The 54,830-nt window shown below is 58.7% G+C and carries 58 protein-coding genes and 1 tRNA gene (1 of these 59 running past the window's edge); 28 read left to right on the top strand and 31 right to left on the bottom strand.

Going from position 1 to position 54,830, the window contains the following annotated elements:
• On the top strand, positions 1–111 hold the 3' end of the coding sequence (locus BUB72_RS11210) for a YtoQ family protein (protein ID WP_073143805.1). Its footprint begins 339 nt before the window's first position; only the last 111 of its 450 coding nucleotides appear in the window; the start codon falls outside the window, past its left edge; its stop codon occupies positions 109–111.
• Positions 112–554: 443 nt separating this feature from the next.
• A complete protein-coding gene (gene mscL, locus BUB72_RS11205; protein ID WP_073144365.1) occupies positions 555–986 on the top strand; it encodes a large conductance mechanosensitive channel protein MscL in 432 nt (143 codons plus the stop codon).
• Between the two features lie 57 nt (positions 987–1,043).
• Here mscL and ald read toward each other — a convergent pair whose 3' ends face one another.
• Positions 1,044–2,162: an alanine dehydrogenase gene (gene ald, locus BUB72_RS11200; protein WP_073143804.1), complete on the bottom strand. Its 1,119-nt coding sequence runs from the start codon at positions 2,160–2,162 to the stop codon at positions 1,044–1,046.
• 136 nt (positions 2,163–2,298) lie between these two features.
• Here ald and BUB72_RS11195 point away from each other — a divergent pair, with 136 nt between their 5' ends.
• A complete protein-coding gene (locus BUB72_RS11195; RefSeq protein WP_073143803.1) occupies positions 2,299–2,760 on the top strand; it encodes an Lrp/AsnC family transcriptional regulator in 462 nt (153 codons plus the stop codon).
• 47 nt (positions 2,761–2,807) lie between these two features.
• Here the strand turns inward: BUB72_RS11195 and BUB72_RS11190 are convergent, their stop codons facing one another.
• On the bottom strand, positions 2,808–3,137 hold the full coding sequence (locus BUB72_RS11190; RefSeq protein ID WP_073143802.1) for an AzlD domain-containing protein: 330 nt from the start codon (positions 3,135–3,137) through the stop codon (positions 2,808–2,810).
• Positions 3,134–3,832, bottom strand: coding sequence for an AzlC family ABC transporter permease (locus BUB72_RS11185; protein WP_073143801.1), 699 nt, complete (start codon positions 3,830–3,832; stop codon positions 3,134–3,136). Before BUB72_RS11185 ends, BUB72_RS11190 begins: the two co-directional genes overlap by 4 nt.
• Positions 3,833–3,890: 58 nt before the next feature.
• On the opposite strand from BUB72_RS11185, the gene fdhD reads away from it, so the two are divergent.
• From fdhD to BUB72_RS11160, 5 genes are read left to right on the top strand one after another with little or no spacing between them, the layout of a single operon-like run.
• Positions 3,891–4,775 (top strand): formate dehydrogenase accessory sulfurtransferase FdhD, encoded by an 885-nt coding sequence (gene fdhD / locus BUB72_RS11180; protein WP_073143800.1) that lies wholly within the window; start codon positions 3,891–3,893, stop codon positions 4,773–4,775.
• On the top strand, positions 4,772–5,374 hold the full coding sequence (gene mobA, locus BUB72_RS11175) for a molybdenum cofactor guanylyltransferase MobA (protein WP_073143799.1): 603 nt from the start codon (positions 4,772–4,774) through the stop codon (positions 5,372–5,374). The genes fdhD and mobA overlap by 4 nt, the downstream gene beginning before the upstream one ends.
• A complete protein-coding gene (gene mobB, locus BUB72_RS11170; RefSeq protein WP_073143798.1) occupies positions 5,371–5,862 on the top strand; it encodes a molybdopterin-guanine dinucleotide biosynthesis protein B in 492 nt (163 codons plus the stop codon). The genes mobA and mobB overlap by 4 nt, the downstream gene beginning before the upstream one ends.
• On the top strand, positions 5,859–7,946 hold the full coding sequence (locus BUB72_RS11165; protein WP_073143797.1) for a molybdopterin-binding protein: 2,088 nt from the start codon (positions 5,859–5,861) through the stop codon (positions 7,944–7,946). Before mobB ends, BUB72_RS11165 begins: the two co-directional genes overlap by 4 nt.
• Positions 7,946–8,527, top strand: a complete 582-nt coding sequence (locus tag BUB72_RS11160) for a GNAT family N-acetyltransferase (RefSeq protein WP_073143796.1) — start codon at positions 7,946–7,948, stop codon at positions 8,525–8,527. Before BUB72_RS11165 ends, BUB72_RS11160 begins: the two co-directional genes overlap by 1 nt.
• A gap of 84 nt (positions 8,528–8,611) precedes the next feature.
• Here BUB72_RS11160 and BUB72_RS11155 read toward each other — a convergent pair whose 3' ends face one another.
• The 4 genes from BUB72_RS11155 to argH form a co-directional block, all read right to left on the bottom strand.
• Positions 8,612–9,634, bottom strand: a complete 1,023-nt coding sequence (locus tag BUB72_RS11155) for a hypothetical protein (protein ID WP_073143795.1) — start codon at positions 9,632–9,634, stop codon at positions 8,612–8,614.
• Positions 9,635–9,659: 25 nt separating this feature from the next.
• Complete coding sequence (gene greA / locus BUB72_RS11150; protein WP_073144364.1) at positions 9,660–10,130, bottom strand: transcription elongation factor GreA; 471 nt, start codon at positions 10,128–10,130, stop codon at positions 9,660–9,662.
• Positions 10,131–10,254: 124 nt separating this feature from the next.
• Complete coding sequence (locus BUB72_RS11145) at positions 10,255–10,404, bottom strand: argininosuccinate lyase (protein ID WP_073143794.1); 150 nt, start codon at positions 10,402–10,404, stop codon at positions 10,255–10,257.
• On the bottom strand, positions 10,401–11,801 hold the full coding sequence (gene argH, locus BUB72_RS11140) for an argininosuccinate lyase (protein ID WP_073143793.1): 1,401 nt from the start codon (positions 11,799–11,801) through the stop codon (positions 10,401–10,403). The genes BUB72_RS11145 and argH overlap by 4 nt, the downstream gene beginning before the upstream one ends.
• A gap of 25 nt (positions 11,802–11,826) precedes the next feature.
• On the opposite strand from argH, the gene BUB72_RS11135 reads away from it, so the two are divergent.
• The gene (locus BUB72_RS11135) at positions 11,827–12,384 is read left to right on the top strand and encodes a TlpA disulfide reductase family protein (RefSeq protein ID WP_073143792.1); all 558 of its coding nucleotides are present in this window, start codon (positions 11,827–11,829) and stop codon (positions 12,382–12,384) included.
• Positions 12,385–12,686: 302 nt separating this feature from the next.
• Here the strand turns inward: BUB72_RS11135 and BUB72_RS11130 are convergent, their stop codons facing one another.
• From BUB72_RS11130 to BUB72_RS11090, 9 genes are all read right to left on the bottom strand, one after another.
• Entirely contained in the window at positions 12,687–13,220 is a 534-nt protein-coding gene (locus BUB72_RS11130) for a dihydrofolate reductase family protein (RefSeq protein WP_073143791.1), read from the bottom strand.
• Positions 13,221–13,467: 247 nt separating this feature from the next.
• Complete coding sequence (locus BUB72_RS19300; RefSeq protein WP_483869213.1) at positions 13,468–13,851, bottom strand: SPW repeat domain-containing protein; 384 nt, start codon at positions 13,849–13,851, stop codon at positions 13,468–13,470.
• Positions 13,851–14,099, bottom strand: a complete 249-nt coding sequence (locus BUB72_RS11120) for an EF-hand domain-containing protein (RefSeq protein WP_073143789.1) — start codon at positions 14,097–14,099, stop codon at positions 13,851–13,853. Before BUB72_RS11120 ends, BUB72_RS19300 begins: the two co-directional genes overlap by 1 nt.
• Before the next feature lie 103 nt (positions 14,100–14,202).
• Positions 14,203–15,846 (bottom strand): chaperonin GroEL, encoded by a 1,644-nt coding sequence (gene groL, locus BUB72_RS11115; RefSeq protein ID WP_073143788.1) that lies wholly within the window; start codon positions 15,844–15,846, stop codon positions 14,203–14,205.
• A gap of 44 nt (positions 15,847–15,890) precedes the next feature.
• A complete protein-coding gene (locus BUB72_RS11110) occupies positions 15,891–16,178 on the bottom strand; it encodes a co-chaperone GroES (protein WP_073143787.1) in 288 nt (95 codons plus the stop codon).
• 189 nt (positions 16,179–16,367) lie between these two features.
• A complete protein-coding gene (locus BUB72_RS18840) occupies positions 16,368–16,565 on the bottom strand; it encodes a hypothetical protein (RefSeq protein ID WP_073143786.1) in 198 nt (65 codons plus the stop codon).
• A 39-nt stretch (positions 16,566–16,604) separates the two neighbouring features.
• A complete protein-coding gene (locus BUB72_RS11100; protein WP_073143785.1) occupies positions 16,605–17,426 on the bottom strand; it encodes a phosphocholine cytidylyltransferase family protein in 822 nt (273 codons plus the stop codon).
• Between the two features lie 34 nt (positions 17,427–17,460).
• Complete coding sequence (locus tag BUB72_RS11095) at positions 17,461–18,228, bottom strand: CDP-alcohol phosphatidyltransferase family protein (protein ID WP_073143784.1); 768 nt, start codon at positions 18,226–18,228, stop codon at positions 17,461–17,463.
• A complete protein-coding gene (locus BUB72_RS11090) occupies positions 18,225–19,553 on the bottom strand; it encodes a pyridoxal-phosphate-dependent aminotransferase family protein (protein WP_245814806.1) in 1,329 nt (442 codons plus the stop codon). The genes BUB72_RS11095 and BUB72_RS11090 overlap by 4 nt, the downstream gene beginning before the upstream one ends.
• A gap of 396 nt (positions 19,554–19,949) precedes the next feature.
• On the opposite strand from BUB72_RS11090, the gene BUB72_RS11085 reads away from it, so the two are divergent.
• On the top strand, positions 19,950–20,846 hold the full coding sequence (locus tag BUB72_RS11085) for a TIGR01459 family HAD-type hydrolase (protein WP_073143782.1): 897 nt from the start codon (positions 19,950–19,952) through the stop codon (positions 20,844–20,846).
• A gap of 433 nt (positions 20,847–21,279) precedes the next feature.
• Here BUB72_RS11085 and gltX read toward each other — a convergent pair whose 3' ends face one another.
• Entirely contained in the window at positions 21,280–22,605 is a 1,326-nt protein-coding gene (gene gltX / locus BUB72_RS11080) for a glutamate--tRNA ligase (protein ID WP_073144363.1), read from the bottom strand.
• Between the two features lie 147 nt (positions 22,606–22,752).
• Here gltX and BUB72_RS11075 point away from each other — a divergent pair, with 147 nt between their 5' ends.
• On the top strand, positions 22,753–23,667 hold the full coding sequence (locus BUB72_RS11075) for an MBL fold metallo-hydrolase (protein WP_073143781.1): 915 nt from the start codon (positions 22,753–22,755) through the stop codon (positions 23,665–23,667).
• A gap of 121 nt (positions 23,668–23,788) precedes the next feature.
• Entirely contained in the window at positions 23,789–24,880 is a 1,092-nt protein-coding gene (locus BUB72_RS11070; protein WP_083588638.1) for a PAS domain-containing protein, read from the top strand.
• Positions 24,881–24,891: 11 nt separating this feature from the next.
• On the opposite strand, the gene BUB72_RS11065 is transcribed toward BUB72_RS11070, so the two are convergent.
• The 4 genes from BUB72_RS11065 to BUB72_RS11050 are packed head-to-tail and all read right to left on the bottom strand — an operon-like array spanning position 24,892 to position 29,202.
• Positions 24,892–25,701, bottom strand: a complete 810-nt coding sequence (locus BUB72_RS11065; RefSeq protein ID WP_073143779.1) for a CE1 family esterase — start codon at positions 25,699–25,701, stop codon at positions 24,892–24,894.
• A gap of 57 nt (positions 25,702–25,758) precedes the next feature.
• On the bottom strand, positions 25,759–26,235 hold the full coding sequence (locus BUB72_RS11060) for a DUF2269 family protein (RefSeq protein WP_073143778.1): 477 nt from the start codon (positions 26,233–26,235) through the stop codon (positions 25,759–25,761).
• Positions 26,235–27,554 carry an SDR family oxidoreductase gene (locus BUB72_RS11055; RefSeq protein ID WP_073143777.1) on the bottom strand — a complete coding sequence of 440 codons (1,320 nt, stop codon included), beginning with the start codon at positions 27,552–27,554 and terminating at the stop codon, positions 26,235–26,237. Before BUB72_RS11055 ends, BUB72_RS11060 begins: the two co-directional genes overlap by 1 nt.
• The gene (locus BUB72_RS11050) at positions 27,544–29,202 is read right to left on the bottom strand and encodes an NAD+ synthase (protein ID WP_073143776.1); all 1,659 of its coding nucleotides are present in this window, start codon (positions 29,200–29,202) and stop codon (positions 27,544–27,546) included. The genes BUB72_RS11055 and BUB72_RS11050 overlap by 11 nt, the downstream gene beginning before the upstream one ends.
• A gap of 156 nt (positions 29,203–29,358) precedes the next feature.
• Between BUB72_RS11050 and BUB72_RS11045 the strand changes: the two genes are divergently transcribed.
• Complete coding sequence (locus tag BUB72_RS11045; RefSeq protein ID WP_073143775.1) at positions 29,359–30,783, top strand: MORN repeat-containing protein; 1,425 nt, start codon at positions 29,359–29,361, stop codon at positions 30,781–30,783.
• Here the strand turns inward: BUB72_RS11045 and BUB72_RS11040 are convergent.
• The 6 genes from BUB72_RS11040 to BUB72_RS11015 form a co-directional block, all read right to left on the bottom strand.
• Entirely contained in the window at positions 30,780–32,144 is a 1,365-nt protein-coding gene (locus BUB72_RS11040) for a sensor histidine kinase (protein WP_073143774.1), read from the bottom strand. The genes BUB72_RS11045 and BUB72_RS11040 overlap by 4 nt on opposite strands.
• Positions 32,144–32,803: a response regulator gene (locus BUB72_RS11035; RefSeq protein ID WP_073143773.1), complete on the bottom strand. Its 660-nt coding sequence runs from the start codon at positions 32,801–32,803 to the stop codon at positions 32,144–32,146. Before BUB72_RS11035 ends, BUB72_RS11040 begins: the two co-directional genes overlap by 1 nt.
• Before the next feature lie 54 nt (positions 32,804–32,857).
• Positions 32,858–33,322: a PepSY domain-containing protein gene (locus tag BUB72_RS11030; protein ID WP_073143772.1), complete on the bottom strand. Its 465-nt coding sequence runs from the start codon at positions 33,320–33,322 to the stop codon at positions 32,858–32,860.
• Between the two features lie 162 nt (positions 33,323–33,484).
• Positions 33,485–33,676, bottom strand: a complete 192-nt coding sequence (locus BUB72_RS11025) for a hypothetical protein (protein ID WP_073143771.1) — start codon at positions 33,674–33,676, stop codon at positions 33,485–33,487.
• Between the two features lie 229 nt (positions 33,677–33,905).
• Positions 33,906–35,435 (bottom strand): cryptochrome/photolyase family protein, encoded by a 1,530-nt coding sequence (locus BUB72_RS11020; RefSeq protein WP_073143770.1) that lies wholly within the window; start codon positions 35,433–35,435, stop codon positions 33,906–33,908.
• On the bottom strand, positions 35,429–36,094 hold the full coding sequence (locus BUB72_RS11015) for an SDR family NAD(P)-dependent oxidoreductase (RefSeq protein ID WP_073143769.1): 666 nt from the start codon (positions 36,092–36,094) through the stop codon (positions 35,429–35,431). Before BUB72_RS11015 ends, BUB72_RS11020 begins: the two co-directional genes overlap by 7 nt.
• A 199-nt stretch (positions 36,095–36,293) precedes the next feature.
• On the opposite strand from BUB72_RS11015, the gene BUB72_RS11010 reads away from it, so the two are divergent.
• Together BUB72_RS11010 and BUB72_RS11005 are read left to right on the top strand one after the other, a co-directional pair.
• Positions 36,294–36,647 (top strand): cupin domain-containing protein, encoded by a 354-nt coding sequence (locus tag BUB72_RS11010; protein ID WP_073143768.1) that lies wholly within the window; start codon positions 36,294–36,296, stop codon positions 36,645–36,647.
• A gap of 12 nt (positions 36,648–36,659) precedes the next feature.
• Complete coding sequence (locus tag BUB72_RS11005; RefSeq protein ID WP_073143767.1) at positions 36,660–38,216, top strand: 2-isopropylmalate synthase; 1,557 nt, start codon at positions 36,660–36,662, stop codon at positions 38,214–38,216.
• Positions 38,217–38,356: 140 nt separating this feature from the next.
• Here the strand turns inward: BUB72_RS11005 and BUB72_RS11000 are convergent, their stop codons facing one another.
• Positions 38,357–39,133, bottom strand: a complete 777-nt coding sequence (locus BUB72_RS11000) for a 23S rRNA (adenine(2030)-N(6))-methyltransferase RlmJ (protein ID WP_073143766.1) — start codon at positions 39,131–39,133, stop codon at positions 38,357–38,359.
• A gap of 155 nt (positions 39,134–39,288) precedes the next feature.
• On the opposite strand from BUB72_RS11000, the gene BUB72_RS10995 reads away from it, so the two are divergent.
• Genes BUB72_RS10995 through BUB72_RS10970 form a run of 6 tightly spaced genes read left to right on the top strand, consistent with a single transcriptional unit; the run spans position 39,289 to position 45,890 of the window.
• Complete coding sequence (locus BUB72_RS10995; RefSeq protein ID WP_073143765.1) at positions 39,289–40,329, top strand: rod shape-determining protein; 1,041 nt, start codon at positions 39,289–39,291, stop codon at positions 40,327–40,329.
• Positions 40,330–40,377: 48 nt separating this feature from the next.
• Positions 40,378–41,283 (top strand): rod shape-determining protein MreC, encoded by a 906-nt coding sequence (gene mreC / locus BUB72_RS10990; protein ID WP_073143764.1) that lies wholly within the window; start codon positions 40,378–40,380, stop codon positions 41,281–41,283.
• A complete protein-coding gene (locus BUB72_RS10985; RefSeq protein ID WP_073143763.1) occupies positions 41,276–41,875 on the top strand; it encodes a hypothetical protein in 600 nt (199 codons plus the stop codon). Before mreC ends, BUB72_RS10985 begins: the two co-directional genes overlap by 8 nt.
• Positions 41,872–43,815, top strand: a complete 1,944-nt coding sequence (gene mrdA, locus BUB72_RS10980) for a penicillin-binding protein 2 (RefSeq protein ID WP_073143762.1) — start codon at positions 41,872–41,874, stop codon at positions 43,813–43,815. The genes BUB72_RS10985 and mrdA overlap by 4 nt, the downstream gene beginning before the upstream one ends.
• Complete coding sequence (gene rodA / locus BUB72_RS10975) at positions 43,812–44,951, top strand: rod shape-determining protein RodA (RefSeq protein WP_073143761.1); 1,140 nt, start codon at positions 43,812–43,814, stop codon at positions 44,949–44,951. Before mrdA ends, rodA begins: the two co-directional genes overlap by 4 nt.
• 6 nt (positions 44,952–44,957) lie before the next feature.
• Positions 44,958–45,890 carry a 2-hydroxyacid dehydrogenase gene (locus BUB72_RS10970; RefSeq protein WP_073143760.1) on the top strand — a complete coding sequence of 311 codons (933 nt, stop codon included), beginning with the start codon at positions 44,958–44,960 and terminating at the stop codon, positions 45,888–45,890.
• Positions 45,891–45,892: 2 nt separating this feature from the next.
• On the opposite strand, the gene BUB72_RS10965 is transcribed toward BUB72_RS10970, so the two are convergent.
• Complete coding sequence (locus tag BUB72_RS10965) at positions 45,893–46,672, bottom strand: SseB family protein (protein WP_073143759.1); 780 nt, start codon at positions 46,670–46,672, stop codon at positions 45,893–45,895.
• Positions 46,669–47,265 carry a uracil-DNA glycosylase family protein gene (locus tag BUB72_RS10960; RefSeq protein WP_073143758.1) on the bottom strand — a complete coding sequence of 199 codons (597 nt, stop codon included), beginning with the start codon at positions 47,263–47,265 and terminating at the stop codon, positions 46,669–46,671. The genes BUB72_RS10965 and BUB72_RS10960 overlap by 4 nt, the downstream gene beginning before the upstream one ends.
• Before the next feature lie 64 nt (positions 47,266–47,329).
• On the opposite strand from BUB72_RS10960, the gene BUB72_RS10955 reads away from it, so the two are divergent.
• The 6 genes from BUB72_RS10955 (at position 47,330) to kdsA (ending at position 53,411) form a co-directional block, all read left to right on the top strand.
• On the top strand, positions 47,330–47,662 hold the full coding sequence (locus BUB72_RS10955) for an ArsR/SmtB family transcription factor (protein WP_073143757.1): 333 nt from the start codon (positions 47,330–47,332) through the stop codon (positions 47,660–47,662).
• The gene (locus tag BUB72_RS10950) at positions 47,655–48,677 is read left to right on the top strand and encodes a permease (protein ID WP_073143756.1); all 1,023 of its coding nucleotides are present in this window, start codon (positions 47,655–47,657) and stop codon (positions 48,675–48,677) included. Before BUB72_RS10955 ends, BUB72_RS10950 begins: the two co-directional genes overlap by 8 nt.
• 65 nt (positions 48,678–48,742) lie before the next feature.
• Entirely contained in the window at positions 48,743–50,041 is a 1,299-nt protein-coding gene (locus tag BUB72_RS10945; protein WP_073143755.1) for a Na+/H+ antiporter NhaA, read from the top strand.
• A 202-nt stretch (positions 50,042–50,243) separates the two neighbouring features.
• Positions 50,244–50,903 (top strand): ABC transporter ATP-binding protein, encoded by a 660-nt coding sequence (locus BUB72_RS10940; RefSeq protein ID WP_073143754.1) that lies wholly within the window; start codon positions 50,244–50,246, stop codon positions 50,901–50,903.
• Positions 50,881–52,572, top strand: a complete 1,692-nt coding sequence (locus tag BUB72_RS10935; RefSeq protein ID WP_073143753.1) for a KpsE/RkpR family capsule polysaccharide export protein — start codon at positions 50,881–50,883, stop codon at positions 52,570–52,572. Before BUB72_RS10940 ends, BUB72_RS10935 begins: the two co-directional genes overlap by 23 nt.
• A 5-nt stretch (positions 52,573–52,577) precedes the next feature.
• A complete protein-coding gene (gene kdsA, locus BUB72_RS10930; RefSeq protein ID WP_073143752.1) occupies positions 52,578–53,411 on the top strand; it encodes a 3-deoxy-8-phosphooctulonate synthase in 834 nt (277 codons plus the stop codon).
• A gap of 1 nt (position 53,412) precedes the next feature.
• Here the strand turns inward: kdsA and BUB72_RS10925 are convergent, their stop codons facing one another.
• The gene (locus BUB72_RS10925; protein WP_073143751.1) at positions 53,413–54,588 is read right to left on the bottom strand and encodes a BaiN/RdsA family NAD(P)/FAD-dependent oxidoreductase; all 1,176 of its coding nucleotides are present in this window, start codon (positions 54,586–54,588) and stop codon (positions 53,413–53,415) included.
• 92 nt (positions 54,589–54,680) lie between these two features.
• Here BUB72_RS10925 and BUB72_RS10920 point away from each other — a divergent pair.
• Positions 54,681–54,755: transfer RNA gene (locus tag BUB72_RS10920), tRNA-Gln, on the top strand.
• Positions 54,756–54,830: the final 75 nt, after the last annotated feature.

The following is a 54,830-nucleotide window of genomic DNA, read 5'->3' as shown; positions in this document are numbered from 1 at the left end:
CATCAGCATCCGCTCAAAGAGGTCGACGCCGCGGCTTTGGCCGTGACCGAGGACCCTGCGAAGGTGGCTGAGATTCTGCGCTACGTGTTGACGGGCAAACTGCCTGCGTAAAGCACAAGCACCAACGTCGCGCGGCTCTGTTTCGGGCGGCGCGGTTTGGCGTTTCTCGGTGTTGTATGTTGCAAAGTGGCGGCGCCGCCGATTGTGGTCGCGCTGGACGGGGCTTTAATCCCGCACCTTCTGGGGGATTAAAGCCCCCACTCACCGGTGATCAAAGGTGGCTTCCATAGTACCGGAAGCCCAATTGACCGAATGCTGTCTAGACGAGGCAGGTTTTACCCCAAGCGGGTTTAAGAGTTGCTACCCTTGCGCTCGCAGCCCCGCCCGGCGGCGTGCGGGGCGTTGTGAGCATCACAATTTCGATTTCCCCCTAAACCTTATGGAAACAATCAGTTAAAAAGGGGGTGGATTAGTGCGCAAAAATGCTATGCACTTTCACAGATGCGCACACACAAAGCAGGCGCACGCAAAACGAACAAGGGACGAATGAAACTATGCTTAACGAATTTAAGGACTTTATCGCCAAGGGCAATGTCATGGACATGGCCGTTGGTATCATCATCGGCGCGGCCTTTACCGCGATCGTAAGCTCGCTTGTGGCAGACCTGATCAACCCGATCATCGGTCTGGTGATCGGCGGGATCGACTTCTCCAACATGTATATCGTGCTGTCCGGCGACGTCCCTGAGGGCGCATCTTTGGAAGCCGCGCGCGAGTCCGGTGCGGCGGTCTTCGCCATCGGGTCGTTCATCATGGCGATCATCAACTTCCTGATCATCGCGTTCGTGGTGTTCATGCTGGTGCGCTATGTCAACAAGGTCAAAGCGGCGGCAGAAAAGCCGGAAGAAGTGGCACCAGAAGTAGATAGCGGCCCGTCGGAGCTGGACGTATTGCTGGAAATCCGCGACAGCCTCGCCAAGAAATAGGCTTCGCTAGATTGAAATCGAAAGGGCCCGCCAATGATCTGGCGGGCCTTTTTTGTGTCAGGATTTAAGCGCCAGTTGCGGCGACAGCACGTCAATGCCAAGCGCCTTGCCGACGGCGTAATATGTCAGCTGCCCCGCGTGGACGTTCAGACCGTTCAGCAGATGGGGATCGTCCTCGCAGGCCTGCTTCCAGCCTTTGTCGGCCAATGCCAGCATGAACGGCATCGTGGCGTTGCCAAGGGCGATGGTCGAGGTGCGTGCGACCGCACCCGGCATGTTGGCGACGCAGTAATGCATGATGCCATCGACATCATAGACAGGGTCCGCATGGGTAGTGGCCTTGGACGTCTCGAAGCAGCCACCTTGGTCGATTGCCACATCCACCAATGCCGCGCCGGGCTTCATGGTGGACAATTGCTCGCGGGTGATCAGCTTGGGGGCCGCGGCACCGGGAATTAGGACCGCGCCGATGACCATGTCGGCTTCGATAGCCAGCTCTGCAATGTTGCCCGTGGATGCGTATTGCGTTTTGAACTGCCCGCCGAACACATCGTCAAGGTAGCGCATACGCGGCAGCGAACGGTCGAGAACGGTCACATCGGCGCCCATACCAGCCGCGATCTTGGCCGCGTGGGTGCCGACGACACCGCCACCGATTACCATGACGCGTGCAGGCCCGACACCGGGAACCCCACCCATCAACACGCCGCGCCCGCCATTGGCTTTCTGCAAGGTCCACGCGCCGACTTGCGGGGCAAGACGCCCTGCGACTTCGGACATTGGCGCCAGCAGCGGTAGGCCACCGTTTGCGTCGGTCACGGTCTCGTAAGCAATCGCGGTGCATCCGGAGGCCAACAGGTCCTTCGTTTGCTCCGGGTCCGGGGCGAGGTGCAGGTAGGTAAACAGCAACTGGCCCTCGCGCAGCATTTTGCGCTCGCCGGGCTGTGGTTCCTTGACCTTCACGATCATGTCGGCCTTGGCAAAGATGTCTTTGGCCGTCGCCTCTATCTGCGCGCCTGCGTCGATATAGGCGGCGTCGTCAAAGCCCGCGCCAAGACCTGCGCCAGCCTCGATCAGCACTGTATGGCCATGGGCCACGGCTTCCCGTGCAGCATTTGGCGTCATCCCGACGCGGAATTCTTGTGGTTTGATTTCCTTCGGGCATCCGATAATCATGGCTGTTTCCTCCTCTAAGCCTTGTCATGACGATAGCGCCGCACCGGATGCAAATTTTCGCAATTTATCTCTTGTGGAACCCAAGCTGAGCACGTTTCATGCGATTTCAGGCCAATTCTTGAGAGGAATCTTCGTTATGACGCATTACGACGACACGGACGCGCGAATCTTGCGCGTGCTGCAAAAGTCCGGACGCATCTCGAATGCCGACCTTTCAGAAAAGGTGAACCTCTCGGCCTCGGCCTGTCACCGCCGTGTGCAACGGCTGGAGAAAGAGGGCATCATTCGCGACTATGTGGCGATGCTGGACCCGCGCAAAGTGGGGCGGCCTACGACCGTATTTGTGGAAATTACGCTCAGCGGTCAGGCGGATGAAGTGCTGGATGCGTTCGAGCGCGAGGTCGCCAGAATTCCCGAAGTGCTGGAATGTCATCTGATGGCGGGGACGGCGGATTATCTGTTGAAGGTTGTGGCCGAGGATACCGAAGGCTTTGCCGCCATCCACCGCCGCGCGCTGGCGCGCCTGCCGGGAGTGGCTCAGATGCAATCGAGCTTTGCCCTGCGCACGGTGTTCAAGACGACGGCCTTGCCGGTGTGAAAAATCCTCGTGGAGGATTTTTACCCAGACTTTCGATGAAAGTCTGATTACCCAAGCATGTACTGGACCGCAAACAGAGTGATTGCCCCGCCAAGCATCGCGCGCACAACGCCTTTGGTCCAATACCCGATCCCCACGGTGACAGCCGCCGCCAACAGGCGCGCCGGATCGGGCGTGCCACCCGTCGCCGCAGGGAAGGCAACCAACGGAGCCACAAGCCCGGGCAGGATCGCCACCGACGTGTAGCGAAGGTGGCGCAGTACCCAAGGCGGCATCGGGCGCGACCCGATAAGGCCGATGAACGAGAAGCGGATCAGGAAGGTGCCCACGCCAAGGATGGCAATAATCCACCAGATCGTGGTGTCCGAATAGGTCATGCCATGCGCCTTTCAACTTCTGCGCCAACCATCATGGCGATGATCGCGGCGACCAGCAGGCCAAGGTTTAGCGGGATGAACCCAAGTGCCAGCGCCAGCACCACGGAGGTAACCGCAGCAGCGATATGCGCCACCGTCCGCAAGGCGGGCGCGACCATGGCGATAAAGGCAATGGGCAGCGCGAAGTCGAGCCCGTATTCCGGTGGGATCTGACCACCCAAAGCCGCCCCCACCCAGGTGAAGCCGATCCACAACGGGACAAGCGGTAGGGAGCATCCGACGAAAAACGCGGTGCGCTGGGCGGTAGTCTGGTCGGGGTTCTCCTCAAACTCGAGGATCGCGAGGTTGTAGGTCTGATCCACCAGAACGTAGCTGAGCAACGCCCGTCTCCACAAAGGTTGATCGCCCAGATAGGGTGTGATCGCCGCCGAATACATCGCCATGCGCAGGTTCACCGCCAAGGCAGAGGCGAGGATCACCAGCACCGGTGCGTTCTCGATCATGAATTGCAGCGCGGTGAATTGCGACGCGCCTGCGATGACCAGTGCGGTGAAGCCCATGACTTGGGCGATCGGCAGCCCGGCCTCCGTCGCCGCAACCCCGAACAGCATCGCGAAGGGGACGATCACGATGATGAAGGGTAGGCTGGCGTAAACCCCGCGCCAGAGAGCGGATTTGGTGGTGGAAGGGGACATGCTCTGCCTCTAAGGTTACGGTCTGAACAGTGCTAGTGCGCCTTGGGAGCGGGTTCAAATGGCAATTGCTGATACATCAGATCACGGCTGGCTTCTGGCCCCTGATCCCGACCGTCCGGGGCTGACCCGCGCCGTGACCGGGACGGACCACGAGGGCCGCAAGACCGAGATCCGTGTGGTCGAGGAACGGCCCTTGACGATTTACCTGAATTCCCGCGAGATCGTCACCGCCATGACCATTGGCGATTACCCTGAATATCTGGCGCTGGGGTTCTTGCGCAATCAGGGGATGATCGGGCCGGAAGATGAAGTCACGGGCATCGACTACGATGACGAGATTGCCACCGTCGTGGTGCGCACCGCCGTGGTGACAGACCACGAGGAGAAGCTGGCGAAGAAAACCCGCACCTCGGGCTGCGCTGTGGGGACGGTATTTGGTGATATGATGGAGGGGCTGGAGGGGCTGTGTTTGCCTGCAACGCAAGTGCGGACCTCCGACCTTTATGCTTTGGCTAAAGCCATCAACACGGTCCCGTCGCTCTACCTGACCGCAGGCGCGATCCATGGCACCGTGCTGTGCCAAGGCGACCGCCCGCTGGTCTATATGGAAGATGTGGGGCGCCATAACGCCGTGGACAAGGTGGCTGGCTGGATGGCGCTGAACGGGGCCACGGCCGCTGACAAAGTGCTGTATACCACTGGGCGGCTGACCTCGGAGATGGTGATCAAAACGGCGCTGATGGGCATTCCTGTGCTGGTGTCACGGTCCGGCTTCACCGCGTGGGGCGTGGAGATTGCGCAGCAGGTTGGGCTGACCTTGATAGGTCGGATGCGCGGGCAACGGTTTGTGTGCCTGTCCGGCGCGGAGCGTCTGGTCTGGGATGCGGACCTGTCGAAAGTGCCTGACGAGCCGAAAAAGTCGGGCCGGAAGGGGGCAGCATGAAGCAACCAGCAGGGGTCATTCTGGCGGGCGGCCAGTCGCGGCGCATGGGCGGCGGCGACAAGGGGTTGCTGACGCTTGGCGGCGAGACGTTGCTGGCGCGTGTTATTGCGCGGCTGGAGCCTCAAGTGGCGGAGGTCGCGTTGAACACCAATGGCGATGTGGCGCGGTTTGAGCCTTTCGGTTTTCCCGTGATTGCGGACAGCGTGGCCGAGTTTCCCGGCCCCTTGGCGGGGGTGCTGGCGGGCATGGATTGGGCGGCAGCGCGGGGGCATAGTCATATCGTGACCGCCGCCGCAGACACGCCGTTTTTTCCCTGCGATCTGGTGCCGCGCCTGATGCTGGCAGCCGAGAGCGCGCCAATCGCTTTGGCTGCCACGCCGGACCCAGAGCGCGGCATGGCGCGGCATCCGACCTTCGGGCTGTGGCCGGTAGATTTGCGCGACGACCTGCGCGCGGCGCTGGGTGATGGCGTGCGCAAGGTGGTGGCTTGGACGGACAAGCATGGCACAGCCATGGCCGAGTTTGCCGCCACGCCGTTCGATCCGTTTTTCAACGTTAACACGCCCGAGGACATGGCGCGGGCGGAAGGGTTTCTATGAGGGTTTTTGGCGTCACGGGTTGGAAGAATTCCGGCAAGACGGGATTGATGGAGCGGCTTGTCTCCGAGATCACGAGGCGCGGGTTTACGGTCTCGACGCTTAAGCATGCGCATCATTCTTTTGACGTCGATCACGCGGGCAAGGACAGCTACCGCCATCGCGAAGCGGGGGCGTCGCAGGTGATCCTTGCCTCGCGCAACCGCTGGGCCTTGATGTCGGAGTTGCGCGACGCGGAGGAGCCTTCGCTGGACACGCTTTTGGGCAAACTGGACCCTGTCGATCTGGTGCTGGTCGAGGGATATAAACGCGGAGGGCATGACAAGATCGAAGCCCACCGCGCCGCAACGGGTCAGCCGCTGATTGCGCCGACGGACGAGACCATTGTGGCGGTGGCCTCGGACAACTCGCCGGAGATCTCGGTTCCGCTGATGCATCTGGATGACACCACCGCAATCGCGGATTTCATACTGGCCCGCGTCGGCTTGTGAGCCTGTTCGACACATATATCGCCGTCGATTGGTCGGGTGGGAATGACCGTGGGGCCAAGCCAAAAAGGGATGCCATTTGGGCCTGTGCGGCGGGGGAAGAGCCCGTTTATTTGCGCAACCGGCAGGTCGCCGAAGACTGGCTTGCCGCGCGGTTGGAGGCCGAAGCTGGCAGGCGGGTCTGCGTCGGGTTCGATTTTCCGTTCGGCTATCCGGCGGGTTTTGCCGAACATCTGACGGGCCGCGAGGACGCCTTGGCCTTGTGGGACTGGTTCGAGGCGCGCATCGTCGATGCGCCCGACGTGAACAACCGCTTTGATATTGCCGGAGAGATCAATGCAAGGGTTTCGGGCGTTGGGCCATTTTGGTTCAATGGCTTGAAGCGCGAGGTTAACCACTTGCCGCGCAAGGGGCTTGACCGGACCAACGCAGACTTCCCCGAAAAGCGTCTCGTGGAAATGCGCGCCAAGGGAAGCTTTACCTGCTGGCAAATGGCCGGAGCGGGATCGGTCGGCTCTCAGGTTATGATGGGATTGCCAGTGCTGGCGCGATTGCGCCGCAAGTACGGCGCGAAGGTCTGGCCGTTCGAGGCTTTGGATAGTGCGGTCGCTTTTGTGGAAATCTGGCCGTCGCTTCTGGCACCGTCCTTTCCAGGCGGTATGATCAAGGATGCCGCACAGGTGCGGGCGGTGGCCCGTGCCATGGCCGTGATGGACGGGCAAGGCAGCTTGGAGCTGGCTCTTGCCAAGGGTGAAGGCTCTGGCGCGGAGGGCTGGATATTGGGCGTAGGAGCCGAAGACTTATTGGAGGCCGCGATGAAACCTATAGACATGCCGAGACCCCCGAAATTGCGCGATGACTGCTTTGCTCTGCCTGCGGGTGTGGATTGGACGCCGGTTGACGAGGCCTTGGCGCGTCTGGATGCTGCGCTGCGCTGCGTTGTCGGGGTCGAGCAAGTGTCGCACACGCAGGTGGTCGGACGCGTTGTGGCGGAGCCGGTAACGGCGCGGCGGTCGAACCCGCCTGCGCCGAACTCGGCGGTGGATGGCTACGGGTTCGCGCATGACGCAACGGGTGAGGGCGATCAGGTGTTGCCATTGCTCGCCGGTCGCGCTGCTGCGGGCGGTGCCTATGGTGGCACTGTCCCTCATGGATCGGCCATCCGAGTGCTGACCGGCGCGGTGCTGCCTGACGGGGTGGACACCGTTGTGCTGGAAGAAGATTGCAGCGTGACCGATACGCATGTGGCGTTTCGCGGCCCTGTAAGGCCGCGTGCCAATACCCGTAAGGCGGGCGAGGATGTGGTCGCGGGGAGCGACGTGTTCGCCAAGGGGCATATGCTGCGCGCGCAGGATGCGGGTCTGCTGGCGGCGCTTGGCGTTGACGCTTTGCCCGTGTTCAAACGCCTGCGCGTCGGGGTTTTGTCCACGGGGGACGAGTTGGTTGATCCCTCGCAGAACGCCCCGCCCGACCGGACCTATGACGCGAACCGCCCGATGCTGTTGCAGCTTGCGGCTGCGTGGAACTTCGAGGCGGTGGATTTGGGCCATGTGCGCGACGACCGCGCGGCCTTGAAGGCGCGGCTGGACGAAGCGGTAGGGCAGTGTGACGTGATCCTGACCTCCGGCGGGGCGTCGGCGGGGGACGAGGACCACGTCTCCGCTCTGTTGCGCGAACAGGGGAATTTGCAGGCGTGGCGGATTGCATTGAAGCCGGGGCGGCCATTGGCGCTGGCCCTGTGGCAGGGCGTGCCGGTGTTCGGCCTGCCGGGCAATCCGGTCGCAGCGTTCGTTTGCGCGCTGATCTTTGCGCGGCCCGCTTGTCTGAAACTGGCGGGGGCGGCGTTCGCTGAACCGCAAGGGTTCATGGTTCCGGCGGCGTTCGAGAAGCGCAAAAAGCCTGGACGGCGGGAGTATTTGCGCGCCCGCATGGGGTCGGACGGAGTGGAGGTGTTTGCCTCGGAAGGCTCTGGCCGCATCTCGGGGTTGAGCTGGTCGGATGGGATGGTCGAGCTGCCCGATGGCGCGATGGACATCGCGCGCGGCGATCTGGTCCGCTACCTGCCGTATGGCAGCTTCGGGTTGTGATGCGGATCGTGCGCGGCTTTGACGAGACGCAGCGCGACCATGTCGCGCGGCTGTTCTGGAGCGCGTTCTCGGGCAAGCTGGGGCGGGTGCTGGGACCGGAGGAGAAAGCGTTGCGGTTTATCGCGTCCGTACTACAACCGGATTTCGCCTTCTGTGTGGTCGAGGGAGAGCAGCTGCTGGGCGTGGCAGGTTTCAAGACCGCCGAAGGCGGGCTTGTCGGCGGACAGCTGTCGGACCTGACGCCCGTTTACGGGACGTTTGGTGGGTTGTGGCGCGGGGTGCTGCTGGATCAGCTGGAGCGTGACCTTGCCGACGGGCAATTGCTGATGGACGGGATTTTCGTGGATGCGTCGGCGCGCGGCAAAGGCGTTGGAACGGCCTTGCTGGATGCGATCATCGAGCACGGGAGCGAAGTTGGATGCCATGATGTCCGGCTGGATGTCATCGACACCAACCCACGGGCGCGGGCGTTGTATGAGCGGCGGGGATTTGTGGCTTCGGGCGAGGTTGATGCATGGCCTTTGCACCGCGTGTTCGGGTTTCGCAAGGCGACGACGATGGTGCGGGAAATCGCGCGGTAGGAGGCGACGCGAGGCGGCCCTCCGGGGGGAATATTTACGGCCAAGATGAAACGAAGAGTGGGGCGCGTTAACCTTAACGGCGGGTTAATCGAACGTGCCGGTGACGCGGCCGAGCAGCATGAAGCAACGCGCGGTGCGGGTGTCGGCGAGTTTGGTGATGTCCTGATCGCTGGCCCCTTCGGCGAAGCGGGCGAAGGTCTTGTCGAACTGGCGCAGGAAGTGGTGGACGGCGTCGCGGAACACCGCGTCCGACCGCATCCGGCCTGACGCCAGCGCCAGCGACGAGCGATCATGCACACCGCCGATCCCTGCGACCGCTGCGCCGCGTTCGCCTTTGGCAAACTGACGCCAGAGTTCAGGGCGGGAGCGGTCGGGGGTCAGGTCATCCATATAGATGCCGTCCTGGCTGAGCAGGGTCAGCACGTCCTGCGACGCGCGCACCAGTTTAGAGCTTTCATGGTCGGCCAAAGCGCGGCGCAACTGGCGGAAGCCCTCCATGTCATTTTCGTCCTCGGGGAAGTCCAGTGCACCGATGAAATCATCGACCGAGAGTGGCGGGTTCATCGATTCCGACGGGGTCCCAAGGGCCAGCGCGGGCTGGCTGTCGGCAGACACCCCCGGCTTCACCAGCGCGGGCTGCATCGGTGTTTGGGACACAACAGACTGGCGCGAGGTGGCGAAGGTGGCCATGGCGTTCTGGGTCTGCTTGGTGGCCGAGGCGATTTCGTCGAGTTTCCGCTCCACCGCGGGTTTGATGCCCATGCCGGAGGTCTGCGCCTGAGAGACGTAGGCCTGACGCATCGCGTCGATGGCCGATTGCAGGCGCGAGGCTTCTTCACGCATGACGCGGGCGGTTTTGACCACCGTGGCCCCGATCCAGATCAGCGCGATGGGCAGGAAGATCGCCAGCATGGCGACCACGAAGCCGCCGCGCGTTGTCTCCTCGGTGGGGGACAACACGAAGAAATAGATCAGAACCGCGACCAGCCAGAGCGCGGACAGGACCAGCGCAATGATATCCGCCGCCGCCAACCCGCGGTCCGGGCGTGCGTAGACCCCCAGTTCGAGGGGTTTGTCGGTGATGATCTCGGGCTCTCGGTCTGACATGGTTCTTGTGTCTCTGCCGCCGTCGTCAGGCGTATTTGATTTCCAAAATCTCGTAGTCTTTGGTGCCGCCGGGGGTTTTCACCTCGACGCTGTCGCCTTCATCCTTGCCGATCAGGGCGCGGGCCAGAGGCGACGCGATGTTGAGCAGGCCGTTATGGATGTCGGCCTCCTGCTCGCCCACGATCTGGTAGGTTTTCTCTTCCTCGGTGTCTTCGTCCACCAGCTTGACGGTGGCGCCGAACTTGATCGGGCCGGACAGCTTAGCGGGATCAATGACCTGCGCCAGACCGATCATGCCTTCAAGCTCCTTGATGCGGCCTTCGATGAAGGACTGCTTTTCCTTAGCGGAATGATATTCGGCGTTTTCCGACAGGTCGCCATGCTCGCGGGCTTCAGCGATGGCTTGAATGATTGCAGGGCGTTCCACCACTTTGAGGTTCTTCAACTCTCCGTCGAGCGCCTTGAACCCCTTCGGGGTCATTGGGATTTTTTCCATTGTCTCACTTACCGTTTGCGTGGCGCGTTGCCCGCGCCCTTTATTCACTTCACCCGTGCCGCTGTCCATTTGCAAGCGGTAGGTGCGGCGGGGGATCGCCTATTTTGGCTGGGTTAGCCGTGGATTACCACTTTTTGCGCACACCGACCTCGGCGCGGCCTGTGATTGTGATGCCCGACTTGGTGGCGGCTTCCGGCTCTGGCGAGCTTGGCTCCCCGTCGATGCCGCAAGCGGCCAGCATGGCGATCAAGCCCAGTGCGAGTGTGTGTTTCATGCCAGTTTCTCCTTCCAGAGTGCGACCTGCGCGCGGACATTGTCGGGGGCCGTGCCGCCATAGCTGGTGCGGCTGGCGACCGAATTGTGAACCCCGAGCACGTCGAAGACGTCGCGGGTGATCTTAGCGTGCACGCCGGTCATGTCGGCAAGGCTCAGGTCCGGCAGGTCGCAGCCCTTGTCTTCGGCCAGTTTTACCAGCGCACCTGTTACATGGTGGGCCTCGCGGAAGGGCATATCAAGGGTGCGCACCAGCCAATCGGCCAGATCGGTCGCGGTGGAGAAGCCGGAAGCCGCAGCTTTTTCCAGTTCTGGCTGGTTGGCGGTCATATCGGCGACCATTCCTGTCATCGCGGCCAATGCCAACATCAAGCTGTCAGCGGCGTCAAAGGTCATTTCCTTGTCTTCCTGCATGTCCTTGGAATAGGTCAGCGGCAGCCCCTTCATCACGATCATCAGCGCAGTGTTGGCCCCGTAGATGCGGCCGATTTTGGCGCGGATCAGCTCGGCCGCGTCGGGGTTCTTCTTTTGCGGCATGATCGAGGAGCCCGTGGAGAAGCGGTCGCTGAGCGTGACGAAGCGGAACTGGGCGGAGGACCAGATCACCAGCTCCTCGGACAGGCGCGACAGGTGCATGGCGCAGATCGACGCGGCTCCGAGGAAGTCGAGCACGAAGTCGCGGTCGGCGACCGCATCCAGCGAGTTGGCGGCGGGGCGGTCGAAGCCCAAGGCTTCCGCTGTCATGTGGCGGTCGATGGGGAAGGACGTGCCAGCCAGCGCTGCCGTGCCGAGGGGCGATTCGTTCATCCGGGCACGGGCGTCGGTGAAACGGGACACATCGCGGCCCAACATCTCGACATAGGCCAGCATGTGATGGCCCCATGTTACAGGTTGCGCGGTTTGCAGGTGGGTGAAGCCCGGCATGACCCAGTCCGCACCGGCTTCGGCCTGTGCCAGAAGCGCCTTTTGCAACGCCTGAATGCTGACGATGGCGGCGTCCACTTGGTCACGCACCCACAAGCGGAAATCCAGTGCAACCTGGTCATTGCGGGACCGTCCGGTGTGCAACCGGCCTGCGGCGTCGCCGATTAGATCTCGTAGACGGGCTTCCACGTTCATATGGATGTCTTCCAAGGCGGCGGAAAACTGGAACTTTCCGGTCTCGATCTCTGACAAGACCGTGAGGAGGCCTTCCCTGATCGCTTCGGCATCGTTACCCGTAATAATGCCTTTGGCGCCAAGCATGGCGGCGTGGGCGCGGGAGCCCTCGATATCTTGACGGGCGAACCGTTGGTCGAACCCGATGGAGGCGTTGATCGCCTCCATAATGGCGTCTGGACCGGCGGCGAAGCGCCCGCCCCACATGGCGTTGGATGCGTCTTTTTTCTGGTCGGTCATGTGACTGGCTCTTTGGAGTAATGAAATGCGGTTTTTGAAGCTCTTGGTGCTATACGCGGGCCTAGCGGCAGGTGCAAACCCTGCGGTCGCTGGCACGGATGCGCTGTTCACGCTTGCGGAGGGCGATCTAGCGGCTTTGCAGCTGCATGGCGAGCCGCGTGCGGTGCCCCAAACCGCCGTAACTGATGCGAGCGGTAAGGCTGTTAAGCTGTCTGACTATCGCGGCAAGTATGTGTTGCTGAACTTCTGGGCCTTGTGGTGTGCGCCTTGCGTCAAGGAAATGCCGTCACTGGAGCGTCTGGACGCCGCTTTGGGGGGTGCCAAGTTTGAGGTGGTAGCCATTGCAACGGGCCGGAACTCGCGCCCTGCGGTGGACAAGTTTTTCACGGAAAAAGGGATCACGCATCTGCCAAAGCTGTTTGATCCGAAAATGGCGCTGATGAAGGGCATTGGCGGCAGCAGCCTGCCTTTGACGGTGCTGATCGGGCCGGATGGTCTTGAGGTCGCCCGCTTCAACGGCGATGCGGAGTGGGACAGCCCCACCGCGCAGGCGATGCTGCGCGGCTGGATGAGCGGGAGTTAGGTGCGACGAAAGGTTTAGGATTGATCGGCTTTGCCGATACGTTACGTTTGCAGTGGTTAAATCTACCACTCGCGACCCGCGCGGGTAAGGGCTACTTTGAGCTTAGTGAAGAAGTGTCGATCGTTCGCTGCGTGCGCTTGCGGCACAGATAATGCCGAAGGCGCACGATTTTCAACGCTGCCTTGCAGAAGAGAAACTGGTCACTCATGCAAGACGCCGCAAACCAATCCGGCGTGCACACGGATTGCGGAAAAGCTGCCGTTCGCGTTTCCGCATCTCGCGATGTCGTGGATCTGTCTACTTCAACGTGAAACTTCAAATTCTTGCAATAAGTAGCCACCATCATATTCTTTGGTCGACTTATGGCGGAGTTGTGCGGGTGTGCTCGTCGGACCGAACAGTCTGGTTCCACTTCCAAGCAGAATTGGCGCTCTTTTAAGTCGGATGACATCAATTAAGCCCGACGTCAGAAGCGACCCGGCAAATGCACCGCCACCGCATAGATAGATCGGGGCGCCTGCGGCTTTCTTGAGGTTTTGGAAAAGGGCGTTGTCTTGCTTCTGCTGGATTTGGACCTCGCTGTTCGCCGGCAGATGAAGCGACTGCGAAAATACGATCGTCTTCATGTGGCTGTAAGGATTCTGGCCGGGCGTCATGCCAAAGCGATAGCCAAACTCGTATGTTTTTCTGCCCATGATTGCGACGGAGTAGCCAGCCAACCGGGCTTCGTAGTCTTCAACAACCTTACCTTCATGTGCAAATGCTGAGATGTCCTCATCGGGACCTGAAATAAAGCCGTCGATCGAGACGGCCACATCGTAAATAATGGGATGCATCTGGTGCTCCTCAAATAAGTTTGTTCCCGCCCGAAGGCACTTGTGGATTTAACCTATTTGATCATGCGCAGGGCACTCCTCTTCCTGAGCGAAAATTAGGACCAAACCTCTCAGAATTCAAGGTTCCATCAACCAAGGTATTGGTGGGTTAGTGCTCGTAGCTGACTGATGCATATGCTGCATCCATTAATAGCCAATTAGCCACGGAGTATGCAGCGTGTGGGACGACGCTCACCCCACACAAGTTTTATCCATTGTTGGGTTCTGGTTGGTCCTGCACGAATTCAAAGAACGCAACTCCAGTCAAGATTACCCCAACAACTGCGGCGTTCCATGTTGTTATCATATCGGCGAACTCGGCAAGCCATGGGGCGGTTGCGACCCCAAGCCCCAAGACAAGTCCTAGATACGGTGGCATCAAATTGTGCGTGCTACAGCTGTATCCCGCAACAATGAGCGCCAGGAGACCCGAAATGAACATCACTCCCGCCTCGCCAAAGACAAAATTGCTACTGGTGGCTTGGCCCGAAAACAGCAAAAATGGGGACAACATGAGCCAGAGTCCGGACGCGGAAAAAGTCCATCGGAACAGTCTGCGGTGTCGTATGGAATTTGCTCCAAGTGCAGACATTACAGGTCGACTTCCGGATCGGCGAGAATGCCAAGATTGACCGCAATGGCCATCTCTTCATCGTCAATCAGACCATCTTCATTTGTGTCCATTTCGCGGAATAGCTCTGCGGTGAGTTCAGGGTAGAAAACCATGAGTTCGGACAGCGAGGCCAATCCATCTCCGTCCGTATCAATCTCGGTCGTCATCGCATGTGAAGAGGAAGCAAAAGATGCCGCAAGTGCGGCGGCAAGAGCCACGTTTTTCATGATTTTTCCATTCGGAAAAGAGAGGTTATGATCGGTTGCTTTGATTATCTTCGAAACGGAATGGCCCGCAGAAAATACCTGCGGGCCGCGTTCTAAGATTGGGCTACATCATGCCGCCCATACCCCCCATGCCGTCCATATCTGACATGCCGTGCCCACCTGATTTCGCGGGTTTGTCAGCTACCATGGCCTCGGTCGTGATCAAAAGTCCCGCGACCGATGCGGCGTATTGAAGGGCACCCCGAACAACCTTAGTCGGGTCAATGATACCAGCCTTTAGCATATCCCCGTATTGTTCTGACTGGGCATCGTAGCCAAAGGTCTTGCTGGTGTTTTCAACAATCTTGCCAGCAACGACCGCGCCATCGACACCGGCGTTCTCGGCGATCTGGCGCAGAGGTGCCTGAAGAGCTTTGCGAATAATCGCAATGCCGGCTGATTGATCCGGGTTATCGCCCGTCAGGTCCTTCAAGACTTTGCCAGCATGCACCAACGCGACACCGCCGCCAGGCACGACACCTTCTTCAACCGCAGCACGGGTCGCATTCAATGCGTCATCGACACGGTCTTTGCGCTCTTTCACCTCAATCTCGGTCGCGCCGCCGACTTTGATCACGGCAACGCCGCCTGCAAGTTTGGCCAGCCGCTCTTGCAATTTTTCTTTGTCGTAGTCGGAGGTAGTATCCTCGATCTGGGACCGGATCTGAGCGACCCTTGCTGCGATTTCCGCCTTGTCGCCTGCCCCGTCAATCAAGGTCGTGGTGTCCTTGGTGATGGTGATTTTCTTGGCATCGCCCAGCATGTCCATTGTGACACTTTCAAGCTTGATGCCCAATTCCTCAGAGATGACCGTAGCGCCTGTCAGTACCGCAAGGTCTTGCATCATTGCTTTGCGGCGATCCCCGAAACCCGGCGCCTTGACGCCTGCGACCTTCAAGCCGCCGCGCAGTTTGTTCACAACAAGCGTTGCAAGCGCTTCGCCGTCGATGTCTTCAGCGATCACCAGAAGCTGTTTGTCGGCTTGCATGACGGCCTCCAGCAACGGGACCATCGGCGCGAGCGAGTTCAACTTTTTCTCATGCAAAAGGATGACGCAATCCTCTAGGTTTGCGGTCATCTTGGCGGGGTCTGTAACGAAGTACGGGCTGAGATAGCCGCGATCGAACTGCATGCCTTCGACAACTTCGGTTTCTGTTTCCAGACCTTTGTTCTCTTCGACAGTGATGACACCTTCGTTGCCGACCTTGGCCATCGCGTCTGCGATTTGCTGACCGATTGCGTCTTCGCCATTGGCGGAAATGGTCCCGATCTTGGCAATCTCGGCCGTGTCGCCCACAGGACGCGACATGGCTTTAACTTCGGCGACAACGGCAGTAACCGCTTTGTCGATGCCGCGTTTGAGATCCATAGGGTTCATACCGGCAGCAACCGATTTCATACCTTCTTTGACAATGGCTTGCGCCAAAACTGTTGCCGTGGTGGTGCCGTCGCCCGCTTCCTCATTGGTGCGTGATGCGACGTCTTTGACGAGTTGCGCGCCCATGTTCTCGAACGCGTCTGTAAGTTCGATTTCTTTAGCGACCGTGACACCGTCTTTGGTTATGCGCGGTGCGCCGTAGGATTTGGCAATCACCACGTTGCGACCTTTGGGACCAAGCGTGACTTTTACGGCGTTGGCGAGCGTGTTGATGCCCTTGAGCATGCGGTCACGGGCGTCCGTGCCGAATTTGACGTCTTTTGCAGACATGTCGGTATTCCTAATTGAAAACTATGTGAAAGAGGTCGCTTCGTTCAGGCCATGATGCCAAGAATGTCGCTCTCCTTCATGATCATCAGCTCTTCGCCGTCGATCTTAATCTCAGTGCCGGACCACTTGCCGAACAGGATTTTATCACCAGCTTTGACGTCCATCGCGATCCGTGCTCCGGCCTCGTCTTTCGCGCCTGCACCGACGGAGACGACTTCGCCTTCCTGCGGTTTCTCTTTGGCTGTTTCGGGTATGATTAGGCCGCCCGAGGTCTTTTCGTCTTCTTCGATGCGACGCACCAAGACACGGTCATGTAGGGGGGTAAACGTCATGGAAATACTCCTTTTGAAGATTTCCGGGTAGGGGTGGCGTGATTGTAGATATATTGGCACTCGCCACACCTGAGTGCCAATATAAGAGATATGGTTGTCGTGAGAGGTCGCTACAATAGAGCCAAGAACTATATTTTTAAGAGATTTACAGCCCCGAAGATCAAGCCCGCTAAAGTCGACCTGAACGCGCTACTTTACCTTCTTGCCTCCAATGGAGAGTTCAGGTTTACCGGCGTTAGAATTCGCTGTGGCAGAGACTTTTGGTTTCTCTTGCTTCGGTTTTTTAGCTTCTTTGTTACTGTTTTTACCTTTGGCCATGGAATGTCCTTCCAAAATGCAGCGATCCGATGCCGGAATGGCAGCGGCTTGACTGCGGTCGTCCACCATTTACCCATTGTGGCGCGTGGTGGTGTTGATTTGACAAGGCTAAGTTAACGCGTCCGCCTTTGCTGCGACGTCGTCAATTACCTTTTGTTGTGCACGCGACATGGTCGTAACCGGGGACCTAAAGAGCGCATTTGCGGTTTCGAAGTCCTGAGCCGTATCGATCTCGGACCAGTTCAGGCCGGTGATATCTAGGGCGTGAAAGATGATCCCTTTCTTCACAAGCCGCGCATAGGCTGCCTCATAATAGTCCTGCAGATGCGCGGTATGCTCCATCATTTCTGCAAGTTCCGCGAAAAGGAGCGGGCCGGTTTTGGCTCCGATCTTCTCGATCCCGATGGACTCGCCCAAGGCCAGTTTGGAATCGACGGATTTGCCAACCTCGAGGACCTGCATCTGGTCATCGGTGATGACTTTCACCTCTTCGTCCTCAAGCGCGATATTCCGGTCGATGCACAGCACGTTTGGCTGATCATCGTCGACAAGTTGGTGCAAAATTTTCACATCAAACACAACGTCTGCATCAAACTTGATAAACTCAGAGCCACCTATCGCAGAAGCGGCCAGCATCAAAGAATAGCCCGTGTTGGTGTCGCGGTAGCGCTCGTTGATCACGTATGTAACGCGGATGCCGCGGAAGGATTTATCTACGAATTTCTTGATCTCGTCTGCTCTGTGCCCCAGCACCAGAATGAATTGCGATATGCCGCAGCTCAAACAGTTGCGGATCATCCGCTCTATAATGACAGAGCTGCCGACGATCAGCAGGCTTTTGGGGCAGTTATCCGTTAAGGGGCTAAGCCGCGAGCCGATGCCTGCGGCAAGAATAACAGCCATGGGCGGGCGATTGATTTCATTTTTCATATCTGATGTCCTAGATGAGACGGGATGAGAGACATTATTTCTGGAGGGCCAACTTGCGGTTTTCCCCGATGTTTTTGCCCCTTTGCCAAGACTTGTAGGTGCCCCAGAACAGCTGGCTGGCTGCAAAGACCCACAGCATCGGGATGAGTTGATTAAAGACGAGCGCGGCGGAGAGCATGAAAATGAACACACCCTCATCGAAGGCGAGAACCTTGCGTTGCTCGCCGAGGAACCACGCCCAGTTGTCGCGCAGGCCAAAGCCCAAGCCCGCCGTTGTTTCCACGTTTTTCAGACGGGCCATTCGTGCGGGGTACTTTGGATCGCAGGCCGTTTCGATTTCAGCGGCTACGTATTTCGCGTAGCCGCGCAATCCGTAGAACGCGATGCCGATCAGGGCGAGGAAGACCGGAACCACGCTCGCTGACTGGGCAAATGCAGCGTAGCTAACAGCGCCAAACCAAAGCGTGACCTGCACCTGATCTGTCAGGCGGTCATAATAGCTGCCTTCGGGGGAAGACACGCGCCGGTAGCGCGCCATTTGCCCGTCCATGCAATCTAATATGTGACTTAGATGGATAAGGACTGCCGCCGCAATGAACCATGCTGCGCCACCGATGAGGATGCTGACAGTTGCCGCCACGGCTACAAGAAAAGAGGCCGCCGTGATCCGGTTGGGTGTAACCCAGGGGACGTCCACGACCGCGCAATTGGCGAGGATCGCCAGCGGCGATGTGACAAATGACGACCACCATTCATCATTGCGGGTTTTTGTGGCCCAAAGCCTCGTCAGCTTCTCAGTCATGACACCACCTTGGCCCTCAGGCGATCTGGCGTCGGTAGCATGACCAAGGTCGTGCGTTTGGACTGCACAGGGGCGACCAGTTCGGCTGCCTCGGCCTGCAACGTCAGCAACACGTCTTTGAGCGCTGAAAGGAAAAACCGAATGTCATAGTCGGACAGCTCGCCGATGTTGCCCACCTGAAAGACCTTGCCCGCAAAGCAGCCTTTGCCTTCATAGATAATGATGGATTTTTCCCGCAGCCGGTCGCGCAAATCGTGCACGCAAATTGATGGCGGTACGCGCACGGTTGTCAGGATCGAACACATGTCCGCCTCCTCAATCAGGAAGTCGAGGTTGAGCCTGCGCATGCCATCCCGCAGCAGATCTGCGCGGGCCTTGATGCGCGCATAGCGTTTGATCACGCCGATCCGCAGGATATCGGTCAGCGCCTGATCCAAGGCATAAAATAGCGGCACGGCGGGCGTGTTTGGCGTCTGGCTGTGGCGTTTCAGGAAGGCATAGAACGTCGCGAGGTTCAGATACGTCGTCTTTGCCGCATGCCGTTTCAAAGCTTTGAAATGCTTTTTGCGGCCGACCACAAAAGACAAGCCGGGATAGGAGCCGATGGCTTTGGAGCTGGAGCTGGACACAAACGCGATGTTGCACGCCTCCATATCGATTACCTCAGCGCCAACCGAGCTGACACCATCCACCGCGAACAATGCACCTGCCGTTTTGGCCAAAGCCCCGATTTCGGCCAACGGATTGAGCATCCCCGAACACGTTTCGTGATGAACCATCGCCACGACGTCGATCTTGTGCGCGGCCAAATAGGCGGCAATTTGAGCTGGATCGAAAGGGGTGCCCCAAGGCACCTCGAGCAAGTGGGTGCGTTTGTTGTGAATGAGCGATGTTTTATGCAGCCGCTCACCGAACTCGCCGTTGGACAAGATCAGGATTGCGCCCTTGCCGACGACAGAAGACAAGATCGCTTCATTGGCAGCCGTGCCGGAGCCCGTGATCACCACTGCGCGGTACCGTGCGCGGTTTTTGATCTGAAACAGCGAAATCAGTTTGTGTTCTATGCTGCCAAGGAGGGCATCAAAATCGGGTTCGCGGTGGCAGATATCTTCTTTGCAGATCGCCGTGCGCAATGTCTCGGCCACATTCACGGGGCCGGGCGTGAATAGTAGGTACTTGTCTAACATTTGGTTATACTCCAACGGCCCCATGACAAGGGTCACAGCACCGCCACGCCCATGATACGTCCGCGCCCGAGGGTCGGCCGGAGACATCGAGAGGGCACAAATCGAGTTCGAAAGCGCAGCACCGTCAGGTACTGTCATCACGTCGTTCGAGAATTGAACGCTTGCAGACATAAATCAAAAGACGCCTGATCTCGCGATGACGTGCGGATCAAACGAGCATCATGCGCCGGAAAACAGCGTCTGAGCATCAATGGGACGAGATCGAGGGCCGCAAGGGGTGGCCAACATACACCCTTATGGGTTGGTGTTGGCTTGTAACCGGAAATTTCCGGCAGCACAGACAGACATGCTACGAGTGACCAAAGAGAAAACGATCGCGCGCATTGAATATGCGCCCGACAATTTAGCCGTAGGGACAATGCGTTCAGATAGCAAGAAATAGATATATTCCGTCTGACATGCGCTTGGTGGAAAGACGCTCACGGCAAGGTTCAGCTTGACCAACGGTCCGCTGAAACCTACCGCATCCTATTCATGGTACACACCAACCGCATTTTGCGCACGCCTGTCGGACTTTCCCCGCTGCGCAAATTAATCAGTCACTATGACGGCCTGCTCTGCGATATTTGGGGCGTGCTTCACAACGGGGATGCTGCACTCAGCGAAGCCATAGAAGCATTGTGCAAAACCCGGGCCACTGGCCGTTTTGTTATTCTGCTTACCAATGCGCCGCGACTGTCCAAGGACATCTATCCTCAGCTTGCCCGTTTTGGCGTTCCGCGCGACGCGTTTGACACCATCGTGACATCTGGAGACGTGACGGCACAGTTGATTGCAAAACAACCCAAGGCTGCATTGTTTCACTTTGGTCCGGAGCGGGACCGGTCTGTCTTGGAGGGCCTGACAAACCCAATCGTGGATTTGGCGCGTGCCGAGCTTTGCCTTTTGACCGGCCCGCTGGATGACGCGATCGAAACTGTCGATCTCTACGGGAACGATCTTGAGGTGATGTGCAAAAACAATGTCGAGATGATTTGCGCCAACCCCGACTTGGTCGTTCGAAGCGGCAACCGCATGGTCATTTGTGCCGGCTCAATCGCGCAGCGCTACGCGCAAATGGGAGGCAGAGTGACCTATGCAGGCAAGCCGGAGCCCGCAATTTACGACGAGGCGCTGAGACGAGCGGCTATCCTGACGGGCCGAGATATTCCAAAATGTTGTGTGCTGGCCATTGGCGATGGATTGCCCACCGATATCAAGGGCGCAGCTGATAGTGGATTGGACGCCTATTTTGTTGCGAGTGGCATCCATGCCAGTGAGTTTGGCGCGTTGAACGTCGCGGATAACGCCGTGAAGGCTGCGGGCAAGATCATGACCCGTTTCAAAAGCCTCAAACTTGTAGGTGTTTGCGACCGACTGAGCTGGTCCTGAGTTTTCGGAGGTTGGTTCAAACAAGCCTTCGAGAAAATTCTGAAACGTTGTTTTGCCAATGGAATGCCTCAAGCTAGAATGGAGATATCCAGAAGGGTTCATCCAAGTTCACTGCATTTCTGACAACTGTTGGTTTTGGCCTCGGCAATTGCGCGAGCGAATTTCATAGTTAAATTTGATGATCAAAATGTGCCCGTATTGCGCGTTCGCAAACCGGCCTAAATGCCGCGACTGATCAATCCGGGATGGGCATTTATCAGGACTTGTGAACGACCGGTTCGGCGAAACCTCCTGCTCTACCAAATGTACGACGCAGAAAATGCAAACAATTTCCGCGCGAGCATTAGCTGCGCCAGCAAAAGGCGGCTCCGTCCGCCTACCTGACGTTGACAGACTTAGGACCAAATGCCCAGTCAGGGGCGCGAGGGGCTAGTTAGTCCTTTGCTTTGATCTTTTGCAGCAATGGCATCAGCGACCCCATGTCGGGGCCGTGGTCCATACCCGTCAACGCCTTGCGCAGCGGCATGAATAGCCCACGACCCTTGCGACCTGTGGCCTCCTTGACGGCGGCGGTCCATTCGGACCAGCTGTTTTCAGTGTAGGGACCGTCGGGCAGCATCGCCAAGGCATCCACCACGAAATCCTTGTCCTCGTCGTCGATCACAGGATCGGCACCGTTCACGCACAGGTCCCACCAGCCCGCGATATCCTTGCGGGTGGTGATGTTTTCGCGGGCGACGGTCCAGAAAGCCTTTTGCTGGTCTGCCGGAATGGACAGGGCGTCCAGATCAGCTTTGACCTGCTCCGTGCTTTGGGCGTGCAGATAGCGCGCGGTCAGCGGGTACAGGTCTTGTTCGTCGAACTTGGTCGGGGCCGCGCCGAAGTGGGTGAGGTCAAAGCCGTCGACAAGCTCGTCCATTGAGGTGCGCAGCTCGATCGGGTCGGAGGAACCAAGGCGCGCCATAAGCGACAGCAGCGCCATCGGCTCCACACCTGCTGCGCGTAAGTCGCGCAAGGAAAGAGTTCCGAGGCGTTTGGACAGCGCTTCCCCCTGTGGACCAGTCAGCAGGGAATGGTGCGCGAAGCTGGGGACATTGCCGCCAAGGGCCTGGATGATCTGGATTTGGGTCGCCGTATTGGTCACGTGGTCAGAGCCGCGCACCACGTGGGTGACGCCCATTTCGGTGTCATCGACCACAGAGGCCAGCGTGTAGAGCACCTGCCCGTCGCCACGGATCAGCACCGGATCAGACACCGAGGCCGCGTCGATGGAGATATCGCCGACGATGCCGTCTGCCCATTCGATCCGCTCATGGTCCAGCTTGAAGCGCCAGACGCCGTCGCCACGTTCGGCGCGCAGGGCGGCTTTCTCGTCGTCAGACAGGGTCAGCGCGGCGCGGTCATAAACCGGCGGGTTGCCCATGTTCAGTTGCTTCTTGCGCTTGAGGTCCAGCTCGGTCGGGGTCTCGAACGCTTCGTAGAAGCGGCCGTTTTCCCGAAGCGTGTCAGCGGCGGCCATGTAGCGATCGAGGCGGGAGGATTGTGTCTCCACACGGTCCCATTCAATTCCGAGCCATTCCAGATCGACCTTGATCGCATCCGCGTATTCCTGCGTTGATCGCACAGGGTCCGTGTCATCAAGGCGCAGGATGAACTGGCCGCCAGCCTTGCGTGCGATCAGGTAGTTGAACAGCGCGGTGCGCAGATTGCCTACGTGAATGTAGCCAGTGGGCGAAGGGGCGAAGCGTGTGACGGTCATGAGGGCGGTCCTTTTCGGGTTGCCGCTCGTGAACCACAACGGCCCGCATTTGTCCATATCTGTGCGTGTTCACCGCCTATTGATTGGCATGAGCTCGCAAAGCACTATTTGATCGAGCCAAAGCCACCCAACAGAGGAGTTCTTACCATGAAACTGACCCGACGCGCCGCATTGTCACTTGGGGCCAGCCTGCCGCTGGCCGCCGCATTGCCCCACGCCGCCGCTGCCAAGGCCGAGATGAAAGGTATGGACATCGCCAAGTCCCGCCGCGTGGAGCTGGGCGAGTTTGAAGTGACGACCTTGCTGGCCGGAACTGCGACCCGCGACGAGCCGCAGAGCATTTTCGGGATGAATGTTAGTCCGGAAGAGTTTGCCAAAGTGTCCGAAGAAGCGTTCTTGCCCACTGACAAAGTGCAGTTCTTCTTTACGCCGACGTTGATCAACACCGGCTCCGAGTTGATCCTGTTCGACACCGGCCTGAACGCCAAGGGCATCACCGCAGCGGTTGAGGCCGCCGGATACACCGCCGATCAGGTGGACAAGATAGTGATCACCCACATGCATGGTGACCACATTGGCGGGTTGATGGGTGAGGGGGGTGAAACCTTCAAAAACGCGTCCTACATCGCCGGATCTGCCGAGCATAACCACTGGGCCAAGGCCGACAATGACGGCTTCAAGGCCAAGGTTGCACCCCTGTCCGAGAAAATGTCGATGATCGAGGACGGGGCGTCCGTTGCGTCCGGCATCACTGCCGTTTCCGCACCGGGCCACACGCCCGGACACATGGGCTATATGATCGAAAGCAACGGGGCGCAGTTGATGCTGATCGCCGATCTGGCGAACCACCCTGTCTGGTCGCTGGCCAAGCCCGATTGGGAAGTGCGGTTCGACATGGACAAGGCACAAGCTGCCGCGTCGCGCCGCAAGGTTCTGGGCATGCTGGCCGCTGATCGTGTGCCGATGGTCGGCTACCACATGCCGTTCCCTGCGATGGGCTATGTTGCCACGAAAGACGACGGGTTCGAGTATGTGCCGATGAGCTATCAAATGATGCTCTAGTCTCTGCAATTGAAGCAAATCCATTTCAATTGATCTGGATTTGCTTCGGCCATCCGCGACGGCGTTATTGGTCTGTAAACCCAACCGCTCGTACCTTTGACGGGAAGCGAGCGAGGGACATATGCCAAGTAAATTACGATGGATCGGATCGCCACAGATCAAACACGTCATGGAGATGCTCGGCTTACCGTCCTTCTTGTTGGATGTCGGCGTGAATGCCGCGGGGCAGGGGCAGTTTCGCTTTGGCCATGTGAGTGGTCAGCATGAACGGGAGACTGGCATCGATGCAGCGGCCTTGGTCGGCAAAGCACCTCATGACGTGTTGCCGAAACGGCAAGCTGATACAGTCGTTGCCAATTATGAGAGATGTCGCGCGAAACGCGGGGTCGAATCCTACGAGGAAATTCTGGAATTACCATCCGGATCGCGCTGGTGGCGCACGACCCTGTCGCCGATTTTTGGCGCTGGGAAAGATGGGCCTGTAACGCAAATATTGGGCGTCGCAGTGGATGTCACTGAGGCCACCCTGCAAGAGATCGAGCTGACCCGACAGCTGAGTGCCCAGAAAGCCGCCGCTGAAAAAATCAGGGCCTTTGCCACCAATTCGATGCTTGATTCCAAATCGCCATTGCGGTCGGTGCTGGCGCATCTTGATATGGTTCGGGAAGGTTTTCTGGATCTGGGTGACGGCAAGTCAAAGCACTTGGACTCGATCCAGACGGTCGTTGTGGACGCAATCGCGGAACTGGACGAAGTGCTGCGCAGCACCAGCCATCTGCGCGAAAGCCCTGCAGAGTTCGTGGAGATTGATCTGGCGCATATGTGCCGCGACATTGCAGCTCTTGTTGATCCGGAAGGACGAATATCGATGAGCCTGCCCAGCCATCCGGTGCATGGCGATTGGGCTGTAACGCAAGTTGTCCTGCGTTGCCTACTGGAACAGGCGGCCTTGCGCGCGGTGAGTGTGATCGACGTGGCTGTCGAGGCATCTGGCAAAGACACATTGGCCTTCACGATTTCCGATGACAGCGCGTTTGAGCAAAGCGGAGCTGAATGCGTGGGCGACATTGCGATGGCGGCGGCGCTGGTGAAACAGCGCGGAGGCGCCATGACGACAACGTCGTGCCTGAATGAAGGGGCGACAGTTTGCGTGACCCTACCGGGTCATATGCACGAGATGCGGGCCGCGCAATCGGATGCCCGAGCGAGCTAGGGCGCCGTTCTTCACAAGCGCCCTGCTTTCGCAAAGGCCTCCCACGCGAAGCGCAAATACTCGCTACGGAAGCTATGGCCACCTTCAAACAGGCAGAAACTCAGAACGTCGTCGTCTTGATTGCGACTGTTCTTGCAAGATAGCCGTTTGGTTTTGCTGGGTTTGATGGGCTGAAAGCCGCCATATGCACTGTACATGTCCAAGGCGTCGGCCACCTTTCCTTGACGCGTATTCAGAATGCGCCTCCCGTTCAACGGCACGGTTGGATCACTGTCTCCATGGATATGGATGATGTTCGCCACCGGCCCCGTGCAGGTTTCGGGCGGCGCTTGCCAGAACGTGCCGGAGATTGGTACGAAGCCGGCAAACAGATCAGATCGAGCACATGCGAGGTTCCATGTCATCATGCCACCAGCTGAAAACCCGGCCGCGACCATGCGGTGCGTGTCAATCGGGTGGCGCTTGGTGGCGTCGGCGATGACCGCGTCGACGTAAGCGAATTCCTCCGCCCCGTCGCTGTCCATATGACGCGGCGAGTTCGGCAGGACCCAGTCGTCTTCTTTGGATTTCAGCGCGATGAAGGCCAATCCCATATCAGAGACGGCGCGGCGCAAATTGCGGTTTCGCATAAGCCCGGCCGCAGACCCTTTGTAACCATGCGAAAACACGATGGCCCCGACGGGCGTTTTGCCGTCATGGCCGCTTGGCATTGCGATGCGGTAAGTCCGGTCGGCGAGTTTGCAATCGGTATCCGGCCCGCAAGCCAGGGCAGGGGCGGCAAATGTCGTGATGGCGACGGCGAGGGCTGCTAATAATTTCATATGAAGGTGGTGCCAAATCGCGGGCGTTCAGACAAATCACAAGGCTGTGCTATGGGCTTAGAACGAGATGTCTGGCCGCATCAGCATCAGCCACAACAATACCGCGATTGCGGAAAATGCGGGGATGCCGCAGGCGAACCAGATCTTGTAAAGCCTGAAATAGCGCGGGCTGAGCGGCGCGCTTGTGTCGGCGGACAGCCTCGCCTCGTCGCGCATTTGGATTTGGAAATAGACCACGGGGAGCCACAACATCCCGATCAGCACATAAAGCGCGATTGAGGCTGCGATCCACCCCTCCAAAAGGGACCATCCCAAGCCCCATGCAAGCGCGGTGCCGCTGACTGGCTGAAGGATTGCGGCGGTGGCGGTGAAAAGCGTATCGGCGATCACAACTGTCGCGGCGGTTTGCGCGATACTGGCTGCATCGCGTTTGCGGTGCGCCATGACCATGAAGAACGCGATCCCTGCGCCAGTTCCGATCAGGACGCAAGCGCCCATCACATGGATGAAGCGCACCAGGTCGAGCCAATCCATCAGCGCGTCTCCAACGAGATACGGGTGACCAATGCGAGCACCATTGCGGGGAAGATTTTGACCAGAGGCCCCAACGGGTCGGCCCAGAGATGCGGCGTAATTACAGTTGATGCCGCGAGGTAAATTGCACTGACGGCGATCATTGCCCAACAGGCCATGGCTGCGTATTTGCGGATCATAATTGCGGCACCGAGGGCTATATCGACGAAGGCCCAGAAAACCACGCTGGTCACGGCCATCGGGTAGGGCCAGCCGACATCCCGAAGCACTCCGGCTGCGGCGTTCGCTTGAAGCAGTCCGATGACACCGGACGCGAGCCAGAACAACGCCAATGTGGCGACCAGCACTGGCATGACAAGGGAAATACGCGCGGCGAGGCGATCCTCGGCGCGCGCTGTCATGGTGCCAAGCTTTTCCGTAAGGGGCGCGATGGGCGTCAGGTTCAGGGCGCGCCACGGGGCGGGATCACCCGTGATGCCGTCTTCCAGAACGCTGACGGCGTTGCTGCGTAGCGGGGAGCGCCAGCCGAGCAGGGAGAGGCCGTTTGCGATTGCCGTCGCGATTTTGGTCACCCCGCGCGGCAGGTGAAGCTGCGACGCCGCGTCGGAAAAGCCGAGCCAGTGGCGGAGTTGGTGGACGACCTGGGCAAGTGTGTGTGGTTCTGGCTCGACCAGATCGCCCTCGAAGCCGTCGGGGACGTCGCCCTCCACGGCCGCTAGGACCGCGGCGGCGATGTCTGCGGTGGACACTGTCTGGATTTGGGTTTCAGCGAAGGCGAGGGGCTGCACCAACGGGATTGCCGCAAGCATTCGAAGCATCGCGGTGCCCCCATAGGCAGTTTCGGACAGCACGAGACCGGGGCGAAAGATTTGAGAGCGGCAACCGGAAGCCTTGATGGCGGCATCACCGCGGGCTTTCGACGCCATGAAACTGGTCGGCGCATCCAACTCTGCACCAACGGCTGATATCTGGATCAGTTGCACGTCCTGCTTGGCGCAAGCGGTGGCGAGGGCCACGACGGCATGATGATGCACGGTCTCAAGGTCGTCCTGCGGCCCGTCTTGCAGGGCGCCCGTGCAATTCACCACGATCGAGACGTCTGACAAGATGTTTGCCCAAGCCTGCTGGGTGGTCAGTTTGCTAGTGTCTTCAATGATCCAAGGAATGCTTGGCAGAACCTTGAGCGCCGTGGCGCGCGTGCGGCCAAGTCCGCTGACAATGTGCCCCGCAGCGGCGAGGTGCCGCACGATGGCTGACCCGATGAGACCGTAAGCCCCGAGGACAAGGACGTTTAGCTTAGCGGTGGACTCAGCTGTCATCGCGCCAGCGATTTACGATTGGGTAGCGACGGTCGAGCCAGAATGCGCTTTCGGTCAGGCGCGCGCCGGGGGCGGACTGGAAGCGTTTGTATTCGCTGATGTAAATCAGGTGCTCGATCTTTTTGACCACCTCGCGCGGATGCCCTGCCGCGACGACCTCGGCCACAGATTGGTCTTTGTCGACCAGCCGCTCGAGAATGTCGTCCAGCACCTCATAAGGTGGCAGGCTGTCCTCGTCCTTTTGGTCGGGGCGCAGTTCGGCTGAGGGGGGCTTGTCGATGATCCGCTGGGGGATCACGGTGCCTTCCGGCCCCATCATCCAAGGGCGGTGGTTGGCGTTGCGCCAGCGGCACGTCTCGAACACCCGCATTTTGTAGAGGTCCTTGATCGGGTTGTAGCCGCCCGCCATGTCGCCGTAGATCGTCGCATAGCCAACCGCAACTTCGGATTTGTTACCGGTGGTGAGCAGCATTTCCCCGAATTTGTTGGACAGCGCCATGAGCAGTACGCCGCGCAGACGGCTTTGGATATTCTCTTCGGTCAGGTCTTCTTTGGTACCTTTGAACAGCGGTGCGAGGGCCTCCGTCACGGCGGCGCGGGGGCCAGCGATGGAGACTGTGTCGATGCGGGTGCCGAGCAGGCGGGCGGCCTCGGAGGCGTCTTCGAGCGAATGCTCCGACGTATATTCCGAAGGCAACATGACGCAGCGGACGTTTTCTGGGCCAAGCGCGTCGGCGGCGATTGTCGCGACCAAGCCGCTGTCGATGCCGCCGGACATTCCAAGCAGCACCTGCTTGAAGCCGGTCTTGCGCATGTAGTCGCGCAGGGCTTCGACCATAACGCGGTAGTCTTGCTCGTAGTCATCGGGCAGCGCGATTTTCTCTCCCTCGATGGCAGTCCAGCCATGATCTTCGCGGATGAAGTCGATATGGGCGATCGCCTCGTCGAAGGCGGGCATTTGCAGCGCCAGTTTGCCGCCACGGTTCAGCACGAAAGAGCCGCCGTCGAAGACCTGATCGTCCTGGCCGCCAACCATGTTGAGATAGACCAGCGGCAGATCGTTTTCGACCACGCGGGCCACCATGTGGCTGAGGCGGATGTTGTGCTTGCCCCTGAAATACGGCGAGCCGTTTGGCACCAGCAGGATTTCGGCACCGGATTCGGTGAGGGTTTCGGAGACCTCTTCGTGCCATGCGTCCTCGCAGATCGGCGTGCCGATACGCAGCGGGTCGATGGAATAAGGGCCGCCAAGCGGGCCTTCGGCGTAGAGACGGTGTTCGTCGAACACGTGGGTGTTGGGCAACTCGTGCTTGAGGGTGCGGGCTTTGACCTTGCCGTCTTCAAGGATGGAATACGCGTTGTAGAGTGCGCCGTCGATGAACATCGGGTGGCCAATGCCAACGGCAGGGCCATCCGCGCAGTCCAGTGCCAGTTGATCGACGGTTGCCATTGCCCCTTCGGTGAAGGCCGGTTTGAGAACCAGATCCTGCACCTGATAACCGGTGATAAACATCTCCGGCAGGGCCACCATGCGCGCGCCAGCATCCTTGCCTTGCTGCCACGCGTCGCGGGCTTTGGCGGCATTGCCCGCAAAATCCCCGACGGTGGGATTCAGCTGCGCAAGTGTAAGGCGGAACGTGTCGCTCATGTCATCTGTCCTTTGATCAACGCGCCAACATTTAGCAGACCCGCGCCGGAGGGAAAGAGGGTGCGCCAAAAGGACGTGATGTCGTGGCAGCCTCGCTTGTCAGGGCGATACTGCTCCACTAGGCTCTGCCGAAATCGTCCGTTGGAGTGTGGCTATATGCGTTTGAGTGTCGTTTCGTTGATTTGCCTCGGTCTTGCCGCGTTTCCTGCCGCTGCGCAGGATACGGGGACCAAGCAATATGAAGACGGGGGCGTCTATACCGGAGCCTTCAAAGAGGGCAAACGCCACGGGCAGGGGATTTTTACCTTGCCGAACGGGTACGAGTATTCCGGCAATTGGGTGAACGGAGAGATCAGCGGTCAAGGCACCGCGCGATTCCCCGACGGATCGCTTTATGAAGGGCAGTTCAAGGACGGAAAGCCGAACGGCTTTGGCAAGATTATCTTCGCGGATGGCGGCACCTATGAAGGCGACTGGGTCGACAGCAAAATCACGGGCCGTGGTATTGCGATTTATGCAAACGGCGTTCGCTACGAGGGCGAATTCCTGAACGCGCAACATCACGGTATTGGTGTGATGGTGAACCCGAACGGCTACCGCTATGAAGGCCAGTGGACGGCCGGGGTGAAGGACGGACGTGGCAAGATTACCTATCCTGACGGCTCTGCCTATGACGGCGAGATGGCGGGTGGAATGCGCCAAGGCCAAGGCAAACTGGAGATGCCCGACGGGCTGACTTACGAAGGCGGCTGGGTTGCCGGCCAGATGGAAGGCGAAGGCGTTCGACGTCATGCCAATGGCGACGTCTACACCGGCACGTTGAAGGCTGGTGCACGGGACGGGCAAGGCCGGATGGAATACGCCAATGGCGATGTCTACGAAGGCGGGTTCAAGGCGGATCAACGCCACGGGCAAGGCACGTCACAACGCGCGGACGGGTTCGCCTATACCGGACAATGGGTTGACGGGCGCGTCGAGGGAGAAGGCGCCGTGACTTATCCCGATGGCTCGGTCTATGTCGGTCAGTTGCGCGATGATCTGGCAGACGGTCAGGGCAAAATCACATATCCGGACGGTGCCACTTATGAAGGTGGCTGGGTGAAGGGTGTGATCGAAGGCGCTGGTGTTGCGTCCTACCCGAGTGGCGTCCGGTATGAAGGTGAATTCCGCAACGCCCGCAACGAAGGGCAAGGCACGATGACTTTTCCGGATGGCAAGGTTTATGAGGGCCAGTGGCTTGCTGGCCAAAAGCACGGCCAAGGGAAAACCACGTTCCCGAACGGGATGGTTTATGAAGGCAGCTTTGTGGAGGGTAAACGCTCCGGCATGGGGGCGCTGACGACCACGGACAAGTTCAGCTACACCGGGCAGTGGCAGGACGGCCAGATGCACGGCACGGGCGTTGCCACCTACAATACGGGCGATGTGTATGAGGGCGAGTTTGCTGCCGGTAAGCGCGAAGGACGGGGCGTTTTGAATTACGCGTCGGGCGAGGTTGCCAGTGGGATATGGAAAGATGGCTTGCTGGTACAGCCCGATGCCATAGATGCCCCCGTGACCGTGCCCGCCGCAGATAATTAAGCGGCGGCTTTTTGTGGTGCGACCGTGCGGAGTTTTCCGGGGATGAAGATGCGCACGGCAAGGCCACCAAGCTTTGCGGACTTTTCCAGATTCAGCTTCGCGCCATAGGCCTGCAACAGATCAATTGCGATGGCGAGACCAAGGCCGGTTCCGGGTTTGGAGCTGTCCAGACGACCGCCGGATTTCAGCGCCTCGCGCTCCTGGCCCTCAGGAATGCCGGGGCCGTCATCCTCGATCAGGATTTCAACGCCCTCGTCCCATTTCTGGGCTGTTAGGGATATCTCCGAGTTACACCATTTCAGGGCGTTATCAAGCAGGTTGCCGATAACCTCTTCGATGTCTTGCTGGTCCATCCGAATGCTGAGGGACGGGGCGCAAGACGTACGGACCGTCTTGCCGTCACGCTCGGCCATCGAGGTGAACAGGCGGGTGAAGCGTGCGACCGAGTTAGACAGATCGGTGCGAATATTGGCGGCCGCACCGCTATTGGCGGCACGCATACGGGCCAGAGAACGACCGAGCTGTGCATCCACCCGATCCAAAGCCTCAACAGAGGCCTCCATATCGTGGTTCTGGGCGGCCAGAAGTGCCAATTCGTTGCGAAGAATGGCTGTGGGCGTTTTTAGCGCGTGGGCCAAGTCAGCGGCCTGACGTCTTGCGCGGGCGATGATGTCACGGTTGCGCGCCAGCAACTCGTTGATGTCGTCGACCAGTGGCGCGACCTCTTCGGGGTAGTCGGCGGTTGTCAGGTCCTCGTCCTGCTCCCAGCGTTTGGCGACGTCGCGACGCAGCTTGTCGAGCGGGTGCAGGATTGTGGTCGTCTGCAAGAATGCGCCTGCAAGGCCAAGCAGGCCCACGAGTACAAAGGCGAGCAAAAGGGAGCGGCGGGTTTGTTGCCGTTCTGCGGTGAGAGCGGCGAGGCTTTCTGCAACGCTGACACCCCACGCGCTTCCATCTTCCAGTGTGATCTTTTGATACACTGCGCGAATGGGCTCACCGGCCGGCCCCATAATGGAGCGGCGGGTCAACGTGCTAGGAGCGCCGAACGGCTCTTTCAGCGCGGCGTCAAACATGGAGGTCGATGTGAATATCTGCCCGTCTGGGGATGTGATCTGCCAATAGCGGCCGGAATACGGGGTGGTGTAGGCGGGATCGTAGACGCGTTCGGCAAGCCGTGTGGGATCGTTAGCTGTTGTGCTGAGCGCCACAACCAACTGCGAATGGCGATCTGCCAAGGCGCGGTCAAAACGGTCGAGCACGTTATTTTCGATGGAGCTGAGAAGCACAAAGGCGCCCACAAGAATGGACGCCATGGCGGAGAGCGCGCCACCGATCATAGCCCTGCGGCGCAGGGACAACATCAGGCTGCGTCCACCATATAGCCGCGCCCGCGGATGGTCTGGATGAAGTCCGACCCCAGTTTTTTGCGCAGGCGGGTGATGAACACCGCGATAGTGTTGCTGTCGCGGTCACCGTCATATTCGTAGATATGTTCGCTGAGTTCGGTCCGCGAAATCAGGCGGCCCGCGTTGTGGATCAGGTAGGACAGCACCGCGACCTCCTGCGAGGTCAGGTCTACGGGGACGCCACCCAATGTAACTTTGGCGTTGCGTGTATCGAAGGCCACGCCGTCTTTTTCGAACAGCGGATTGGTGCGACCGGATTTGCGGCGCAGCATTGCGCGCACGCGGGCGGCAAGTTCCGGCATGTGAAATGGCTTGGTCATGTAGTCGTCAGCGCCGGCGTCGAGGCCATCGACGCGGTCCGTCCAGCCGTCGCGGGCTGTCAGGATCAGAACCGGCATGTCCAATCCCGCCGCGCGCCACTCTTTCAGAATGGAGATGCCGTCCCGAATGGGAAGACCAAGGTCGAGGATGACCATGTCATAGGGTTCGGTCGAGCCGAGGAAGCCAGCTTCCTCGCCGTCCTGGGCGACGTCAACCACACGGCCTTCTGCGGTGAGCAAAGTCTTCACCTGAGAGGCAAGGGTCGTGTCATCTTCTGCAAGCAATATTCTCATGCATGCGGGGATATCAGCGGACTTGGGCGTGTTTGTGGCCGAAGCGTGGAGAATTTATTTCTTACCGCCGCCGTTACCGCCGCCGTTACCGCCGCCGTTACCACCACCGTTACCGCCAGCCCCTGAGTTCCCGTTGCTCCCAGATTGCCCGTTGGAGCGGCTAGAGGAAGATTTCGTGCCCTTTGAAGATGCCGCTGCAGAGACTTGTTGACCGACGGGTGACTTGGAGGACACCTGGCGACCAGTCTGTGCGTCAACTATTACGCTGACTAGCTTGCCGTTGGATCGTTTCAAGACGAGGCGATAGTAGACGCCGTCGGCGCTGAATGCGCGGGCTTCGACGACTTTAGCGTGGAGGGACTTGGAAACTGAACTTAGTGTAGACTTCATGCTTACGGTTTTACCTGTTGCTGCGATCTGACGAAGTTCAGATTGCCCCATCTCATGCGCAGAGGACGCAAAGGACGGGTTGGCAAAACCGATGGCAACGATGCCGAGTAACTGGACACTTTTGAACATAGGACGACTCATAGCAGAGCGAAGATGAATGCAGCGTGAATGGGCGGAAGCGAGATCAAATATTTTGTGTTCCGGCAAAGAAAAAGGCCGCCCAGAGGAGGCGGCCTTTATCAGTTTGGAGGGATACGTTCGTTTTGGAGGGATACGTAATCCTTACTTCTTTCAGGCCGCCATAAGGCGCAGAGGTTCCTGAGAAGACAGCGCCGCCAGCACCCGATCAACAGGCGGGAAGCGCGAGGCTTTGGCCGTGTAGAGGTTCACGGCTTTCGGGCTAACACCAGTTCGATTCGCCTGCATCGCTTGGAGGGCGACAATACGGCGGGTACGGGCTTTCTCGGCAAATGATCCGGTCATGGCGTGTTCCTTTGTTTCGTTACTGGCAGACCGTCTTGGTTGGCCTTCCATGCTGTTGGTTATGACCTATCGGTGTTGAATGAAGCGCGAACCCTGCGTTCATCTTCGGTTAATGTAATATAATTGTTTAATTACAAATGCTTAATTGCGTTTTTCGTGTAAAGAATGACGTAACCTCAACCCGAATCGCCCGAATTTGTCCGTTTCATTAACAAAGAAATGCCTTAATTCAGATGGATTCGCCGGCATCGAGCCGCTTCAGGACCACCCGTGCATCGCTGAGGACCGCCTCTTTGCGTGACTCGTCCATGCGGTCCCAAGTGCGGTACATGTTGCCCATACGCGGATTGTTTGAAAACCGCTCACGGTGGCGGATCAGGAAGTCCCAATAGAGCAGGTTGAACGGGCAGGCGTCCGGTCCGGTTTTGTCTTTCACCTTATAATTGCAGTGTTTGCAGTAGTCGGACATGCGGTCGATATAGGCCCCTGACGACACGTAAGGTTTGGAGCCGACGATGCCACCATCGGCAAACTGGCTCATGCCGATGACGTTCGGGGCCTCCACCCATTCATAGGCGTCGGCGTAGACCGCCAGATACCATTCATGGACCTCGTGCGGGTCGATGCCCGCCAACAGCGCGAAATTGCCGGTGACCATCAGGCGCTGGATGTGGTGGGCATAGGACTCGTCGCGGGTTTGGGCGACGGTTTTAGAGACGCAGTTCATCTTGGTGTTGGCGTCCCAGAAGAACGACGGCAAGGCGCGGTCGTGCTTCAGCACGTTGCGCGAGGTGTAGTCGGGACCTTCCAAAAAGTAGATGCCACGCATGTATTCACGCCAGCCGATAATCTGGCGAATGAAGCCCTCGGCGGCGTTGATCGGGGCGTGGCCGTCCTTGTAGGCCTGCTCGACTTGTTCACACACTTCCAGCGGGTCCAGCAGGCCTGCGTTAATATAGAAGCTGATGATCGAGTGATACAGGAACCGGTTGTCGTTCAGCATCGCGTCTTGAAAGTCGCCGAATTTGGGTAGGGCGTGTTTGACCCAATGTGTCAGTTGCCGCCGCGCCTGCCCTGTGTCGGTGGCAAACCAGAACGGGCGGAGGGTGCCGAAATTGTCGCCGAAGCGTTGCTCGACCAGATCGAGCACCTCCTCCACCGTGTCGTCAGGGGTGAACTGCATGGGGCCGTTGAAATCGACATCGTCAGGGGCGGGCTTGCGGTTGTCGTGGTCGAAGTTCCATTTGCCCTCCACCGGTTTGTCGCCATCCATCAACAGGCCCGTCTTGCGGCGCATATCGCGGTAGAACCATTCCATGCGAAGCTCTTTGCGGCCCTCCGCCCAGTCCTCGAACTCCTTGTGGGACGCGATGAAACGGGTGTCAGCGATCATGTGCAGCTTCAGCGGCATCTCTTGCAGCGCCTCAATCAGCCGCCATTCGCCGGGTTCGGTGGCGATCACACCAGAGGCGTCGTGCTGTTCGGCGCGGCGGAGCAGCTCGCCGGTAACGGAGCCCGCGTTTTCGGGGTCGTCGAGCTTGGTGTAGTCGACCTGCCAGCCATTGTTGCGTAGCGCGTCCGCGAATTTGCGCATGGCGGCGAAGATAAAAGCAATCTTCTTGGGGTGGTGGGGGACATAGGACGCTTCGTCCGCGACTTCGGCCATGACGACGATGTCGCTGTCTTTGTCGGCTTTTTGCAGTGCGGACAGGTTGGGGGAAAGCTGGTCGCCCAGCACCAGCACGAGGCGCGTCACCACGGCACCTGTGCGCCGGAATAGTCGAAGAACTTGCCGCTGTCGGAAGGTGTTAGGCCGTCGAGTACGCTCAGCAGGTTTTCGGCAGCCTGCGATGCGGGCACCGTCTTGTGGCGACTTGCGTATTTGGCGGTGAAGTCGGTTTCCACCGTGCCGGGGTGCAGGCAGACGCAAGTGGCTTGCTTGTGGGTGCGGGCCAGTTCGATGGATGCGCCGTGGATCAGTTGGTTCAGCGCGGCCTTGGCGGCACGGTAGCTGTGCCAGCCGCCGATCTTGTTGTCGCCGATGGAGCCAACGCGCGCCGACAGCGCGGCGAACGTGGCAGGCCGGTCTTTTGGCAGGAACTGGATTGCGTGTTTGAGGACAAGCGCCGGACCCATGGCGTTGGTTTGGAACTGCAGGGTCAGGCTTCGAGCGCTAAGAGCGTTCACCGACTTTTCCGGCTCATGGCCGTCTATGACCAAAGCACCGGTAGCGCAGATGACCAGGTCGTAGCTGCCATTCAGCTTTTTAAACGTCCGTTCGATTGATGCCTCATCCGTGACGTCCAAGCCGTCTTGACTGCGGGACAGGCCTGTCACGTCATAGCCTCGGGTTTGTGCGTTCTGCGACAACGCGGCTCCGATGCCGCCCGACGCGCCGATGATGAGTGTTCGTTTCATAGGGCAGAGGTAACGGTCCCGCGTCGCAAGTCAAATTGCGGCTTTCCTTTTCCGTCGGTGTTCGTATGATCTGTCTCATGAGCATTGACGCACATAACCTACTTCTTAGCCTGCGCTGAGCGTGCCTTCCCGGTGCGTGCCGCTCAGTAGTGCCAGCACCGGACCTTCCCAAAAAAACGAATAGCTAAGGAGTGACCCCGTGCAAAAGGTCAATCTTGAACAAAAGCTGAGCCTGTTCTCGTCCCATTGGGACCCGCAGGTGGTGGCCGACTATAATGGCAATGACATTATGGTCGTTAAATTTCAGGGCGCGTTCCCGTTTCACAAACATGACGACAGCGATGACTTTTTTCTGGTGCTGGAGGGCGAGGTAATGCTCGACCGTGAAGGCGGCGAGAGTGTCACTATGGGACCGGGGGAGCTGTGCGTTGTTCCCAAAGGTGTCGTTCACCGTCCCCGTGCTGACAAAGTGGCCAAGGTGCTGCTGATCGAGCCGCAAGGCCTGCCGAACACTGGCGATGCAGAGACTGCCGCCGCGAAACCACGTATTTGAGAGAACGAGATCATGAGCGAACAAGACAAAGTATTCATCTTCGACACCACCTTGCGCGACGGCGAGCAGTCGCCGGGCGCCACCATGAGTCATGCCGAGAAGCTGGAGATTGCGGGTCTGCTGGACGAAATGGGCGTCGATATTATCGAAGCAGGCTTTCCGATTGCCTCGGAAGGTGACTTCGCCGCGGTGAAGGCGATTTCCGAGCAAGCTAAGAATTCGGTGATTTGCGGATTGGCGCGGGCCAACTTCAAAGACATCGACCGCTGCTGGGAAGCTGTGAAACACGCCAAGCGGCCACGTATCCACACGTTTATCGGCACGTCGCCGCTGCACCGCGCCATCCCGAACCTGAACATGGACGAGATGGCGGAGCGTATCCACGAGACCGTCACCCATGCACGTAATCTGTGTGACAACGTGCAGTGGTCGCCGATGGATGCCACGCGCACGGAAGAGGATTATCTGTGCCGGACGGTGGAAATTGCGATCAAGGCCGGGGCGACAACTATCAACATTCCCGACACTGTTGGCTATACCGCGCCGCGTGAAAGTGCAGCGCTGATTTCGATGCTGCTGGAGCGCGTGCCGGGAGCGGACGAGATCATTTTCGCGACCCACTGCCACAACGATTTGGGTATGGCGACGGCCAACTCTTTGGCCGCTGTCGAGGCTGGCGCGCGACAGGTTGAATGTACGATCAACGGCTTGGGGGAACGCGCGGGGAATACTGCGCTGGAAGAGGTCGTGATGGCGCTGAAAGTGCGCAATGACATTATGCCATTCCAGACAGGCATCGACAGCACCAAGCTGATGAATATCTCGCGCCGTGTGGCGTCTGTGTCGGGGTTTCCGGTGCAGTTCAACAAGGCGATTGTCGGCAAGAACGCCTTTGCGCATGAGTCCGGCATTCACCAAGACGGGATGCTAAAAAATGCCGAGACCTTCGAGATCATGCGTCCGGAAGATGTGGGCTTGCAAGCGACCAATATTGTGCTGGGCAAACACTCGGGACGGGCGGCGTTGCGCTCAAAACTGGCAGAGCTTGGGTTTGAGTTGGGGGACAACCAGCTGAAGGATGTCTTCGTGCGGTTCAAGACCTTGGCCGACCAGAAGAAGGAAGTCTATGACGACGACCTGATTGCCTTGATGCAAAGTGGCGACGCGGAAGCGGACCACATCCGGCTGACGGCGCTGAAGGTCTCCTGCGGCATGGGGCTGGAGAAATCCGCCGAGATGACGCTGGAAATCGGCGGCGAAGAAACCTCGGTGCGTGCGACTGGGGATGGCCCTGTTGATGCCGCGTTCAATGCGGTGAAAGCGTTGTTCCCGCATCAAGCGCGGCTTCAGGTCTACCAAGTGGCCGCTGTCACCGAAGGGACGGATGCGCAAGCGACCGTATCCGTTCGTCTGGAGGAAGATGGCAAGATCGCTACGGGTCAGTCGGCAGATGTGGACACGGTTGTGGCCTCGGTAAAAGCGTATGTTGATGCGCTGAACCGCCTTGTCGTGCGGCGCGAGAAGTCCGGCGGCGACACGCCGGAAGTCTCGTATAAAGACGTAAGCTAGGCTTGGGTTAACCCCAATGAGCGCCTGCGGCGCGCTTCATTTTGGAGTGTGTGGCAGGCGTGAGCCGCCTTAGTCGAGCGTCACGTTTGGTGCTGGCGCGGGGTTGCCTTCGGCGAGAATATTTTTGCCAAGATGAAACCCTAAGATTGGAAAATCTGTGACAGGGTTTTGGCTTCTTCGGTCAGACTGTAGGGCGCGTTGACGATGAACATGCCTGATCCGGTCATCCGGTGCCCGTCTCTGACAGGGGGAAAGGCAACCTCATGATGCAGCACGTCCGGCAGGTTTTGGGCCTTTAGGGTCTGAACCATCGGCACATGTGCCCGAGACGTCAGGATGGGATACCAGAGTGCTATCACGCCGATATTCCATTTGCGGTGTAGTTTGGCGATCTGGTTCGGGATCAGCTCGTAGTCCGATTTGATCTCGTAGCTGGGGTCGATGAGCAGCAATCCGCGACGTGGCTCTGGCGGGCAGACGGCTTGGGCCATGTCGAAGCCGTCTTGCTTGTAGCATTTTGCATTGTGGGGGCGCATCGTGTCGCGCAGGGCCTGATATTCTTGCGGGTGCAGTTCGGCCAGGTGCAATTTGTCGGTCGGGCGCAAGCACAAGGCGGCGAGCATGGGGGAACCTGCATAGGCGGTGTCTCCATGCTGATCGCGCAAAGCGGTGAGCGCTTTGATATAGGGATGATCGGGTGCGAATTTTTCTGTTAGCGCGGTGATGCCCGCTTCGGCCTCGCCGGTTTTTAAGGCCTCGGCAGAGGAAAGGTCGTAGAGCGCGCGACCGGCATGGGATTCGAGATAGCTGAGCGGTTTGTCCTTGCGGGTCATGTAGGACAGCATGGCGCATAGCAGCGCGTGTTTGTGCACGTCAGCGGGGTTTCCGGCATGAAAGATGTGTTGGTATGACAGCATGCCGCGCTTCTAACCTGCCTGAGAGAGGCGGAATAGTGCTGATATGACTGCGCAGGTGGCTTTCAACCGGAGCGCGGCGCGCCTATAAGTCGCCAATCTTCCCCGCGGGCCTGTGAGTCGGCGGGTTAATTCTGAACGCTTGGGGCACAATTTACATGGCTGGTATCTTTTCGGGTCTGTTTTCATCTGACATGGCCATCGACCTCGGCACGGCAAACACGCTTGTTTATGTCAAAGGCAAGGGCATCGTGCTGAACGAGCCTTCCGTTGTGGCCTATCACACCAAGGGTGGACGCAAGGAAGTGTTGGCGGTCGGTGAGGACGCAAAGCTGATGCTTGGGCGCACGCCCGGCTCTATCGAGGCGATCCGACCGATGCGCGAAGGCGTGATTGCGGATTTCGACACGGCCGAAGAGATGATCAAACACTTCATCCGCAAGGTGCACCGCCGCTCTACGTTTACCAAGCCGAAGATTATTGTGTGTGTGCCGCATGGGGCGACCCCTGTGGAGAAACGCGCCATTCGCCAGTCGGTTCTGGGGGCGGGCGCGCGCAAAGCTGGCCTGATTGCGGAGCCGATTGCGGCGGCAATTGGTGCGGGTATGCCGATTACTGACCCGACCGGCTCCATGGTTGTGGATATTGGCGGCGGGACGACGGAAGTGGCCGTGCTGTCGCTGGGTGATATTGTGTATGCGCGATCCGTGCGCGTTGGTGGGGACCGGATGGACGAGGCTTTGATTTCGTATCTGCGCCGCCACCAGAACATTTTGGTGGGCGAGTCGACGGCGGAGCGGATCAAAACCTCTATTGGGACCGCGCGGATGCCGGATGACGGGCGTGGCGCGTCGATGGTGATCCGCGGGCGTGACTTGCTGAACGGTGTGCCGAAAGAGACCGAGATCAATCAAGCGCAGGTGGCGGAGGCTTTGGCCGAACCGGTGCAGCAGATTTGCGAAGCCGTGATGACCGCGCTTGAAGCGACGCCACCCGATTTGGCGGCGGATATTGTCGACCGTGGCGTGATGCTGACGGGTGGCGGTGCGCTGTTGGGCGAGCTGGATCTGGCGTTGCGTGAACAGACCGGCCTGGCCATCTCGGTGGCGGATGAGAGCCTGAACTGTGTTGCGCTTGGTACCGGCAAAGCCCTTGAATACGAAAAACAACTGCGCCACGTGATAGATTACGATAGTTAACCCTATCGGGTGGCCGTTCGGCTGCCCCCGGCAGTTTGGACTTAACCCATGGCGATCGACCGACGCGGACAAGAAGAATACGCCCGCCCTGTCAGGCGTGTCCTGATCGGGGTCTTGGTTGTTGTCTTGCTGGCGATCTTCGGGTTGTGGCGCATTGATAACCCGCGGATGGAGCGGTTCCGCTCGGCGATTGTCGATAAGGTTGTGCCGTCCTTTGACTGGGCCTTGGTGCCGGTGACGCGGGTCAGCCGGATGTTTGACGATTTCCAGAGCTACGCGCGTATCTACGAGCAGAACCAAGAGCTTCGGCGTGAATTGCAAAGCATGAAATCCTGGCGAGAGGCCGCGATCCAGCTGGAGCAGGAAAACGCGAGACTTCTAGACCTGAACAAGGTGCGCCTGAATGCACAGCTAACCTTTGTGACAGGGGTGGTGCTTACGGATAACGGCTCGCCTTTCCGGCGGTCGGTATTGCTGAATGTGGGTGCGCGTGACGGAATTCAGGATGGCTGGGCGACGATGGACGGGCTGGGGCTGGTGGGCCGTATCGCGGGTGTTGGTGATAAAACGTCTCGTGTGATCTTGCTGACGGATACCAACAGCCGTGTTCCGGTGACGATCCAGCCTTCGGGTCAGAAGGCGCTGTTGGTGGGGGACAACACACTCGCGCCACCGGTAGATATTGTCGAGAATGTCGAAGATGTGCGGCCGGGAGACCGCGTTGTGACATCGGGTGACGGCAAGGTGTTCCCGGCGGATGTGCTGGTCGGGCAAATCGCGCTGGGTCCGGATCGCCGTTTGCGGGTCAAGCTGGCTGCGGATTACGGGCGGCTGGAATTTCTACGGGTGTTGCGCACGCCGCATTCGGCCACAATCGGAACGGTAGGCGGTTTGATCGCGGCGGACGGACCGGTGAGCGAGGCCGAGCCTGTGGCGGAGGGAACGGATGGTTGATCCGATCACTTGGCGGCGCTTCCAGTACCGCATCGTTTTCCTCGTCGTTAGCGCCCTCATTATATTCGGGCAACTTCTGCCCTTGAACACAACGCCGGATGTATTGCCGTTGATTGATCCGGTGAGCGGCGCGTTAATTCAGGAGGGTGGCAGCTATTTCAGCTTGCCCGGGCCGGATTGGCTGTTTTGTCTGACGGCCGCATTCCTGATGCGCCGTCCGCGCTGGGCACCGGTTGTCCTGATCGTTTTTGTGCACTTGCTGGCAGATGTTTTGTACCTGCGCCCCTTGGGCCTTTGGCCAGCGATATCCCTTGTGGCTTACGAATTTTTGCGGCGTCAGACCAATGCCAGCAATGAGGTTTCGGTGCCTCTAGAGATCGCGCTGGTGATGGGAGCATTCACGGCGGCGGTTGTGGTGAACGGGCTGTTCCACCTGATCTTTGCCGTGCCGCATCCAAGCCTCGGGACTGTCCTGCTTCACGTTTTGACGACTGCCATCGCCTATCCCTTTGTTATCGCCGTGACCCACTTTATATTGAGAGTAAGGCGGGCGGGGGTTCGTGAGCTGGATAGTGACGGGGTTATCGGATGAGACGCTCGGCCAAAGATACCGAGGAAAGCGCTGCAATTCTCAGTCGTCGTGGCCTTGTGCTGGGCGGTGGCATGGCTGTGGTTACGGGTATCTTGGGGCTGCGGATGCGACATCTTCAGGTGGATCAGGCCGATCAGTTCCGACTGCTGGCCGAGGAAAACCGGATCAACATCCGTTTACTGCCTCCTGCGCGCGGGCAGATTTTTGATCGCAACGGGTTGTTACTGGCAGGCAACGAGCAGAACTACCGCGTAACGATGGTGCGCGACGAAGTCGACGACCCCGAAAAAGTGCTACGTGATCTGGCTCAGTTGATCCCGATGACCCAAGAGGACATGGAGCGCGCCCGTGAGGAGTTGCGTAAGCGGTCGCGGCTGGTTCCTGTGACCATTGCAGACCGTCTGTCTTGGGAAGATCTTAGTCAAGTTGCGGTGAATGCGCCGGCGCTGCCGGGTATCACTCCAGAGGTGGGATTGAGCCGGATCTATCCGCGCGGTGCTGATTTCGCTCATATCGTTGGATATGTCGGGCCGGTGAGCGACTATGACCTGAGCCGGATTGAAGACAAAGACCCGTTGCTGCAAATTCCAAAATTCCAGATCGGCAAAACCGGCTCCGAGAACAAGATGGAGCACGAGCTGCGCGGCAAGGCCGGCACCAAGCGGGTGGAAGTAAATGCCATTGGCCGCGTGATGCGCGAGCTGGGACGCGATGAAAGTCAGAAGGGGGCAAATGTCCAGCTGACCATTGACGCCACGTTGCAGAACTTTGTGCAGGCACGACTGGCGGGTGAAAGCGCCGCCGCGGTTGTGATTGACGTGGAGACCGGCGATCTGGTTTCGATCGGCTCCGCCCCTGCATTTGATCCGAACCTGTTCGTCCGCGGCATTTCGGTGAAGGATTACGGCGGACTGACCAATAACAAATACCGACCTCTGGCCAACAAGGCTGTGCAGGGGACGTATCCGCCGGGCTCTACCTTCAAAATGGTAACGGCGCTGGCGGCATTGGAGGCAGAGGAAATTCGCCCCGACGAGACGATCCGCTGTGTCGGGTATACCGAAGTCGCAAACCGCCGCTTCCACTGCTGGAAGCGCGGCGGTCACGGGCGAATGAACTTGCGCAACTCGCTGAAGCAATCTTGCGACGTTTATTATTACGATCTGGCACAACGGGTGGGGATCGAGAAGATTTCGACCATGGCGCGTCGATTGGGCTTGGGTGAGCGGCACGATGTTCCGATGTCTGCCGTTGCCTCGGGCCTGATGCCGACCAAAGCGTGGAAGAGAGAGAACCGCGACAATGATTGGGTCATCGGTGACAGCCTCAACGCATCCATCGGGCAAGGGTTTGTCCTGACGTCACCGTTGCAGCTTGCAGTGATGACCGCGCGGCTTGCCACCAACCGTGCGGTGTCGCCCCGACTGGTGAAATCCGTTGACGGGGTCGAGACGCCATCCGGCGCGGGCGAACCCTTGGGGTTGAGTGACGAGATGATGGCCCATGTTCAGGGCGGCATGTTTGCCGTGGCGAACGAAAGTGGCGGCACGGCCTATGGTACACGCATCGCGGACAAGTCGATGCGCATGGCGGGCAAAACCGGAACCAGTCAGGTGCGCAACATTACCAAGGCCGAGCGGGCGCGTGGCGTGTTTCGCAACGCCGACCTTCCTTGGGAGCGCCGAGATCACGCATTATATGTAGGCTTCGCCCCCGTCGATGCGCCCAAATACGCGATTGCGGTCGTGGTCGAACATGGCGGTGGCGGCTCGACAGCTGCGGCCCCGATTGCCCGCGACATCATGCTGGCCGCCCAAACGGGTGGGATGCCACCGTTATCCGCCTACCCGAGCGCGCAGCGCGGGCGCGTAAGCTCGGCGTTGAAAAAGCTGCAGGTGTGGGGGCTTGATGAGCCGAAAGCACCGGACTCGCAGGCATGAGTTACCTTGAATACAACGTCAAATCGGTCCCGAGCGGGCTGTCAAAGGTGTTATACTTGAACTGGCCTGTGGTCGTGTTGCTAACGGCAATTGCCAGCGTCGGGTTCCTGATGCTGTATTCCGTCGCCGGAGGGTCGATGCTGCCTTGGGCAGAACCGCAGATGAAGCGGTTTGCCTTGGGCTTGTTCTTGATGATCAGCGTCGCCATGATCCCCGTCTGGTTCCTGCGAAACATCGCAGGGGCGGCTTACGGAATATCCGTTCTGCTGCTTCTGGGGGTCGAGTTTTTCGGCTCTACCGGCATGGGCGCGCAACGCTGGATCGACCTTGGTTTCATGCGGCTGCAACCGTCCGAGTTGACCAAAATCACCCTGATTATGTTTCTGGCCGCCTATTATGACTGGGTGGACATCAAGAAGATATCACGACCGCTTTGGGTTCTTATCCCGATTGTGATCATCGCGTTGCCAGTGTTTCTGACCCTGCGCCAACCTGATCTTGGAACTGCATTGTTGCTTGTGTTCGGTGGCGGCGGCCTGATGTTTCTTGCGGGGGTCCACTGGCTTTATTTTGCAGCCGTTGTCGGTGCCGCTGCGGGATTGGTGGGGGCCGTTTTCAAGAGCCGGGGAACAGAGTGGCAGCTGTTGAAGGACTATCAATACCGGCGTATCGACACCTTTATCGACCCCGCATCCGACCCATTGGGGGCAGGGTACCACATCACCCAATCCAAAATCGCACTGGGGTCCGGAGGCTGGACCGGCCGCGGCTATATGCAAGGCACGCAAAGTCGGCTGAACTTCCTGCCGGAGAAGCACACCGACTTTATTTTCACCACTTTGGCCGAGGAGTTTGGCTTCATCGGCGGCATCTCATTACTGAGCCTTTATGTCCTAGTGTTGGTGTTTTGTGTCGTGTCGGCATTGAGCAATAAGGACCGTTTCGCGTCCTTGTTGACCATGGGCATTGGCCTGACGTTCTTCCTTTTCTTTGCGGTGAATATGTCGATGGTCATGGGGCTGGCTCCGGTCGTTGGGGTTCCGCTCCCGATGGTGAGCTATGGCGGCTCCGCGATGATCGTTTTGTTGTTAGCGTTTGGCTTGATGCAAAGCGCCCATGTTCACAGACCAAGGTAGAGTTCCATGATCAACGTATTGTTCTCCGCCCAGCCCAAAAGCTGGGCCGAATACGAAGCACCGCTGCGTGCCGCGTTCACCAAGGCGGGCATTGATGCGCAGCTGGGCACGGAGTTCGACCCTGCGGATGTCGACTACATCGTTTATGCGCCGAGCGGGCCTGTTTCTGACTTTACCCCGTTCACCAAATTGAAGGCTGTTTTGAGCCTTTGGGCGGGTGTTGAAACCATGGTGGACAACCCGACGTTGAAGGTGCCGCTGTGCCGGATGGTGGATCATGGCCTGACGGAAAGCATGGTGGAGTGGGTCACTGGCCATGTGCTGAGGTATCACCTTGGGATGGACAAGTTTTTGTCGGGGCAGGACGGTGTTTGGCGCGCTGGAACTGCTGCGCCTTTAGCGCGGGATCGCAAGGTATGTGTGCTGGGGCTGGGCGCGCTGGGGGCTGCTTGTGCGCAGGCCTTGGCTCGGTTGAAGTTCGAGGTGCATGGCTGGGCGCGAAGCCCCAAGGCTGTTGAGGGCGTGACCTGTCATCACGGCGCAAGCGGGTTGGATGACGCGTTATCCGATGCGGATATGGTGGCCTTGTTGTTGCCTGACACCCCAGCGACCGAGAACGTATTGAATGCGCGAAGCATCGCGTTAATGCGGCGAGGCAGTTTCGTCGTGAACCCCGGGCGAGGGCCTTTAATTGATGACAGCGCACTAATCGCTGCGCTGGATAGCGGGCAGCTGGCGCATGCGACTTTGGACGTGTTCCGCGTGGAGCCTTTGCCCAAAGAACATCCGTTTTGGGCGCATCCTAAGGTGACCGTGACGCCGCATATCGCGGCGGAGACGAAGGCCACGACGGCCTCGGAAGTTATTGCGGAAAACATTCGGCGTGGTGAAGCGGGCGAGCCCTTCCTGCACATTGTCGACCGCGCAGCGGGATACTGACGCTAGATGAGTTTCGGCGGCCTTGAGGGATCGCTTCCCGGGGCTGGGCGTTCGGTGGGTTGGATCGGTTGAGGCAGATCAAATCGCAGTGCCTGAGCTTCGAGAGCGCCAATAATTGCGTGGCTGGCATCGAAGAAAGCCACGTCCAAGGCTCCGGCTTCAATTCCAGAGAAAACCAAGGCTTCATTCGCAGCACGGGCCAACGCGCCTTCCGCGGCGGGCTCTGCGCCAACGAAAGCCAATATATGCGACCGCTGTCCGCTGGCGTAGGTCACCCCAGCCAAGTAGGCGCATTGGGCAAGGCCTGCTGCCGTGGCGAGTTTCATGTCGATAGCTGTGACCAAGCTGTCAGGTAAGCCCTTTGGCGGGGTGATCTCGGTTGGCGTTTCGGCGGCCTCGGAGGGGGCGTGGGACAAGGTTTCGTGCAGCCAATCCACGGCAGAGGGCGGGATCAGGATGGAGGACGGCGCCACGCCAAGGTTCATCCCAAGCCCAAAGTTTTGACCCGCCAGCATTTGCGCCAAGGCGCGGCCTGACAGGCCGACATAGGGGGCCGAGCCTTCCGCGAACTCGGCCAAGCGTTCCTCGCGGTCGAAGGCGAGGATATAGGATGCGTCCTCCACCTCGAAAATCTGCGGCGTGATCTTGTCGCCTTCCGGCTCGCCTTCCAGCAACACGAACAGCTCGGAATCGCCCATGCGCTCGTAGAAGCGCAGGCGGGCGGTGTCGTCGTCAGGGGCGGCGTCCATGGCGATGTGGGCCTGATCAAGCGGGGTGTTCATGGGACAAGTGCCTCTTTCACGCGGGATTTGAGGACGGGCAGAAGCTCGGTCTCGAACCACGGGTTGCGTTTGATCCATGCGGTATTGCGCCACGATGGATGCGGCAAGGGGATAATCGCGGGCGCATGGTCGCGCCAGTTGGCGACAGTGTCGGTGACGCTGCCAGCGGTTTTTCCTAAATGGTACTTTTGTGCATAGCCACCGACGAGCAGGGTCAGGCGAATGTCCAGCAGTTGCGCAAGGATTGGTGTGCGCCATGTTTCTGCGCAGATGGGCGGGGGAGGAAGGTCGGAGCCTTTAGCGGTGTAACCGGGAAAGCAGAAGGCCATGGGAAGAATGGCGACGCGAGTTTGGTCGTAGAAGGTCGCATCATCGACGCCCATCCAGTCGCGCAGTCGGTCCCCTGACGGGTCTGTAAAGGGCTTGCCACTTTCATGAACACGCGCGCCGGGGGCCTGACCTGCGATGAGGATGCGCGCAGATTTCTCGAACCAAACCACGGGGCGCGGGGCGTGCGCAGTGTGGGTTGCCGCAAAGCGGTCCTTACAGATTTCGCAGGCCGAGAGGTCGTGTTTGAGGGTGGAAATTGGCATGTGGCAGATCATAGTGAGGCAGAAAATGATTGCGAATGATTTATTATTCTATAATTATAGAAATATGAAAGCATTTGATGATCCGAATCTGTCCCTTGTTCAAGCGGCAAGCGCCTACGCTGCCCTTGGCTCCGAGCAACGTCTGTCCTTGCTGCGCACGCTCACGCGGGCGGGCGACAAGGGAATGAACATTGGCGCTTTGGGAGCTGCGACCGACCTGAGCGGCGCTAACCTGACGCACCATTTGAAGATTTTGGCGCAAGCGGGGCTGATCAAACAGACCAAGCAAGGGCGCTCGATCATCTGTGCAATGGCGGATTACGCGACGTTCAAACGGTTGAACGACTTTTTGCTGGCGGAATGTTGCGCCGATCTTGAGGACCACGAACATGGCTGATCTGACCCAATCCCCGACACCGGCATTTTGGAGCAAGGTTTCCAAGGTTTGGGTGACCAGCGCAGTCATTCTCGCGCTCGTTTTCCTGCTCGATCGTCCGCAGGGGCTGCCTATTCTGACAGGCACATTCGAGGCGATGGGTCACACCGCGATCTTCATCATCTTTGCGGTGCTGGCCATTGGCTATCTTAAGGCGACGGGTGCTGAAGCTGTGGTGGCCGAAGCCTTTAAGGGGCGTGAGTCGCGGATGATTTTCCTGGCAGCCGCCCTTGGCGGGCTGGCCCCATTTTGCTCGTGCGAGGTGATCCCGTTCATTGCCGCCCTGCTTGTGGCAGGGGTGCCTTTGTCCGCCGTGATGGCGTTCTGGTTGGCGTCGCCATTGATGGACCCCGCCATGTTCTTAATCACATCCGGCACGCTGGGGTTCGACTTTGCGGTGGCCAAAACGCTGTCGGCGGTCGGTTTGGGGATGTTTGGCGGGTTCGCCACGATGACGCTTGCCAAAACTGCGTTGTTCGCAGACCCGTTGCGTGAAGTCACGCAAGGTGGTTGTGGCTGTGGCTCGCCGTTCAAAGGCACGCCGAACTGGCGGTTCTGGCAGGAGCCCAAGCGCGTGGCTGTTTTCAAGTCTGCGGCGATAGAGAACTTGGCGTTTCTGGCGAAGTGGTTGTTCTTGGCCTACCTGCTTGAGAACATCATGCTTCAGTATGTTCCGGCGAGCATGGTGTCCTCGGTTCTGGGCGGATCTGGTGTTGGCCCCGTCATCCTGGGGGCCTTGGTTGGCGCGCCTGCCTATCTGAACGGCTACGCGGCGGTTCCGTTGGTCGATGCGTTGTTGACCCAAGGTATGAGCAACGGGGCTGCGATGTCCTTCATGCTTGCCGGAGGTGTCAGCTGTATCCCCGCCGCAATCGCGGTGTGGGCCTTGGTCAAACCGCGGGTTTTTGCCGCCTATCTGGGCTTTGCATTTATCGGCAGTGTCACCGCGGGATTGATCTGGAATGTGGTCGCTTGAGTTGATTGCCCCGCGACTTCGTTTGCTTTAACTCCGCTTTAAGAGCTTAAGCGCGGGGGAGCGATATGTATCGCGTCTGGAATTTCGTCACCAACTACTCTTTGTTGCTGATCGTTGGCGCTGTTATTGCGCTGTTTTGGGCAAATACAGACCCGCATGCTTATCACCATTTTGTTGAGCATCCGTTGTGGTTTAACGACTGGATCGGATTGGATTACTCGTATTGGGCAAAGTCCTACGGCGACGGATTCGAGAAATACGAAGTTGGCGACATCACCAAGGTGTTGAGCCTGCACTACCTTGTGAATGACATGCTGATGGCATTGTTCTTTGCGATTGCCGCGAAGGAAGTCTGGGAAGCCGTGATCCTAAGAAACGGCTCACTGCGCGGCAAGAAGGCCGCGACACCCTTGTTTGCAACGGCGGGAGGCATGTTCGGACCTATCGCGGTGTATCTTGGACTGGCCTATTTCATGGGCTCCGACACCTACAACGCGGTCGCCAATGGCTGGGCTATTCCGACGGCTACGGACATCGCATTCAGCTATCTTGTGGGCCGGATGGTCTTCGGCGCGGGCCACCCTGCTGTTCGCTTTTTGCTGCTTTTGGCGATTGCAGATGACGCCGCAGGGTTGGTCATTCTGGCGATCTTCTACCCGTCGGGCGAGTTGGCACCGGAGTGGCTGTTGCTTTCAGCGGCCGCCGCTGTAGGCGTATTTGTGCTGGCCAACTGGCTGCCGCGTAAGCTGGATCGAGGTAATCAGGCGCGTCCCGTTTCGACCTTTGTTCGCACGAAATTGCACTTTGTTCCCTACCTGATTGCGGCCTGTCTGAGCTGGTATGGCTTTGCGGAAAGTGGCTTGCACCCTGCGTTGGGCTTGCTGCCAATCGTGCCGACCATACCGCACGCCGACCGCGCGTTTGGTATTTTTTCGGAGGCGGAGCAGTATCTGACAGACCTCCTCAACCAGTTCGAGCATGCGCTGAAGCACCCAGTAGAAATCATCTTGTTCTTCTTCGGCCTGCTGAATGCGGGCGTGGAGTTTAACGCCATGGGAGATGCGACCTGGTTGGTTCTGGCTGGATTGATGATCGGGAAACCTGTGGGCATCCTGATTTTCGGTTGGGTCGCCGCGAAGCCGTTGGGGCTGGGTATTCCGCAAGGTATGCGGATTATTGACCTTGTGGTGATCGGCTGTGTGGCGGCGATCGGATTTACCGTTTCGCTGTTCGTCGCCTCCGTGGCGTTTGAACCCGGGCCGGTGCAGGATGCGGCCAAAATGGGTGCATTGTTCTCCTTTGCGGCGGCGGGTGTCTCGATTTTGGCGGGGAGACTATGCCGCGTTGAGAAGCAAAACGGCTGATCGCGACACCAAACACTGTGATTGTTTGGCAAGACGGCGCATTTATTTGCGTTCTCTTGTCTGATTCATGGCCTATTTACTGATATAGCGTTGAAATGCAGTGGCCCGATCCGACATAATGCGGCCTTAAAGGGTGCCTAGAATGCGCCTAACGATCCGCAGGGGACATGCGGGCTAGATGAGGTAGGGGGTTTCCCCGTAGATGATTGAGTTTCAAAACGTCAGCAAGTCCTTCTGGACTGGCACGCAGCGCAAGGTGATCCTTGACCGCGCGTCGTTTCGCGTGGAGCTGGGTCATTCCATCGGTATTCTGGCCCCGAACGGCACTGGTAAGACGACGATCATCAATATGATGGCGGGATTGGAGAAGCCTGACGAGGGCGAGATCATCCGGACCTCCCGCATATCTTTCCCTTTGGGCTTCATGGGGGGGGTCGTAGGCAAGCACACCGCTCGCGAAAATGCCCGCTACATTGCTAAGCTGTATTCTTTGGACCCGGACTATATCGAAGCGTTCTGCCGGTATCTTTGCGGCCTTGAAGAATATTTCGATATGCCTGTTGGCACCTATAGCCAAGGCATGAAGGCACGGTTCACCTTTGCGCTGATGCTGGCGCTGGAATTTGACATTTACCTCATAGATGAAGGGATGCCCGCCACAATGGACGTAGAGTTCAACCGTAAGGCGGGGTCCATCCTGAAAGACCGATTGAAAAAAGCCACGGTGATCGTGGTATCGCACCAAGCTGAAACGCTGGAGAAATTCTGTCGATCTGCAGCGGTCCTAAGCCGTGGCAAGCTGGTCATGTTCGACACATTGGAAGAAGCGAAGCGACTGTATGATTACGAAACCCAAAGTTAAAAAGTATCGCCTTCGGCGCAGCGACAGCCCGACTTCCTCTGCGCGCCCGATCGCGCCGAATGTGGAAGCTGTGGCACCGGACAGTACCAACGCGGCAGTCGCAGATGTGTTGCAAAAAGAAGAAATGATGTTTGCGACGCCGACCGATGACGGCTTTGGAGCGCAGGATTTCAGGTCGCAAACCACAGCGCAGAAAGCACCAAACGAGCCGGACGTCCAGGAGGCGGTCGCGACCCAAAGCCCGGCGGAGATGATTGATGCGATCCGCCGCGAAGGCCTGACCGGGCGGCAGCTTCGCATGGCGCGCCGCGTTGCACAAAAGCAGGGGTTGGCGCCAGTGTCCGACTATGACGCTGTGCGTTTGCTGCGCGAAAAGGGGATTGACCCGTTCAAGCGATCCAACATGCTGGAACTGGTCGTTCCCGATGGCAAGAACAAAGGCGATGAGGCCGAGGTTAAATCGCAACTTCCGTCGACCGTTACTGCCAAGCCATCCCTGCCATCGACCGAAGTGATCTCGGAAGACCGTCGCGCAACTGAGATTATGGCCATCCAGCGCGACATCGCGAAGCGCCGCCGCCGCCGCGCCACTTTGTTGGCAATCAGGATGATGGTCTTTGTGCTGCTGCCGACTTTTGTCGCAGGATATTATTACTATGTTGTTGCAACGCCGATGTACGCGACCAAGTCGGAATTTGTCATCCAGACTGCAGAGCCGTCGTCGGCTGGCCAGCTTGGCGGGTTGTTCTCGGGGACAGGGCTTGCGACGTCGCAAGATAGCATCACCGTTCAAGGCTACCTTCAGTCCCGTGACGCGATGGTGCGTTTGAACGAGGACGAGGGATTCAAGACACATTTCTCGCAGGAAAACATTGATGCGTTGCAACGTATCGAATTGGATAGCACCAATGAGGCGGCATATTCGCTTTATAAAAAGCATGTGCGGATCGGTTATGATCCGGCTGAAGGGGTGATCAAGATGGAGGTCAGCGCAGCTGACCCCGAAACGTCTGCTGCTTTCTCCAAAAAGCTCATCAGCTACGCAGAAGAGCGCGTGGACCAACTGACATCCCGCCTTCGTGGTGACCAGATGCAGGGTGCCCTTGAGAGCCGTGCCGAGGCCGAGGTGAAAATGCGTGACGCACAAGACCGCATCGTCGAGCTTCAGGAAAAACTGGGCGTTCTCAGCCCCGAAAGCGAAGTGCAGGCGATCTTTGGCCAGATCACCCAACTGGAAAGCGAACTGCTGACCGAGCGGATTTCGTTGCAACAGTTTCTTGCAAACCCCCGGCCCAACGAGGCGAAGGTCAGGGCATCTGAAAACAAGATTGCAGAGCTGCAAAAGTTGATCGCCGAATATCGTGCGCAACTGACCGAAAGCAACGCAAACACCGGTTCACTTGCCCGTATCTCGGGTGAATTGATGGTAGCCCAAGGCGACTTGGCCATGCGTCAGGAATTCCTTGCTGCGGCCGAAGCCCAGTTCGAAGCGGCGCGCCTCGAAGCTAACCGTCAGGTGCGCTACCTGTCAGTCGGCGTGAGCCCCGTGGCCCCGGACGAGCCAACCTATCCGCGCTCGTTCGAGAACACCATTCTGGCGTTCTTGATCTTCGCCGGCATTTACTTGATGGTTTCGCTGACGGCTTCGATCCTTCGTGAACAGGTATAATCCCAATGAAAACTATCCATATCGGCGCGCTTGAGTGCAGCAACGACCTGCCCCTAACCTTGATTGCAGGCCCGTGTCAGCTTGAAAGCCTTGATCACGCATTGATGATTGCCGAAGCCATGGCCAAAGCCTGCGCGGATGCAGGTGCGGGCTACGTGTTCAAGGCCAGCTATGACAAGGCGAACCGCACATCCCTGTCGGGAAAGCGCGGTCTTGGACTTGAAGAGGGTTTACGCGTTATGGACGAGGTTCGTGCGGAGATCGGCTGCCCGACACTGACCGATGTGCATTCGCCGGAGCATTGTGCTGCCGTAGCCCAAGCCGTCGACGTGATGCAAATCCCCGCGTTCTTGTGCCGCCAGACTGACCTGTTGATTGCGGCGGGTGAAACCGGCGCGGTCATCAACATCAAGAAGGGCCAGTTTTTGGCGCCATGGGACATGCCCAACGTGATCTCCAAAGTCGAAAGCACAGGCAACGAAAACATCATGTTGACCGAACGTGGCGCGTCCTTTGGGTATAATGCACTGGTCGCTGATTTCCGCTCGCTGCCGACCATGGCGAAGACCGGATATCCGGTCATCATGGATGCCACCCATTCCGTGCAACAGCCGGGCGGGCAGGGTGGCTCGACCGGTGGACAACGCGAGTTCGCCCCCGTGATGGCGCGCGCCGCGGTTTCGTTGGGGATTGCAGGTGTCTTTATCGAGACCCATGAAGACCCCGACAACGCTCCGTCAGACGGGCCAAACATGATCCCGCTGGATCAGATGCCAGCGTTGGTTAAAAGCCTTATGCAGTTTGATGCATTGGCAAAGGCTAACCCCTGCCGCGTATAGCTTAAACTGCCTGACCTGCCGCCCATCCCGATGACCATGCCCATTGGAAGTTGTAACCGCCCAGCCATCCGGTGACGTCCACGACTTCACCAATGAAATACAGCCCCGGCATGACTTTCGCTTCCATCGTTTTGGCGTTGAGCGCATCTGTGTTCACCCCACCCAACGTGACTTCGGCCGTGCGGTATCCTTCCGAACCTACGGGCTTAATCGTCCAGTGATGAACGCGCTGCGCCAAGACATCGAGCGCGGCGTTGTTCTGATCGGCCAGATTTCCGACCAACCCCGTTTCGGAGACAACAACCGAAGCGAGCTTTTCAGGGATGATCCGTGCCAAAGCGTTCTTGATGGAGATACGCCCTGATTCCGACCGCAATGTCTTGAGGTCTTCCGCAATATCTTTGGACGCGGCAAGGTCGACCTCTAACGTATCTCCATCGCCCCAGTAGGACGAAATCTGTAGGATCGAGGGGCCGGATAGTCCGCGATGCGTGAACAACAGCCCTTCGCTGAAGTTGGCCGCGTTGCACGATACATTGGCCTGAACCGATGTTCCTGCCAACGGCCGCGTCTTCTCAAGCTCCTGCTCGGCGAATGTAAGGGGCACCAACGCAGGGCGGGTTGCGACAATTGGTAAACCAAACTGCTCCGCCACTTGATAGCCGAAGCCGGTAGCCCCCATTTTCGGGATAGATTTGCCACCGCTGGCAATCACGAGGCTTTCGCACTCAATGTTGCCTGACGAGGTCGCAACGGTAAAGCTTGTGCCATTATGCGAGACACCTGCCACTGAAACCCCGAGCTTCACGCGGACTCCGGCTTGCTCCATTTGATCAAGCAGCATGGCAATAATATCTTTTGCCGACCGGTCGCAAAACAGCTGCCCCAGAGTCTTCTCGTGCCAAGGGATGCCTGCCGCGTCGACCATTGCGATGAAATCCCATTGCGTAAAGCGTTTCAGCGCTGACAAGGCAAAGCGCGGATTCTGCGACAAAAAACGATCTGGCTGGATGTCGAGATTGGTGAAGTTGCAGCGTCCACCGCCGGAGATGCGAATCTTTTCGCCAACTGTTTTGGCGTGATCGAGGATCAAAACCGACCGTCCACGGCGCGCGGCTTCGATGGCACACATCATGCCCGCGGCGCCTGCGCCAATGATTACGACCTGTGCTTCCATGAGGCCGGGCTTAAACCCCGCTCCGCATTGCCACAAGTCGCGATTTTAGGGTTGCAGCATAGAGAAAGGCGCATTAAATCACAGTTCGGTATTGGGATGTGGCCTAGCGGTAGGGCAACTGTTTTTGGTACAGTAGATCGTAGGTTCGAATCCTACCATCCCAGCCAACCTCCTCTTCGTGATAGAACAACAGGCCTGAGGGCCACGAGTGGGCTGAAAGTGCCCCAAGGAATGCCCCACGT

The organism is Litoreibacter ascidiaceicola, from assembly GCF_900129235.1.
Classification (GTDB): Bacteria; Pseudomonadota; Alphaproteobacteria; order Rhodobacterales; family Rhodobacteraceae; genus Litoreibacter; species Litoreibacter ascidiaceicola.
The sequence above is the reverse complement of the archived record's forward strand: the minus strand, read 5'-3'. Positions and strand labels throughout refer to the sequence as shown.

What these genes read in the sequence shown, in the direction of transcription:
- argH (WP_073143793.1), bottom strand. Translation starts at nt 11,801, where the DNA reads ATGACCGACCAGAAAAAAGACGCATCCAACGCCATGTGGGGCGGGCGC.
- BUB72_RS10965 (WP_073143759.1), bottom strand. Translation starts at nt 46,672, where the DNA reads ATGAACACCCCGCTTGATCAGGCCCACATCGCCATGGACGCCGCCCCT.
- BUB72_RS11045 (WP_073143775.1), top strand. Translation starts at nt 29,359, where the DNA reads ATGCGTTTGAGTGTCGTTTCGTTGATTTGCCTCGGTCTTGCCGCGTTT.
- mreC (WP_073143764.1), top strand. Translation starts at nt 40,378, where the DNA reads ATGGCGATCGACCGACGCGGACAAGAAGAATACGCCCGCCCTGTCAGG.
- ald (WP_073143804.1), bottom strand. Translation starts at nt 2,162, where the DNA reads ATGATTATCGGATGCCCGAAGGAAATCAAACCACAAGAATTCCGCGTC.
- BUB72_RS18840 (WP_073143786.1), bottom strand. Translation starts at nt 16,565, where the DNA reads ATGGTGGACGACCGCAGTCAAGCCGCTGCCATTCCGGCATCGGATCGC.
- BUB72_RS11190 (WP_073143802.1), bottom strand. Translation starts at nt 3,137, where the DNA reads ATGACCTATTCGGACACCACGATCTGGTGGATTATTGCCATCCTTGGC.
- BUB72_RS11065 (WP_073143779.1), bottom strand. Translation starts at nt 25,701, where the DNA reads ATGAAATTATTAGCAGCCCTCGCCGTCGCCATCACGACATTTGCCGCC.
- BUB72_RS11090 (WP_245814806.1), bottom strand. Translation starts at nt 19,553, where the DNA reads ATGACAGTACCTGACGGTGCTGCGCTTTCGAACTCGATTTGTGCCCTC.
- BUB72_RS11100 (WP_073143785.1), bottom strand. Translation starts at nt 17,426, where the DNA reads ATGAAAAATGAAATCAATCGCCCGCCCATGGCTGTTATTCTTGCCGCA.
- mobB (WP_073143798.1), top strand. Translation starts at nt 5,371, where the DNA reads ATGAGGGTTTTTGGCGTCACGGGTTGGAAGAATTCCGGCAAGACGGGA.
- BUB72_RS11145 (WP_073143794.1), bottom strand. Translation starts at nt 10,404, where the DNA reads ATGAAACACACACTCGCACTGGGCTTGATCGCCATGCTGGCCGCTTGC.
- BUB72_RS11135 (WP_073143792.1), top strand. Translation starts at nt 11,827, where the DNA reads ATGCGGTTTTTGAAGCTCTTGGTGCTATACGCGGGCCTAGCGGCAGGT.
- BUB72_RS11160 (WP_073143796.1), top strand. Translation starts at nt 7,946, where the DNA reads ATGCGGATCGTGCGCGGCTTTGACGAGACGCAGCGCGACCATGTCGCG.
- BUB72_RS10950 (WP_073143756.1), top strand. Translation starts at nt 47,655, where the DNA reads ATGGCTGATCTGACCCAATCCCCGACACCGGCATTTTGGAGCAAGGTT.
- BUB72_RS11130 (WP_073143791.1), bottom strand. Translation starts at nt 13,220, where the DNA reads ATGCATCCCATTATTTACGATGTGGCCGTCTCGATCGACGGCTTTATT.
- BUB72_RS11050 (WP_073143776.1), bottom strand. Translation starts at nt 29,202, where the DNA reads ATGAGCGACACGTTCCGCCTTACACTTGCGCAGCTGAATCCCACCGTC.
- mrdA (WP_073143762.1), top strand. Translation starts at nt 41,872, where the DNA reads ATGAGACGCTCGGCCAAAGATACCGAGGAAAGCGCTGCAATTCTCAGT.
- mobA (WP_073143799.1), top strand. Translation starts at nt 4,772, where the DNA reads ATGAAGCAACCAGCAGGGGTCATTCTGGCGGGCGGCCAGTCGCGGCGC.
- BUB72_RS11120 (WP_073143789.1), bottom strand. Translation starts at nt 14,099, where the DNA reads ATGAAAAACGTGGCTCTTGCCGCCGCACTTGCGGCATCTTTTGCTTCC.
- fdhD (WP_073143800.1), top strand. Translation starts at nt 3,891, where the DNA reads ATGGCAATTGCTGATACATCAGATCACGGCTGGCTTCTGGCCCCTGAT.
- BUB72_RS11095 (WP_073143784.1), bottom strand. Translation starts at nt 18,228, where the DNA reads ATGACTGAGAAGCTGACGAGGCTTTGGGCCACAAAAACCCGCAATGAT.
- BUB72_RS10995 (WP_073143765.1), top strand. Translation starts at nt 39,289, where the DNA reads ATGGCTGGTATCTTTTCGGGTCTGTTTTCATCTGACATGGCCATCGAC.
- BUB72_RS11155 (WP_073143795.1), bottom strand. Translation starts at nt 9,634, where the DNA reads ATGTCAGACCGAGAGCCCGAGATCATCACCGACAAACCCCTCGAACTG.
- BUB72_RS19300 (WP_483869213.1), bottom strand. Translation starts at nt 13,851, where the DNA reads ATGTCTGCACTTGGAGCAAATTCCATACGACACCGCAGACTGTTCCGA.
- BUB72_RS11035 (WP_073143773.1), bottom strand. Translation starts at nt 32,803, where the DNA reads ATGAGAATATTGCTTGCAGAAGATGACACGACCCTTGCCTCTCAGGTG.
- BUB72_RS11060 (WP_073143778.1), bottom strand. Translation starts at nt 26,235, where the DNA reads ATGGATTGGCTCGACCTGGTGCGCTTCATCCATGTGATGGGCGCTTGC.
- BUB72_RS10935 (WP_073143753.1), top strand. Translation starts at nt 50,881, where the DNA reads ATGATTACGAAACCCAAAGTTAAAAAGTATCGCCTTCGGCGCAGCGAC.
- BUB72_RS11055 (WP_073143777.1), bottom strand. Translation starts at nt 27,554, where the DNA reads ATGACAGCTGAGTCCACCGCTAAGCTAAACGTCCTTGTCCTCGGGGCT.
- BUB72_RS11000 (WP_073143766.1), bottom strand. Translation starts at nt 39,133, where the DNA reads ATGCTGTCATACCAACACATCTTTCATGCCGGAAACCCCGCTGACGTG.
- BUB72_RS10925 (WP_073143751.1), bottom strand. Translation starts at nt 54,588, where the DNA reads ATGGAAGCACAGGTCGTAATCATTGGCGCAGGCGCCGCGGGCATGATG.
- BUB72_RS11070 (WP_083588638.1), top strand. Translation starts at nt 23,789, where the DNA reads ATGCCAAGTAAATTACGATGGATCGGATCGCCACAGATCAAACACGTC.
- BUB72_RS11185 (WP_073143801.1), bottom strand. Translation starts at nt 3,832, where the DNA reads ATGTCCCCTTCCACCACCAAATCCGCTCTCTGGCGCGGGGTTTACGCC.
- BUB72_RS11015 (WP_073143769.1), bottom strand. Translation starts at nt 36,094, where the DNA reads ATGAAACGAACACTCATCATCGGCGCGTCGGGCGGCATCGGAGCCGCG.
- greA (WP_073144364.1), bottom strand. Translation starts at nt 10,130, where the DNA reads ATGGAAAAAATCCCAATGACCCCGAAGGGGTTCAAGGCGCTCGACGGA.
- rodA (WP_073143761.1), top strand. Translation starts at nt 43,812, where the DNA reads ATGAGTTACCTTGAATACAACGTCAAATCGGTCCCGAGCGGGCTGTCA.
- BUB72_RS10945 (WP_073143755.1), top strand. Translation starts at nt 48,743, where the DNA reads ATGTATCGCGTCTGGAATTTCGTCACCAACTACTCTTTGTTGCTGATC.
- BUB72_RS10970 (WP_073143760.1), top strand. Translation starts at nt 44,958, where the DNA reads ATGATCAACGTATTGTTCTCCGCCCAGCCCAAAAGCTGGGCCGAATAC.
- groL (WP_073143788.1), bottom strand. Translation starts at nt 15,846, where the DNA reads ATGTCTGCAAAAGACGTCAAATTCGGCACGGACGCCCGTGACCGCATG.
- BUB72_RS10940 (WP_073143754.1), top strand. Translation starts at nt 50,244, where the DNA reads ATGATTGAGTTTCAAAACGTCAGCAAGTCCTTCTGGACTGGCACGCAG.
- BUB72_RS11005 (WP_073143767.1), top strand. Translation starts at nt 36,660, where the DNA reads ATGAGCGAACAAGACAAAGTATTCATCTTCGACACCACCTTGCGCGAC.
- BUB72_RS10960 (WP_073143758.1), bottom strand. Translation starts at nt 47,265, where the DNA reads ATGCCAATTTCCACCCTCAAACACGACCTCTCGGCCTGCGAAATCTGT.
- BUB72_RS10985 (WP_073143763.1), top strand. Translation starts at nt 41,276, where the DNA reads ATGGTTGATCCGATCACTTGGCGGCGCTTCCAGTACCGCATCGTTTTC.
- BUB72_RS11040 (WP_073143774.1), bottom strand. Translation starts at nt 32,144, where the DNA reads ATGTTGTCCCTGCGCCGCAGGGCTATGATCGGTGGCGCGCTCTCCGCC.
- BUB72_RS10955 (WP_073143757.1), top strand. Translation starts at nt 47,330, where the DNA reads ATGAAAGCATTTGATGATCCGAATCTGTCCCTTGTTCAAGCGGCAAGC.
- gltX (WP_073144363.1), bottom strand. Translation starts at nt 22,605, where the DNA reads ATGACCGTCACACGCTTCGCCCCTTCGCCCACTGGCTACATTCACGTA.
- mscL (WP_073144365.1), top strand. Translation starts at nt 555, where the DNA reads ATGCTTAACGAATTTAAGGACTTTATCGCCAAGGGCAATGTCATGGAC.
- BUB72_RS11195 (WP_073143803.1), top strand. Translation starts at nt 2,299, where the DNA reads ATGACGCATTACGACGACACGGACGCGCGAATCTTGCGCGTGCTGCAA.
- BUB72_RS11025 (WP_073143771.1), bottom strand. Translation starts at nt 33,676, where the DNA reads ATGACCGGATCATTTGCCGAGAAAGCCCGTACCCGCCGTATTGTCGCC.
- BUB72_RS11030 (WP_073143772.1), bottom strand. Translation starts at nt 33,322, where the DNA reads ATGTTCAAAAGTGTCCAGTTACTCGGCATCGTTGCCATCGGTTTTGCC.
- BUB72_RS11075 (WP_073143781.1), top strand. Translation starts at nt 22,753, where the DNA reads ATGAAACTGACCCGACGCGCCGCATTGTCACTTGGGGCCAGCCTGCCG.
- BUB72_RS11085 (WP_073143782.1), top strand. Translation starts at nt 19,950, where the DNA reads ATGGTACACACCAACCGCATTTTGCGCACGCCTGTCGGACTTTCCCCG.
- kdsA (WP_073143752.1), top strand. Translation starts at nt 52,578, where the DNA reads ATGAAAACTATCCATATCGGCGCGCTTGAGTGCAGCAACGACCTGCCC.
- BUB72_RS11110 (WP_073143787.1), bottom strand. Translation starts at nt 16,178, where the DNA reads ATGACGTTTACCCCCCTACATGACCGTGTCTTGGTGCGTCGCATCGAA.